The following is a 57671-nucleotide window of genomic DNA, read 5'->3' as shown; positions in this document are numbered from 1 at the left end:
GCGTGGGCGATTATTACGGCACATACGAAGCACAGGAATTCATCAGCCAGTTTGAAGACGAACTGGACATCCAAATCTTTAAATTTGAGCATTCATTCTACTGCAATGCCTGCGAAAACATGGCAACAGCCAAGACGTGCCCGCACACTGCAGAAAACCATGTCCATTTAAGCGGCACGAAAGTGCGTGAATTGCTTCGCAACGGAGAAAAGCCGCCAAAACAATTTTCCCGTCCGGAAGTAGCCGATGTGCTCATCAAAGGCTTGCGGGAGACCGTAGCAAGTAACTAAATCGAAGGATGGTTGCCCATGTCAGTCTCAATGGTTTTTGTGCTAATTGTCATCGTCGCTATGGTCAGTGCGTTGCTTTTTGAAATTGCCCGCCCGGATATGATTGTGTTTTCGGCATTGGTGGTTTTGCTGCTATCTGGAATTTTAACGACAGAAGAAGCGCTGCGCGGCTTTTCCAATCCGGGAATGCTGACCATCGCCTTATTGTTCATAGTAGTCGGCACCGTACAAAAGCATGGCCTGATCGACCAGATGATGATTGGCTGGCTGAACAAGGGCAAAAGCCTGAAGGGTTCGCTGTTTCGTATTTTTCTGCCGCTTCCGTTGATTTCAGCTTTTCTGAATAACACGCCGATTGTCGTGACATTGACGCCATTATTGAAGAAATGGTGTGAAGAACGGAACATTGCACCATCCAAAGTATTGATTCCTTTATCGTATGTAACAATTTTAGGCGGAACCATCACACTGATGGGGACTTCGACGAATCTAGTGGTCCATGGCATGCTGATCGATTACGGGCTTCCTGGATTTTCCTTATTCCAATTGGCGATTGTCGGTATTCCCATCACCATTGTCGGCTTGATTTATTTATTCACCATCGGCAACATGCTTTTGCCTGAGAACAAAGGGTTCAGCAAACAGGTGGCTGAAGATTCCCGGAAATACATCGCTGAAATGGTGGTGGAAGAAACGTTTCCACATGCCAATCAAACAGTGGAGGAAGCTAAATTACGTGATTTAAAAGGATTGTACTTGATAGAAATCATCCGGAATCAGACACGGATTTCATCGGTCAGCTCCAAAACGGTCATACAGTCTGGAGACCGCCTGATCTTTACGGGGCTTATTGCCACCATTGCGGATCTGCAAAAAAGAAAAGGGCTGACATTGAAGACAGGAACCGACCTGCAATTGGATGATTTGAAAAATGGCAATACGCAGCTGGCAGAAGCGGTGGTCTCCCATGAATCGTCGCTATTGTCGAAAACCATCAAGCAATCCCAGTTCCGCTCACGCTATGATGCAGGCGTTATGGCTGTCCACCGTAATAACGAACGCATCAAAAGCAAAGTCGGTGATATTATTCTGCGGCCGGGCGATACGCTGTTGTTGCTCGCCGGCAATGGGTTTGTGGAAAAATACCAGCAATCCAATGACTTTTATGTGGTGTCTTCTATGAAAACACCCAAAACGCTGCAGGAAAGCCGCTTGGTGGGCTGGTTTTCATTACTGGTGCTGCTGGGGGCAATCGCCTGTGTCATTGTCGGCTGGTTGAGCATGTTCAAAGCGATGGCGTTGGCGGTGCTGATTTTATTGGTGACCAAATCAGTGTCTATGGATGATGCGAAAAACGATGTGCAATTCAATGTGCTGCTGCTGATTGCCAGTGCATTCGGGGTTGGAGCGGCCATGACCAAAACCGGTCTGGCACAGTGGGTAGCCGATGGGCTATTGGCAGTTGGGCAGCCATTCGGCCTGCTGGCGATCTTGGTATTAATTTATCTGCTGACCAGCATCTTTACAGAACTGATCACCAATAGTGCGGCAGCTGTCCTGATGATTCCCATCGGCATTGAAATGGCCAGCAACTTGCAGCTTGATCCTATGGGCTTCGCAGTGATCATCACGATTGCCGCATCTGCAAGCTTTATTACACCGATCGGTTATCAGACCAACTTGATTGTCTATGGACCAGGCGGCTATAAATTCATGGATTATGTCAAAGTGGGAACGCCGCTCAGCATTCTGGTCATGTCGGTAACTATCGGAATCGTTTACTACTACTGGTTTTAGGAGGAGAAAAAATGACCAAATCAACGAATATCGTTTGGCATGAATCGAGTGTCACAAAAGAAGACAGACAGAAATTGAACAATCACAAAAGCGGGGTCTTGTGGTTTACCGGGTTATCGGGATCAGGGAAATCGACGGTGTCCGTGGCTTTAGAAAAAGAGATCCACGCGCTTGGAATCCGTACGTACTTGCTGGATGGAGATAATGTCCGCCATGGTTTGAATAAAAATTTGGGATTCAGCCCGGAAGACCGGACTGAAAACATTCGCCGGATCGGTGAAGTCGGAAAGCTGATGAGCGATGCAGGCGTATTGACTTTATCGGCATTCATTTCACCTTATCAGGAAGACCGCGACCAGGTGCGTGCCTTGCTTGAAGAAGATGAATTCATTGAAATATACGTCAAGTGCAACGTGGATACTTGCGAAATTCGCGATCCGAAAGGGCTTTATAAAAAAGCCAGAGCAGGTGAAATCAAAGGATTCACAGGCATCGATGCGCCATATGAAGAACCGGTGAATCCTGAAATCGTCATTGAAACCGACAAGCAGACTTTGGAAGAGTCGGTTCAGACAATTACAGATTACTTGAAGAAAGCAGGATATCTGGGCTGATGGCTGGTGACATCGATCCGGTCAAACTGCTGGAAATCAGCCTTGCAGCTAGTCAAGAGATCATAGCGGTTTATGGACAGAAATTGATCGTTAGAGCGAAGGCCGACGATTCACCGCTGACAATTGCCGATCAACGATCGCATCAGGCTATTGAAAAAGGACTGCAGATTGCATACCCAGACATACCGGTCCTGAGTGAAGAAGGCAGTGAAATTCCTTACGAAGAGCGGAAAAACTGGCAGCGGTTTTGGCTGGTGGATCCACTCGACGGCACGAAGGAATTCATCAAACGCAATGGCGAGTTTACCGTCAACATCGCTTTAATAGAAGGGAACTATCCGGTTCTGGGAGTGATTTATGTGCCGGCAACGGATGTTTTCTACTACGGCGAAGAAAACAAGGGGGCATTTAAACTGGAAGACGCTTCAGCTGGAAATTTTGAAAAAGCCGATGAACTGTTTAAAAAAAGCACTCTGTTAGCTGCTAAAAAAGCTATGGGTCACACTCGAATCGTAACGAGCCGATCCCATATGTCCGCTGAAACGCAGGAGTTTATCGATCGCATAAACGATGGCAGCCAACCGGTCAAACAGGTCTCGGCAGGCAGCTCGCTGAAATTTTGTCTGGTGGCAGAAGGCGGGGCGGATTATTACCCCCGCTTTGCGCCCACTATGGAATGGGATACGGCCGCCGGCCAGGCGATTGTTGAAGCGGCAGGCGGGATTGTGCAAAGCGCTAAAGACCAAACTCGCTTTTCCTACAATAAAGAAAGCTTAAAGAATGGCTGGTTTTTGGCTAGTGTGCAGGAAGTTTAAGGAGATTGAATCAAGAAATGAAAATTGTTAAGTAAAGGAATTAAATAAATGATATTTTCAGAGTTTTATTGACAGTTATCTTTTATTGCTATAGTATTTAGACAAATCATTAAAACCTAGTAATCTTATAAGGTATTTCTTATCATGAGAGGTGGAGGGACTGGCCCTTTGAAGCCTCGGCAACAAGTTCTGGTTTTTAACCAGATACACTGTGCCAATTCCAGCAGGTTCCATTGGGATCTGGAAGATAAGAAGACAGGCCCCGCAAACTGCGAATTGGTACCCTCTCTTCTTGTTCCATTGGAAGAGGGGGTTTTTATTTTACAGAGAATGGCGGAATATTCAAAACACAAACTATTTACTGGAAATGCTTAATTCACTTACTAAGAGTTTAAAGGAGGAAGTTAGGATGAGCCATGCTGTTTCGTACGAGCAATTTACTGGAGATCCATTTAAAGATTTGGCGCCGACCGATCTCTTGAAAGGGGCTGCTGAGATTCTGCAATGGGCCTATGATTCCTATGGAGAGAATATTGTCTATGCCTGCAGTTTCGGGGCAGAAGGCATGGTGCTGATCGATTTGATCTCCAAGGTGAAAAGCGATGCCGAAGTGGTGTTTCTCGATACCGACGTCCACTTCGACCAAACATATGAACTGATTGAACGCGTCAAAAAGCGTTACCCGAAATTGAATATCCGCATGAAAAAACCAGAATTGACGTTGGAGGAGCAAGCCAGCCAGTTCGGTGATGAATTATGGAACAGCCAGCCGGATAAATGCTGCGATATCCGCAAGGTCAAACCGCTGGAACAAACACTTTCCGGTGCACAGGCTTGGATTTCAGGCCTCAGAAGAGAACAGTCAGCCAGCCGCAGCAAGACGGATTTCATCAACAAAGACAACCGGTTCAAGTCGGTTAAAGTTTGTCCGCTGATCCATTGGACTTGGGACGATGTTTGGCAGTATATCCAATTGAATGGCCTTGAATATAATATTTTGCACGATGAAGGCTACCCGAGCATTGGCTGCAAACACTGTTCATTTGCAGTAACGACTGACGGAGACAGCCGTGACGGCAGATGGAAAGGTTTTGCGAAAACTGAATGTGGCCTGCATACATAATTAGGCCAGCAAAATGATGGAAATTAACGATCAGAAAATGGCGGAATTCTCGTTTCTCTGGTTAAAAAAAGGAGTCTAGGAAGCTTATGAAAAAAGTCTATTTAGTCGGTGCAGGTCCAGGCGACCTTGATTTGATTACAGTGAAAGGGTTGAAGGCCATCCAGAAGGCCGATGTCATCCTTTATGATCGCTTAATAAACCAGGAATTGCTGGACGAAGCGAAAGAACATGCCCAATTGATCTATTGCGGCAAAAGACCCGATAACCATTCATTGAAACAAGAAGAAATCAACGAGCTGCTTTGCCGGTTCGCGCTGCAAGGAAAGACTGTGACACGCCTGAAAGGCGGAGACCCTTTTGTTTTTGGAAGAGGCGGAGAAGAAGCGGAAGCACTGGTCGACCACAATATTCCGTTTGAGATTGTTCCGGGAATCACTGCAGGAATTGCAGCGCCAGCTTATGCCGGAATTCCGGTCACTCACCGGGATTACAGTTCATCCGTAGCCTTTATTTCTGGCGTCAGCAAAGTGGGCGTCGATCAGGATGAGTACTGGGAACATGTCGTCAAAAGCATGGATACGCTGTGCATCTACATGGGCGTCAGCAAGCTGCCTGAAATCTGTGGCCGCTTGATGCGCCACGGCCTGAAGCCGACGACACCGATCGCCTTGATTGAATGGGGAACAACGGAACGCCAGCGGACAGTCACGGGAACACTCGAAGACATTGTCCGAAACGCCAAGGATTTCGAGAATCCATCGATGATTGTGGTGGGAGAAGTGGTCCGATTGAGAGACAAATTGCAATGGTATGAGCAGCTGCAGAACGAACAGCAATTCCAGCTTGCCGCCCACGTGGGATAAGGAGATGGTGACATGCAGGCTGTACTTTACGTAAGCCACGGGAGCCGTGTGAAAGAAACGCGCCATGAAGCGATGGCATTTATGGAGCAGGTCCATCAAAAGGTTGATGTGGCTCTTCATGAAACCTGCTTTTTAGAACTGGCCAGTCCGGATATCGGGGAAGGAATCGACAGCCTTGTCGGACAAGGCGCAACAGACATTGCAATTGTGCCGGTCCTGTTGTTGAGCGCCGGACATTATTACGAAGACATTCCAGATGAAGTTAAAAAAACGGCCTTGCGTTACCCGGACATCCGCTTTACTTATGGAAAACCGCTTGGTGTCCAAGATCGGCTCGTTGAGATTTTAGCTGAGCGTTTACAGGAGACGGCTGTGGAACGATTGCCTGAAGCGAAGATTCTATTGGTCGGAAGAGGCGGGAAGAGCTCGGAAATCACCCGTTCGGTTGAAGAAATTGCTGTGAAACTGGCAGTGAAAGCAAATGTGCCGAAGGTGGAGGTCTGTTATTTGGCCGCAGCCGCCCCGTCATTTGATGAAGGATTGCAAGCTTCCATCAATTCCGGCAGCAAACAGATTTTCGTCGTTCCTTATTTATGGTTCACGGGACTTTTGGTGAAATCAATGCAGAAAAAAATCAACACTTTGTCTACAGACAGACAGCAAATCATTTTATGCGGGTATTTAGGTGATCATCCTTCAATGGTGGATGCCCTCGCCGAACGAGCACAGGAAGCGCTGCAAAATCAACAACAATTGACGTGGTGAACGACACAAGGAGAGATTGAACATGAATGGATTGGCCGGAAAAAAAATAGGCGTCGCCGCAGTCCGTGCTGCAAAAGAAATCAGCTTGCTGATTGAAAAACAGTCCGGTACACCTGTCATTCTCCCGATTCAGGGAAGACAGCGGCTGAACGAAGACATCAGCTCACAGAACATCACAGATTTTTTAGCCGAATCTTTCGACTGGGCAATCTTCACAACGGGCATTGGAGCAAGAACCTTAACCGATTCCGCAGAAAGCATCGGGCTTCAGTCGCGCTATATCGATAAGTTGAAAGAAACAAACCTGGCCGTTCGAGGCAGCAAAACAATGAAATGGATCAGAGAACATGGCTTAGAGCCGGTTCATGTTTCAGAAGACGGCACCATGAATAACCTGCTCGCGGCTTTAGCTGAAGAATACAAAGGCAAGAGTCCGCAGCGGATCTTTTTGCAGGCCTACGACCAGGACGACGATAAATTGAAAAGCATATTGGAGGAAAATGGCCACTCGGTCTACTTATCCCGCCCTTATTCCTATGAAAGACCGGATTCTTTAGTAGTGGACCAATTAAAACAATCGATCATCGAGCAATCCTTGGATGCCATCGTTTTCACCAGTAAAACACAGGTCAGGAATATCTTCGCTGAATCGAATCAAAGCCAAGGGCTGGTCAACGCTTTCAATGACCGGGTGCTGGCAGTGGCCGTCGGAAAAGTCACCGCCCAAGAGCTGGAAAACCATGGCATCAACCAAGTGCTGCAGCCCGAACACCAGAAGATGGGTGCGATGATTGTAGCAATCGATCATCATTACCGCCAGCAGCTTGTGTGACGGCAGATTAGAGGATGAAGATAGATAACATAGATTGATAATTATTTTGCTCCATATCTTAATTTAATAAACAGCAATTTATCTTATAGTTGTTTCTAACCCCACAACCCTTAGAAGAAAGAGCGAAGGGTGGCGACTCCTTGGGGATCAGCGAAGTGCCGAAATCCACTCGGGCAGCCGGCCCGAGTTAGTTCGGCGCAAGCCCGCCGGAAAGCGTCCACCCGGAGCGATTTCTTCAAATCAACGCTCCTTGTATGAATTAATTATAAAAAATAAACTAATTTCGAGGTGAAACAATTTGCAATTGCAGACAATGAACAGCCCATTCGATCAGGAACAGGTCGAACTTATCAATCGCTTATTGCCGATGCTGACCGACAATCAGAAAATTTGGCTGAACGGCTATTTGGCCGGCACACAATCAGCCGCCACAGTAGCGGTACAGGAACAACCCGGATTGGAATGGTATGCACAGCAAGGCGGTGCACCGGTTGCCACGCGTGAAATCACCATTCTGGTTGGCTCCCATACCGGCAACTGCCAATCGGTTGCCAAAGAGGTTTCGAAAAAGCTTCAGGATAAAGACTATCAAGTGAAACTGACGCCAATGGACGAGTTTAAACCGAAAGACTTGAAGAAAGTTGAAGATTTATTGGTTATCACCAGTACGCACGGGGATGGCCATCCGCCGGATAACGCCCTTGCTCTTTATGACTTCCTGCACAGCAAACGTGCTCCGAAGCTTGATGATGTCCGGTTCTCGGTGTTGTCATTGGGGGACAGCTCCTACGAATTCTTTTGCCAGACCGGGAAGGATTTCGATAAGCGTCTGGAGGAATTGGGTGCCAAACGCATTCATCCGCGTGTAGACGCCGATTTGGATTTTGAAGAACCGGCAGAGGAATGGTTCGACGGCGTCTTCAGCATCTTGAACAAAGACAAAGAAACAGATCGTCCTGGTCCGGGACCTGCTTCGGCTGCTCAAGAAATTCCAGCTGCCAGCAAGCCTGCCTATTCCCGCAGCAATCCGTTCAACGCGGAAGTTCTGGAAAATATCAATTTAAATGGGCGCGGGTCGAATAAAGAAACGCGCCATCTGGAACTCGATTTGGAAGGGTCTGGCCTGCAATACGAACCGGGAGACAGCTTGGGGATTGTTCCTGAAAACGAAGACAAGCTGGTTGATCAATTGATTGCGGCGGCAGGATGGAATCCAAATGATTCGGTATCGATCAACAAGCAAGGCGAGACGAGTTCCTTGCGCGACGCATTGATTACGACTTTTGAAATCACCAGCCTGTCGAAGCCGTTGCTTGAAAAAGCGGCTGCTTTTGCACAAGGCGATGCGCTGAACAATTTAGTGGAACCTGAAAACAAAGAACAGCTCCAGGCCTACATTTATGGAAGAGATCTGATCGATTTAACGGAAGATTTCGGCCCATGGCAAGTGCCTGCTGCTGAATTCATTAAAATCCTGCGCAAAATACCGGTTCGCCTGTATTCGATTGCCAGCAGTGCAAAAGCGAATCCGGATGAAGTTCATTTGACCGTAGGCGCATTGCGCTACGAAGCGAACGGACGGAAACGGACGGGCGTCTGCTCGACGCAATGTGCAGAACGTTCAGAAGCCGGCGCAACGCTCCCGGTGTTCATCCAAAGCAATAATAGTTTCCGTTTGCCTGAAAATCCGGAGACGCCGATCATCATGATCGGTGCTGGAACAGGCATCGCTCCTTACCGTGCTTTCATGGAAGAACGGGAAGAAACGGATGCACAAGGAGACGCATGGCTGTTCTTCGGTGAACAGCATTTCGTCACCGATTTCCTTTACCAGACTGAATGGCAAAGATGGTTGAAGGATGGCGTCCTGACGAAGATGGATGTCGCCTTCTCCCGGGATACGGCAGAAAAGATTTATGTTCAGCACCGTTTGATGGAAAAGAGCCAGGAAGTGTATCAATGGTTGGAAGCTGGCGCGAATGTCTATGTCTGCGGCGATGAAAAATACATGGCCAAAGATGTCCATGCTACATTAGCAGCTATTCTGGAGCAGGAAGGCACTATGAGTGCAGAGCAAGCGGAAGAGTACCTGACTTCCATGCGCAGCGACAAACGTTACTTGCGCGATGTTTATTAAGGGAATCTGCATCATGTGTGAGTCGATGATTTTTTATATTTTTAACTGCATGGCCATAGGAAGTAGAGCGGAAGGCGTCCGCCTGGAGCGACTTCTTCAACATTGAAAGGAGCTTATCATGAAAATTAAAGAATTGACTGACATAGAAGGCACTCCAAGTGAAATGGAGGTCATCAAAGACCGAACCAACTACTTGCGGGGCAATATTGAAGAAAGCTTTGCGGAGCGTTTGACGGCTTCGATTCCGGATGAAGACACCAAACTATTGAAATTCCACGGCAGCTATATGCAGGATGATCGGGATATCCGCAACGAACGTGCCCAGCAGAAACTTGAGCCTGCCTACCAATTCATGATCCGTGTCCGCTTGCCTGCAGGCGTTGCCACGCCGCATCAATGGCTGACGATGGACAACCTGGCAAACACACATGGCAATGGCACTTTAAAGCTGACGACACGCCAGACTTTCCAGATGCACGGCATTTTGAAATGGAATATGAAGAGCACCATCCAGGAAATGAACCATGCCCTGATGGATACGATTGCCGCTTGCGGGGACGTCAACCGGAACGTCATGTCGACATCCAATCCGTATCAGTCGGATGTTCACGGAGAAGTCTATGACATCTCCCGCGAATTAAGTGAACACTTGCTTCCGAAAACAAGAGCCTATCATGAAATTTGGCTGGATGAAGAAAAAGTCGTCGACAGCAACGAAGCAGAAGAAGTGGAGCCGATGTACGGGCGCTATTATTTGCCGCGGAAATTCAAAATCGGTTTTGCGATTCCTCCTGCCAATGATGTCGACATCTACTCCCAGGATCTTGGGTTTATTGCCATCCTGGAAGGCGGCAAGCTGCAAGGCTTCAACGTTACGGTGGGAGGCGGCATGGGCATGACGCATGGCGACGCGAATACGTATCCGCAATTGGCGCGCGTCATTGGATTCTGCCCGCCGGATAAAGTCAATGAAGTCGGCGAGAAAATCCTGACCATCCAGCGTGATTACGGAAACCGGACGGACCGGAAAAATGCCCGTTTCAAATACACTGTCGACAGACTGGGCCTTGATTGGATCAGAAATGAACTGAACACGCGCCTCGGCTGGGAGATTGAAGAAGAGCGACCTTTCCAGTTCGACCGCAACGGCGACCGTTATGGCTGGATTGAAAGCGACGGCAAATGGCATTTGACGCTATTCATCGAGAACGGCCGCGTCAAAGACTTTGATGGCTACCCATTGATGACGGGGCTCCGTGAAATTGCCCATGTCCACACAGGGGAATTCCGCTTGACCGCCAACCAGAACTTGATCATCAGCAATGTCACAGCGACAAACAAAGCGAAAATTGATGCTTTAGTAGAAAAATACGGACTGACTGACGGCAAAGAAAATTCAGCGCTGCGCCAGAATTCGATGGCGTGTGTGGCATTGCCGACTTGTGGTTTGGCAATGGCAGAAGCGGAACGGTATTTGCCGGTGCTGATCAGCAAAATCGAAGATACGCTGGACGAAGCAGGCCTGCGTGACGAAGAAATCATCATCCGCATGTCAGGCTGTCCGAATAGCTGTTCACGCCCTGCACTGGGGGAAATCGGCTTTATCGGCAAAGCGCCCGGAAAATACAATATGTATTTAGGTGCGGGCTTTGCAGGAGACCGGTTGAACAAAATGTACCGCGAGAACATTGGAGAAGAAGAGATTTTAGCAACGCTGAAACCGATCTTTTTCCAATTTGCAAAAGAACGCCAGGAAAATGAACATTTTGGCGATTTCGTGATCCGCGCCGGTTATGTGGCACCGGTCACGTCTGGTCTTAATTTCCATAGCTGAATCAACTAAAGTCCAATCAGTAGCCCGGGGGTGATTTCCGGGCTATTGTTGTCAGGAAAATCCATGGAAGAGGAGTGTTCACATTGAAATACAGTTACATATCCCATCTTTATTGCCCAAAATGCGAGGCCGTTTACGATACGAAGCAACAGCATCAATTATGCACATGCGGTTCGCCATTATTGGTGGATTACCATTGGGACGAACTGAAAGCGGATCTGAAACGCGATGAGGTAGAAAAAAGGCAGCCGACTTTATGGAGATACCATGAGATGTTGCCGGTGGAAGACGAAGCGAACGTGGTGTCGCAAGGCGAGGGCATGACGCCGCTGATAGCGATGCCAGCCCTTGGAAAAGACATGGATGTGGAAAATCTCTATATGAAAGACGAGGGATTGGTGCCGACAGGGACGTTTAAAGCAAGAGGCGCAGCTGTCGGCGTGTCCAAGGCGAAGGAAGTGGGCGTCAAGGAATTCGCAATGCCGACTAACGGCAATGCGGGGGCTGCGTGGGCCCTTTATGGCGCCAAAGCCGGTATCCAATCGACCATCGTCATGCCGCAGGACGCACCGAAAATCACGCGCAACGAAGTGGCCTTGTCCGGGGCGAATCTGTATTTAGTCAATGGACTGATCAGCGATGCCGGAAAAATCGTCGGACAAGCTGTAAAGGACTTTGGCCTGTACGATGTATCGACGCTAAAAGAGCCATACCGCATCGAAGGCAAGAAAACGATGGGTTTGGAAATTGCCGAACAGATGGGCTGGGAAATGCCGGACGTCATTCTCTACCCGACTGGCGGGGGAGTGGGCTTGATCGGCATCTATAAAGCCTTGAATGAACTGAAGAAACTGGGGTGGATCGAGGGCAATCTGCCGCGCTTGGTGGCTGTTCAGGCGACGGGTTGCGCGCCGATTGTCAAAGCCTGGGAAGAAGGAAAGCACGAGTCCGAATTCTGGGCAAATTCCAGCACACAGGCTTTTGGCATCAATGTGCCGAAAGCGCTGGGCGATTTCCTGGTGTTGGATGCCATCTACAAAACAAAGGGCTGCGCTATTGCCGTGGACGATCAGGAAATGCTTGCGGAACAAGGAAAAATTGCCCGTCTTGAAGGCTCCTTTATCTGTCCTGAAGGCGCGGCCGTTTTTGTGGCCATCCGTGAGTTGCGAAAACAAGACTGGATCAAAGAAGGCGAAACGGTTGTCGCTTTGAATACCGGAGCGGGCATTAAATACCCGGATACCGTGAATATCGATGTGCCAATTCTGGAAATCGGCGATTCGATCACTGTGAATTCCTGAAGCAGATAGGGAAATGCTGATACGTTAAAGGGGTGGGCGAATCATGAAAATTAAAGGGAATCTTCTGGCACAAATTCTAATCGCTTTTGCTGTGGCAGTCATTTTGGGCATTATTGTTGGTCCGGCAATTGACGTCATCGCGCCCTTGGGCGACTTGTTCTTAAGGCTGATCAAATTTATCATTGCACCTTTAATATTGGCGACGCTGGTCGTCGGAATCGCCAGCACAGGAGACCCTAAACAATTAGGGAGAATCGGCATAAAAACCATTTCGTATTATTTGGCGACAACCGGGATTGCCGTTGTCATTGGTTTGGGATTTGCTTATTTGATTTCTCCAGGAAAAGGGCTTGATCTCAGCATTCCGGAAACTACGGTGGAAGTAAATGAAACAGGCGGCGCCATCGCCACTTTGCTGAATATCATTCCGGAAAATCCGTTTGAAGCGCTTGCTTCGGGGAATATTCTGCAGATTATCTTTTTCGCTGTATTTATTGGATTGGCGATTACGTTAGTCGGAAAACCGGCTGCTCCTGTTTACCGCTTCTTTGAAGGATTTGCAGAGGTGATGTATAAAATAACGGGCATCATCATGCGATTCGCTCCAATTGGTGTTTTAGGGCTAGTGGCACCGGTTGTCGGCCAATACGGATTATCCGTCTTGCTGCCTTTGGCGAAATTGATTTTGGCGGTGGCCCTTGCCTGCTTATTCCATGCAGCTGTCGTCTATTCGCTGGCGGTCAAAACTTTAGGGAAGACCAGTCCATTGAAATTCTTTAAAGGAGTCGCTCCAGCTGCTGCCGTTGCGTTCAGTACATGCAGCAGCTCGGGGACCTTGCCTGTAACATTCAAGAACACCCAGGAAAACTTGGGGGTTTCCAGAAAAATAAGCAGTTTTGTGCTGCCTCTTGGCGCAACCCTGAATATGGACGGTGCAGCTATTTATCAAGGCATCGCAGTCGTCTTTATTGCCCAGGTTTCTGGAGTGGAGCTTTCACTGTCCCAATTGTTGATTGTGATTTTGACGACGATCTTGGCTTCCATCGGTGCAGCCGGAGTTCCGGGTGCAGGCCTGATTATGCTGGCAATGGTCGTAAGTGCAGCCGGTCTGCCGCTTGAAGGAATTGCTTTGGTTGCCGGAGTTGACCGAATCCTCGATATGTTCAGAACGTCTGTCAACGTGGTTGGCGACGCTTCAGCTGCGGTCGTGGTGGCCGCCACTGAAAACGAACTGTGGATCGATGAGCCGGCAGCAGACTTCATCTCTGATGAAATTCCAGCTGGTGAGCTCAGTGCTTGGAACTTCAAGTGATAGTGGAATAAAGAACTTAACAACAAGCTGAATTCTGAAACCCTTCATCAGTCCTTAAACCTGGTGAAGGGTTTTTAGTTGGGTGAAATCGTCATTCATGAAAGGGTGCTGTGGAGTTGTCGCCTATCTTATTTGCTTTTGCTGTTCTATGATAAGGAAAGAAGAAAGCCAGAGCGTTTTTTGGAAGGAAGATTGAAATGGCAGCAGGAAAATGGACGGCCTTATTTTGGATTGCCCTAGCAGAACTGTTTGCCTTGAGTTTATGGTTCAGTGCAAGTGTGACGGGACCGGAATTGAGGGAGCTTTGGAATCTCACTACATGGACGGAAGCCTGGTTGTCGGCCTCGGTTCCAGTTGGTTTTATCATCGGTACATTGCTCAGCGTCTGCTTCGGCATTTCAGATCGCTTTAATGCACGGAAAGTTTTTGCGTTTTCCGCAGTGGCGGGAGCGCTGATTAATGGCTTGCTGATGATTCCCGACAGTGCCCTTATCGGCATTACACTGCGGGTATTGACCGGCATGGCACTTGCCGGCGTTTATCCGACCGCAGTCAAAATGCTTTCACAATGGTTCCCATCAAAAAGAGGATTGGCACTTGGGATTTTGATTGCGGCATTGACTTTAGGTTCGTCTCTGCCTCATTTTATCAGTATCTTTTCTTCCACATTGGATTGGAAGTTAGTCATCGTCGTTAGCTCGCTGCTGGCCTTGGCTGCGGCGGCTATTATGAACTGGCTCGTACGAGATGCCCCAGATTCTTCGCAAGGAATGGTATTTTCGTTTAAATTGATTAAACGAGTGCTGCTCAATAAACCTGTCATGCTGGCGAACTACGGCTATTTTGGCCATATGTGGGAATTGTATGCAATGTGGACGTGGCTTCCTGTTTTTCTTGCCGCCAGCTTTGCCAGTGCCTCCTCTCACATCAATCCGGCGACCATTGCTTTTGCGTCTTTTTTATCGATTGGAGTTGCAGGAGCAGTTGGAAGTGTATTGGGTGGTTTAGTGGCAGACAAATTGGGGAGGTCGCGGCTGACCGTTCTTTCTCTCGGAGTCAGTGGTGCCTGTTCAGTTATCATCGGTTTCACGTTCGGACAGGCTTTATGGCTGACGTTGCTGGTCGCAGTGATTTGGGGGATGTCTGTGATTTCCGATTCTGCCCAATTTTCAGCAGCGGTAACGGAATTTGCAGATGCTCCGTATTTAGGGACAGCTCTGACATTCCAAATGTGCATCGGGTTTTTGATCACCATTTTCTCAATCAATTTAATTCCAATTGTGCAAAGCATTATCGGGTGGGAGTGGGTGTTTGCAGTATTGAGCATCGGTCCTGTATTGGGCTTGATTTCCATGACGAAATTCCGTATCTATGAAATAAAATCAGCTAAACAATAGTCTTTAGTACATAGACAAAAAGAACTATCGCTTTTGCGTGAAAATGATTATGATAGAGAGAAAAGAACGTAGATGGTTGCAAAGGGGATAGCAGGATGAATTGGTTGCCGAAGAGAAAAGATAAGGTAGCAGCTTTCTGGGAATGGTTTGAAGACAATAAAAAAGCCTATTTTGATTTGGACGATTCCGGTAGAGACAAGCTCTTTAACCAATTGGAAAAGAAGTTGCATAAAGTAAACCGGCATCTGGCTTTTGAACTCAGTGAAGGGCTGGTGGACGGAAAACGGGAATTCATCGTCAGCGCTGATGGCATGGTGGAAGCATTTGACGCTGTGATCAATCTGGTCGGCCAAGCCCCTGATTTGCCACTCTTTACGATCGTGGCGTTTCGTCAGCCGCAGGAAGAAGAGGTTTCCATCGAGTATGGGGAAATTGAACTGTCATGGGAAGACATTTTCTGCACCTTCGAAAAAGACAGCGATGAAGTCAACCTGATTTTGTACATCAAAGGGTTTACAGAAGACAATGAAGATGAATTCGTCTCGGCTTCATTTATTCTGCTGGATACGATCATCGGCGAATACAATGCCGGCATGCGCATCGGTGAAATCGAATTTACCAGTTACGAAGGGCAGCCGGACGTCCGGCCAGTGAAGGAACTGCAAAGCCTTTTTTAATGGAGAGCGAAACCGCACTGAATAACCCAAGCAAAAGGCCTGTCTGAAATCTTCAGACAGGCTTAGACTATAGACAAAGTCTTTCAAAAATGAATAGCGGTGCATACCCCAACCGGTCCGGCCACTTCGCGTTCCGTGGGCTCAGCTTCAGCCTCCTCGTCACTGCGTTCCTGCGGGGTCTTCAGCTTTCGCTGTCCCACAGGAGTCTCCGTGGCCAGCCCGATCGGGGGCGTGTAGCTTCAATCAAAGGAAATAGCCTGCTAGTCAGAATCCGGAAACCATCGTCATCGTCCCAATAAACTTAGTAACTCCTTCATACAAAAATCCGTAACGCAAGGCGGCGAAGGGCAAAGATATGCTCCTGCATCGCTTCGCTAGCTTCGTCGCAAGCTCGCAGGAAAGCGTCCACCTGGAGTGCAGGATCCAATAGAAAGACAACAAATTGCATATTCACCCTTTGAGCGACATAAATATTCTTTTGTCTACAAGCTGGGCCTGTCTGAAATCTTCAGACAGGCTTTTTACTTTTGAACTTATGAGGATTGTTCTTGCTTATTAAGGCGTTGACGGACAGATGAAAGGGCAGGAGTGATGGCTTTCTTTACAAGTGCTTTGGCTAAGCCGAATTCATAACTGATTTTCCAAAAATGGTTCAGGCTTGTATCAATCATTTGCTTGATCGAATAGCCTGTGCGGCAGTCTGTTGTCAATAGACCGAGAATGGCATATTGCGAATGATTTTCTCTAGCCATTTATACGCCTCCCTATATCAAGTTCATATAGATTTCTTTGCTGTAACATACTCTTTTTTTGATTTTTTGTATATATTTTAATAAGAAAATGCTTTATGCATTCATTAAACAGGTATAGCAAGTAAAAGGAGGGAGAGCGATGGAGAATAAAGAAAAAGCTGGAAAGAAAAAAGGTCGGGCAATTTCCAACAAACTGACAGCAGATATGATTAGCTCACTGCCAACCTGTATAAAAGGGTGGTTATCCGAAATTGGAGCTATTGGCCATGAACAAATCAATTTGGTGAGCCTTAAGCAATCGGGGGTAATGAAACTGAAACCGGAACAGAAGCGGTGGACCGTATCCGAAGCAGAACAAATCAGCCATACAGATCCACCCGCTTTCCGATGGATCGTGAAGTTGAAAATGGGAAAAGGATTGGTTGTGACAGGAAAAGACAGTTTTTTGGAAGGGAAGGCAGGCATGCATATCAAGCTCGCCGGCATTATTCCGATTTCCAAAACAGTTGATGATGAAAAGACCAATGAATCCGCACTCCAGCGTTACCTGATGGAGCTAGCCTGGTATCCTTCGGCTGTCCTCAGTCCCTTCATTTCCTGGGAGGAGGTGGACGCACACTCCGCAACAGCGACCATGAATTTTGAAGGCCTTAAAGGTTCTGTCACTTATTTTTTCAATGAACAAAACGAATTGCTGAAAGTGGAAGCCTGGCGCTACAAAGACAGTGGAGAAGACGCCCGTCCCCTGCTGTGCGTGGGCACTGTTAAAAAGCAGCGGAAAGTGGGGGGACTGACCGTTCCAGTGAAGATGGAAATCAGCTGGATGCTGGAAGAAGGGCCGTTCACTTGGTATCGATTTGATGTACATGACATACGATTCAATTCTATCAATGGACGATTTTCCTGAAGAAAAATTGAATTGCAGGACTGCAAAAAATCGGAATGCATTCGGAAATTTTTCTAAGTGCCTTTATAAAAATATAACGCCCTTTTCCTGGTCTAATTTCAACGGTTGGATGAAAGTATAAAATTGATTTATACACTAAACGTATACATTGTGAAAAAAATCACAGAAATTTCATTGTTTTTTGACAGATTGTCTTGACCTGCTCTTCAGATACAGGTACCATATTTAGAATACTTAAAACTGAATAGTGAATTCTTATCGAGAGAAGTTGAGGGACTGGCCCTATGAAGCTTCAGCAACCAGCCGAAAGGTCAGGTGCTAAATCCAGCAGGCAAGAAATTGTCTGGCAGATGAAAAGGAACGAGTTTGATATCGTAAAGCCTTCTTTTTCATGAAGGCTTTTTTTGTATATATGGGAGGTTGAGAAGAGTGGGTTTATTAGACGAATTAAAGACCAGGATTTTGACAGCGGATGGAGCCATGGGAACATTGCTGTATTCGTATGGCATCGAATATTGCAACGAGGAATTGAACCTGCAGCGCCCGGAAGTGATTGAGAAGATCCATCTGGATTACATCAAAGCCGGTGCGGACATCATCCAGACCAACACGTATGGAGCGAATGCGGCGAAGCTGGCACGCTACGGTTTGGAAGCGCAAGTCGCTGATATCAATAAAGCCGCTATCGACATCGCCAAACGCGCGGCAGCGCCAGGCGGCCAATTTGTTTTCGGGACCATCGGCGGAATCCGCGGAATCCGGAAAAGCGATGCCACCATGCAGGAAATCATTGCGATGGTCGATCAGCAGGCAAGCCATTTGCTGTCGGGAGATCCGGACGGTCTGTTGCTGGAAACCTACTACGATTTCGAAGAACTCGCGGAAACGGTCAAGCACCTGAAAGGGATGACCGACACGCCATTGATTGCGCAAGTATCTATGCATGATCCAGGCATTCTGCAAAATGGAATGTCGTTGAATGAAGCCCTGCATCAATTGGAAACGCTTGGCGCAGATATTGTCGGCGTCAACTGCCGCCTGGGACCTCACCATACCATCCAGGCTTTTGAAGAAGTCACCTTGCCTGAAAAAGCGTTTTTGTCAGCTTATCCGAATGCCAGCCTGCTGGATGTAGAAGATGGGCGGATCGTCTATGAATCGGAAGCGGATTATTTTGGACGCGCCGCTTTGTTGTTGAGAGAAGAAGGGGTCCGTTTAATTGGGGGCTGCTGCGGCACGACGCCAAAGCACATTGAAGCGGTGAAAAAGCACCTGAACCATTTGCCGCCGATTGTCCATAAAGAAGTCACGGAAAGAAAACCGATTGTCATCCGTGAAGCGGAAGCATTGGCAGTCAAACCGCTTCATGAAAAAGCCAAAACGGAACGGACCATCATTGTGGAACTGGACACACCGCGCCATTTGGATACCACTAAATTCCTGGAAGGCTCTGCCGCTTTGAACGAGGCCGGAGTGGATGCCGTAACCATGGCGGACAATTCTTTGGCATCGCCGCGCATCAGCAATATGGCGATGGGCTCCATCCTCAAACACAAGCAAGACATTCGGGCGCTTGCCCACATTACTTGCCGTGACCGCAACCTGATCGGTCTGCAATCGCATTTGATGGGGCTCGATGCGCTCGGAATCCATGATATACTCGCCGTAACAGGAGATCCGACCAAAGTCGGCGATTTCCCGGGAGCAACCAGCGTCTATGACGTCTCGAGCATGGAATTGATCCAATTGATCAAAAAGCTCAATGAAGGGATTTCATTTTCCGGCAAGCCTTTGCGGAAAAAAGCCAACTTTTCAGTCGCTGCGGCATTCAACCCGAATGTCCGTGTGCTGGACCGGGCCGTAGCGAGACTTGAGAAGAAAATCGAAAGCGGTGCGGATTATTTCATCTCGCAGCCGGTTTACACAAAAGAGAAAATCATCGAAATCCACGAAGCGACCAAACACCTGGAGACTCCGATTTTTATCGGAGTCATGCCGTTGACGAGCATCCGCAGTGCCGAATTCCTGCACAATGAAGTGCCGGGCATCAAGCTGTCGGAAGATGCGCTTGAACGCATGCGCGCTTGCGGTGAAGACAAAGACCGCGCAACAGCAGAAGGCATCCAGATTGCGAAAGAATTGATCGATACGGCGGCTGAACTGTTCCATGGCATCTACCTGATCACGCCGTTTGTCCGTTACGATATGACCGTGGAATTGATCCATTACATCAGACAACTAGATCAACAGAAAGAGAGCGATCCTATACATGTCCAAACATCTTATTGAACAACAACTCGAAAAAAGAATATTGATCATCGATGGAGCTATGGGAACCATGATCCAGAATGCGGATCTTTCTCCGGAGGATTTTGGCGGCGATGAATTTGACGGCTGCAACGAATATTTGAATATTATCCGTCCGGAGGTTATTGAAGAGATCCATGCGGCCTATCTGGAAGCGGGAGCTGATATTCTTTGCACCAATACATTCGGCGGAACGCCGATCGTGTTGGATGAGTATGGAATCGGCAATCAGGCAGCGGAAATCAACCGGCGTGGAGTGGAAATCGCCAAAAAGGCTGCTGCTGCTTTTTCAACGCCGGAATGGCCGCGTTTTGTGGCCGGCGCTATTGGACCGACGACGAAAACATTGTCGGTGACGGGCGGCGCGACATTCGATGAAATGCTGGAAAACTTTTATGTGCAAGCCAAGGCTTTGATTGAAGGCGGAGCGGATTTGATTTTGTTGGAGACAAGCCAGGACATGCTGAATGTCAAAGCGGCGACCATCGGCATCAAACAGGCGTTTGAAGAAACCGGAATCGAATTGCCGATTATGGTGTCAGGGACCATCGAACCGATGGGCACGACACTTGCCGGGCAAAGCATCGAAGCGTTCTACATCTCGATTGAACACGTCAAACCTTTGTCGGTCGGCTTGAACTGTGCAACAGGACCAGAATTCATGACGGACCACATCCGCTCGCTATCGGAGTTGTCGGATGGCTATGTCAGCTGTTACCCGAACGCCGGCCTGCCGGACGAAGATGGCCATTACCATGAAACGCCGGAATCACTGGCGAAAAAACTGCGCGGCTTTGCCGATAAAGGCTGGTTGAACGTCGTAGGCGGCTGTTGTGGAACTACGCCTGCACACATCAAAGCAGTCCGTGAAGCAATGGAAGGTCTGGCACCAAGAAAGCCGGACCCGGTTGACCACGGCCATGTGGTGTCTGGGATCGAACCGCTGCAATACGATGAAACCATGCGTCCGCTGTTTATCGGAGAACGCACAAATGTCATCGGTTCCCGCAAATTCAAGCGTTTGATCATCGATGGCCAGTTTGAAGAGGCTGCCGAAATCGCCCGTGCACAAGTCAAGAATGGTGCGCATGTCATTGACATCTGCCTGGCGAACCCGGACCGGGATGAAGTGGAAGACATGACGAACTTCATGAAAGAAGTTGTCAAGAAAGTCAAAGTGCCATTGGTGATTGATTCCACGGATGAAGAAGTCATTGAAGTGGCGCTGAAATATTCACAAGGCAAAGCAATCATCAACTCGATCAACCTGGAAGATGGGGAAGAGCGTTTTGACGCAGTGATGCCGCTGGTGAAAAAATATGGGGCAGCAGTTGTTGTCGGAACGATCGACGAGCCGGGAATGGCCGTTACACGTGAGCGCAAACTGGAAATTGCCGAACGGTCTTATGATCTGCTGGTCAATAAATGGGGTCTGGCACCGGAAGATATCATTTTCGATCCACTGGTCTTCCCGGTCGGTACAGGAGATCAGCAATACATCGGCTCTGCAGTAGAAACCATTGAAGGCATTCGCCTGATCAAGGAAAAAATGCCGCGAGCTTTGACCATTCTTGGCGTCAGCAACGTATCTTTCGGTTTGCCGCCGGTTGGCCGTGAAGTGCTGAATGCGGTTTATCTATACCACTGTACGCAGGCTGGATTGGATTACGCCATCGTCAATACAGAAAAACTGGAGCGTTATGCATCGATTCCGAAGCTGGAAATCGATATGGCCAATGAATTGCTGTTTACGACAACTGATGAAACTTTAGCTGAATTCACCGCTTTCTACCGCGATAAGAAAAAAGAAAAGACCGAAGACGATATCCCGAAAACGGTGCCTGACCGTTTGGCTTATTACATTATCGAAGGCACAAAAGAAGGGTTGATTCCAGACTTGGAAAAAGCTCTGGAGATGTACGATGAACCGCTGGATGTTATCAATGGACCTTTGATGAAAGGAATGGCTGAAGTTGGCCGGCTGTTCAATGACAATCAATTGATTGTCGCCGAAGTGCTGCAAAGTGCCGGCGTCATGAAAGCCGCGGTTTCATTCCTTGAACAGTTCATGGAGAAGAAAGAAGACGATTCCGGAAAAGGAAAAATCGTTCTGGCTACCGTAAAAGGCGATGTCCACGACATCGGTAAAAACCTGGTCGAAATCATTTTGAGCAATAATGGCTTTAAAGTAATCGATGTCGGCATTAAAGTGTCGCCGGCGACTTTGATTGAAGTGATCCGCAAAGAAAAGCCGGACATGATTGGCTTGTCTGGCTTGCTGGTCAAGTCTGCAAAACAGATGGTCATCACCGCCCAGGATTTCAAGGAAGCGGGCATCGATGTGCCGATTCTGGTAGGCGGCGCGGCTTTGTCGAGACGCTTTACGGAAACCAAGATTTCAGCGGAATACGATGGACCGGTCATCTATGCAAAAGACGCGATGCAGGGGCTGGATCTGGCCAACCGTCTCCAAAGTGGAGCCGGCAAACAGGAATTGCTGCTGGAATTGGATGCCCAACAGGAAAAGCGCCAAGCTTCTGAAGCAGCGCGCGCAGCCAAGCCGGCTGTTGCTGTTGCTGAAAAGCCGGTCAAGACGGTTCGTGAAGACGTACCGGTTTACGTACCGAATGATTTACGGCGCCATGTGCTGAAGGAATATTCAGTGGCGCACCTGTATCCTTACGTCAACATGCGCACCTTGATCGGCCATCATCTTGGGCTGAAAGGCTATAATGATAAAACCCTGGCAAATGGGGATCCGCGTGCGGTTCAGCTGCATGAACTGGCTACGAATTTCTTGGGCTCCGGCTTATTGAAGCCATCTGGACTTTATCAATTTTTCCCGGCTCAAAGTGACGGCGACGATGTCGTCATCTACGACCCGAAAGACGCCAAAACGGAAATCGAACGCTTTACGTTCCCGCGCCAATCGGCTCCGCCATTCCTATGCCTGGCCGATTATTTGAAATCGGTCGACAGCGGGGTAATGGATTATGTGGCCTTTATGCAAGTGACTGCAGGATTCGGTGTCCGTGACGAAGCAACACGTTTGAAAGAACAAGGCAAGTTCCTGGAAAGCCATGCACTTCAGGCAACTGCGCTGGAATTGGCAGAAGGCTTTGCCGAACGCATCCATCAGGAAATCCGCGACCAATGGGGCTTCCCCGACGCAACGGATTTCTCGATGCGCGAACGCTTTGCTGCGAAATACCAGGGGCAGCGCTTTTCTTTCGGCTACCCGGCTTGTCCGAACCTGGAAGACCAGGCAAAACTGTTCAACCTCATCAAACCCGAGGACATCGGCGTCCATCTGACAGAAGAATACATGATGGATCCCGAAGCTTCCGTATCGGCAATCGTTTTTGCCCATCCTGATGCAAGGTATTTTATTGTGGATCAATGAAGAAAAGCGGAAACGGCCGTGTAGCTCTGCCGGGCATAAGGCAGACCGGCAAAGTGGCGCTCTTTGCCACGGCGCTGGGTTGGCTTATGACCCAAAGAGCTGGGCGCTGTAGCTGGACAAGAAGAAAAGCGGAAGTAGCCGTGTAGCTGGACAATACGTAAACAAAATAATAAGCAGAAGCAGGAAATTAAATTTTCCTTGCTTCTGCTTTTAATTTTGTTTAAAAAAAGACACTCAGCTTGATGCTGAATGTCTTTTCGGGCAGATAGATCAATTAACTTTATCCAGCAAAAAGCCGTAGCCTTCTGCTTCCATTTCCGCTTCTGGGATAAACAGCAGGGCGGCGCTGTTCATGCAATAGCGAAGTCCACCTTTGTCTTTGGGTCCGTCATTGAAAACGTGCCCCAAGTGGCTGTCGCCGGCGCGGCTTCTGATTTCAGTCCGTTTCATGAACAGCATGCCGTCTTCATGCTCAGTGACGACAGCTGGATCAATGGGTTTGGTGAAACTCGGCCATCCGGTTGTGGAGTCGTATTTATCCGCAGAAGAGAACAAGGGCTCTCCGGTAGTGATGTCCACATAAATGCCCGGTTCGTAGAAACCATCGTATTCATTGGAGAAAGAAGGTTCAGTCGCGTCTTCCTGTGTCACTTCATATTGGATGTCCGTCAACTTCGCTTTCAATTCTTCGTCGCTTGGTTTCGGATAAAGCGCCGGATCGATCAATGACTGAGCGCCTCCTTCAATTTCCTGATCTTCCAACGTATCAAACTCAACGTGGCAATAGCCATCCGGATTTTTTTCAAGGTAATCCTGGTGGTATTCTTCTGCCAGGTAATAATGTTCAAGCGCTTCGACTTCAGTGACGATCGGATCGTCATAGCGTTCTTTCTCTGCAGCAACTGCTTTGTCGATGACAGCACGGTCGGCTTCACTTTCATAATAAATGCCGGTCCGGTATTGCTCACCACGGTCATTTCCTTGCTGGTTCAGAAGTGTCGGATCGATGATCATGAAATAATGGCCAAGCAACTTCTCCAAGTCCACACGTTCGGGATCGTATCGGACGTGGACTGTTTCGGCATGTCCGGTATTGTCATGGATCACTTCTTCATAGCTCGGATTTTCGGTGTTGCCGTTTGCATAACCCGAGGTGACGTCATAGACGCCGTAAACCCGTGCCATATAAGCCTCGACTCCCCAGAAGCAACCGCCGGCCAGCCAAATATCCTGCAGTTTGTCTGTGTCGAATTCAAGGTCTGTGTTTGGATTGTCTGGAAATTTGGATGTGCTTGTATCCGCCGATTGACCGGTGGCTGCACTGCCGGAATTGAAGGTTGAACACCCGGAAAGCACCAGCAGCAATAAAATCAAAAAGCCTAAAAATGAGATCTTTTTCATGAGGAAGCTCCTGCCTTTCATAATTGAGTAAGTTCACATGGATGGGTATGTTGATCGCAGGCAAGGGCAGCTTAAAAGTCATTGATGGAATGGAAATGGTGTAAACGTTTTCTTTGTTTTTCTATCTACAGTTTAATCGAATGCCTGAAAAAGAGGAACTGAAGCGGTTCGAAACAAGCGGCTATTTTATGAAGTATGTCACAAAATGGATTCACGTTCTATTGCAGGGCGTGATAGTGGAGAGGATTCGGAATGACATGCTAAGATTTAAGGACTTGCGAAGGGAGATAGACAGATGATTTCATTGAATATCCTCGATTATTCGCCGATTGACGAAGGCGGCACGGCAGCGGCTGCCCTGAAGCAGACAACGGAACTCGTTCAACTGGCCGAACGTCTCGGCTATAAGCGCTTTTGGGTGGCTGAACATCACCAGGTGGAGTCGGTTGCCGGCAGTACGCCTGAAATGCTGATGATGCATTTGGCGACGTCCACTGAGACCATCCGAATCGGTTCGGGAGGCGTTATGCTGCCGCATTACAGCGCTTATAAAGTTGCGGAGAATTTCCGGATGCTTGAAGCACTGCATCCGGGCCGCATCGATCTTGGCATCGGCCGCTCCCGCAGCTACCGGATTGTCAATGAAGCTTTAAATGAAAGCAAAACGAAACGGCTGCCTTATGATCAGCAATTGACGGATTTGCAGAAATACTTTAGTGATGACATTAACAGCGAGCACCGCTTTCGATCGTTGAAGGCCATGCCGATTGTGGAGACAGCGCCTGAATTGTGGCTGCTTGGAACCGGGCAGGGCAGCGCCCGTCTTGCTGCTGAACAAGGAATGGGCTATGCGTATGCCCATTTCGCTAAGCCATCGCAGCAAGGCGTGGAGGTAGTGGACACATACCGTGAAGAATTCCAGCCATCGCCCTTTCTTCAGGAACCGAGAGTAATCATCGCTGTTTTTGCAGTCGTTGCTGAAACGCTGGAAAAAGCCGAGGAGCTGGCGACGGCTTTTGATCTATGGCTGTTGTTTGTTGAATCCGATTCACCGCCTCCTTATTACCCGTCCGTTGAGACGGCGAAAAAGCGCGGCTTCAACGCCAGTGAACAGAAAAAAGTGGCACGCAACCGGCAGCGTATGCTGATCGGCACACCGGAACAAGTAAAAGCCCAGGTCGAATCCATTGCAGAACGCTATAAGACAGACGAAATCACCATCATTCCGAACATTTTCGGAGCGGATAACCGCATGGACACGCTGCATTTATTGGCAGGTGCATTTAATCTCAATGGAAAATGAAACCATTTCTGCTGCTTCTGCGTATACATTAAAAAGCAGAAGAGGCGGGGATGATGGATGGCAATCAAAACGAGAAGCAAGGAGAAAAAAGATCGCTGGTGGATTTTTGATGTAATAGACTTTTTCACTAGTATCTTGGATGTGATTTTCTTTCTTCCGCGTTCAGTTTTCCGGTTCCTCAAGGAATTATAAGGAAATCTGCTCGTTGGGGAGTGGAAAATAGTTGTCCTGGAAAATGTGTATCCGCATAAACAGAAAAACCGCGTCAGCGAGTGAGCTGACGCGGCTTTTTCGTGTTCGGAAAGTATTTATGTGAGTTTGGAAAGTATTTCATTCGAAATGGAAAGTATTTGCGCCGTTTTGGAAAGTATTTCACTCCATGCGGATAGTATCGCCAATTAAATGGAAAAAAACCGCCCGAAAAGGCGGCTTTCCACAGTTTTATAGCTTTGCAAAATCAGGGTCAGCGACTTTTACCAATTGCTTGCCGAGGTTGGTGCCTTTGAAGAGTCCAAAAAATGCTTCCGGTGTGTTTTCAAAGCCTTCGACAATCGTTTCGTCGTATTTCAATTTGCCTTCCTGCAGCCATTCGGCAAGTGCCGCGGCGCCTGTCGGCAACTCTTTCGCGTAATCGCCGAGCGTGAAGCCTTTCATCATGGAGCTGGTCTTGATGAATTTCCATTGCATACGCGGACCGACGTCTTCGCCTGGCGAGTTGTAAGACGAAATTGAACCGCATAGTGAAACGCGTGCATTTCTGTTCAGCTGATTGATGACCGCGTCAGATACGTCGCCGCCGACGTTATCGAAGTAAACATCGACGCCATCCGGAAGCGCGTTGATCAAGTCTTCTTCGAAGCTGTCTTTCTTGTAGTTGACGGCTGCGTCAAAGCCGAGCTCATTGACCAAGTAATCGACTTTGTCATCAGATCCCGCGATGCCTACTGCACGTGCGCCTTTGATTTTAGCGATTTGTCCGACAATCGAACCGACTGCACCGGCCGCGCCTGAAACGACAACCGTTTCGCCAGCCTGTGGTTTGCCGATGTCCAGCAAGCCGAAGTAAGCTGTAAGGCCGGTCAATCCAAGAACGCTGAGGCGTGCCGTAATCGGTGCTTGAGATGGATCGACTTTTTGCAATTTCTCTGGAGCTGCTACATTGTATTCAGCCCAGCTAAGGTTACTGTTGACGATGTCGCCTTTTTTAAATAAATCCGAATTGGACTCGACCACTTCGGCAAGAACGCCGCCGACCAATACTTTATTTAATTCGAATGGTGCGATATACGATTTTACGTCTCGCATCCGGCCGCGCATATAAGGGTCTACTGATAAGTAAAGTGTTTTCAAGAGGACTTCGTTTTCGCCCGGTGCCGGAACGTTTTTTTCGACAAATTTAAAATCATCGTTGGTCGGCATGCCTTCAGGGCGATTCACCAAATGAATTTCTTTATGAGTTTGTGCTGTCATGGAAAATTCCTCCTAATTTACGAATTCGTTGAAAAGCGTAACATTCGAACTGGGGCTGGTCAAAAATAATGTACCAGAAAAAGGGGGCGAGCGTGTATTCTTGATTCCTGAAAATCCGTATGCTATTTTGAAATACCGAAGCCTTTCGGAAGAGAACCTATATGCAGAAAAGAGGAAGTTTCATGAATCCACTATATACAGAATTATTTAAAGAAATTACATTGCCGAACGGCGTCGTCCTAAACGACCGCTTAGGTGTAGCACCGATGACGACGTATTCCGGAAATGAAGACGGCACCGTCTCGGATCAGGAACTAACCTATTACAACCGCCGCGCTGGACTTGGAAGCCTGTACATATCTGCGTGCATCGCCGTTTCAGAAAACGGCATCGCGTTCCCGAACCAGTTTATCGGTTTTGACGACAATGCGATTCCGCGTTTGACTCAAATGGCTAAAGAAATGAAATCAAAAGGCAGCAAAGCGATTCTGCAAATTCAGCATGGCGGACGACAAGGGCAGGCTGAGCTGATCAAGACGAATGAAACGGTTGCGCCAAGTTCAGTGCCGAATGCATCAGGCAAGCCGGCACCACGTGAATTGACAGAAGCGGAAATCGAAGCGATCATCGTTGATTTTGGTGAAACGACTAGAAGAGCGATTGAAGCGGGCTTTGACGGCGTAGAAATCCATGGTGCCAATACTTACTTGCTTCAGCAATTCATTTCTACGGCTACAAACCTGCGCCAGGATCAATGGGGAGGCAGTTTGGAAAACCGCATGAAGTTCCCGTTGGCTGTATTGAAAAAAGTCAAAGACATTGTCGCTGAATATGCAGATGAACAGTTTATCGTCGGTTACCGATTGTCTCCGGAAGAAAACAATGAAACGACAGTTGGCTATACTATAGAAGAAACAAAAATTTTGGTGGAAGAATTGATTCAAGGCGGCATCCATTATCTTCATGTATCGCTGATGGAATTCAAGAAAAAACCAAGAGGCGCTGAACAAGGCGACAGCATTGTCCGTATCCTCGCGAACCACATCAATGGCCGCATTGCTTTTGTCGCAGTCGGAAGTGTGAAAACACCTGAAGATGCATTGACGGCATTGGAAGAAGGGGCGGATATCGTCGTGATCGGCCGCCAAGCACTGATCGATCCGGAATGGACCGAGAAAGTGAAGCAAGGCAAAGAGCAGGAAATCCATCCGGTCATCACACAAAAAATGGTCGGCACTTTGGATATTCCACAAAATATGTGGCATCTCATCACATCGTACGGCATGGTCAAAGTAGCAGATAATTAATCAAAACGAAATCGAAAAAAGTGCAGCATCCAGATTTTTGGGATGCTGCACTTTTTTATTTTCAACCGGTATATACCGAATCGTAAGGATATCGGTAATGTTCATTGCGCGGTTTCATTAAGATAAAGAACAAAGTCAACGGCCCGACACGGCCGGTGAACATCACCAGGCTCAACAGGATTTCGCCAAGAGGACTTAAATCACCGGTAATGCCCATCGACAAGCCGACCGTTCCAAAAGCGGAAACCACTTCAAATGCCAAAGGCAGGAACGGAATTTTCTCCGTCACAGCCAATAAAAACAGGAAGAAGATTACCAGCAATACACTGATTGTGGTGATGGCGAGTGAACGCAATATCGCTTCCAGCCGGATGGATCTTCCAAAAATCTCAGGTTCGCGTTGTGAACGCAAAAACGCAACAGCTGCCAGGATGACAACGACAAATGTGGTCAACTTGATGCCGGAAGCCGTCGAAGCGCTGCCGCCGCCGATGAACATCAACAGCATGGTGAACAGCAGAGTTGGATCTTCAAAATTTCCGTAGTTCAGCGTATTGAATCCTGCAGTACGCGGAGTTACTGCACTGAAATAGGAAGCCCATAACTTATCCGGCAAGGACATATGCCCGAGAGTGCCCGGGTTGCCATATTCCAAAGCGAAAATGACGATCATGCCAATCGCATTTAAAATTAAAGTGCCGCTGACCATCAGTTTGGTATGCAATGCCCATTGGCGAACTGCTTTTTTTGATAGACATCGATGACAACGGTGAACCCGATGCCCCCTACGATAAATAACGCAGAGATTAATAGGTTCACAAGCGGATCTCCGGCAAAACTCATCAAGTTATCAGGAAACAAGGAGAACCCGGCGTTATTGAACGCGGAAATGACATGGAAGACACTGTAATGGAGTGCATCTTTAAAGCCGAATTCCGGTATCCAGTAGAGGGTCAGCAGTATGATGGCAACCGCTTCTACAGATAAAGCAAAAGTGAGAATCAGTTTAACAAGCTTGACGATGCCGCCAATAGTACTTTGCGACAGTGATTCCTGGACGTAAATCCGGTTTTGGAGCCCAATTTTCTTACGGAACAGAATGAGGATGGCAACCGCGAATGTCATCAATCCGATGCCTCCGCATTGAATCATCACAAGAAGGACCAGCTCCCCAAATCCTGTAAGTACCGTGCCTGGATCAAAGACGCTGAGTCCAGTCACTGTCGTGGCCGAAGTAGCAGTGAAAAAAGCATCGGTCCAGGAAATTGGCCGTGTAGTCGCGAACGGCATCTTCAACAAAATTGTACCTGCCAAGATCAACAACAAAAAGCTTCCGGAAATCACCACCGGGGGAGAAACGGCGATCCGCTTCTTTTTCCAGGAACGCATACGAGACCCTTCCTTCATCGAGAGAACTGAAATATGAGCCTACTCTATGCCTGTTTGAAGAAACTGTCAATGAAAATTATCCACTAATACAACCCTTTCTTTAAAGTTTTGAAAAGAGCATCCGTAGTTGCAGTCTTTTAGTAGTTAGTATAATCAGAAAAAAGTGAATACTTCCTATGAATCCATACAGAATATCGGTATAATTAAAAAAAACAAGGGGGTAGAGAGATGAAGAAAACGAAGGCAAGTGCATTTTCTTTAGTCATTGCCGGAAGCATGGTCTTGGCAGCTTGTGGAGAAGACAATACGACGACGAATCCGGAAGAAGGCGGTGGGGACACTGCTGGATTGGAAGCGAATATTGTCACCATTGCTACTGGTGGAGCATCCGGGCCCTATAACATCATTGGATCAACGCTGGCTGAAACCTACAGTTCACAGTACGGCGTCAACTCGAGAACCCAAACAACCGGGGCCTCTGTGGAGAACGTCAACTTGATCAAAGAAGACAAAATCGAAATGGCATTCACGATGAGTGACGTGGTCAGCCAAGCGGTGGAAGGAACTGAAGGCTTTACAGAGCCGACAGATAAAATCAGCCAAATCGCTGCTTTGTATCCTAACTATGTGCAAATCGTCACCACAGCGGATTCAGGTATTGAAACTTTCGAGGACCTGCGCGGCAAGCGAATTGCAGTGGGCGATCAGAACTCGGGAGTGGAAGTGAACGCGCGTACGCTGCTTGAAGGCTACGGCATCACCTACGATGACATTCAAGTGGATTATCTGGGGTATGCGGAAGCGGCTGACGGCTTGCGTGCCGGACAGATCGACGCGGCCTTCCTGACAAGCGGCCTGCCGAATGCATCACTGCTGGAGCTTTCTGAAACACTGGACATCCGCATGGTTTCCATCGCTCCTGAAGATGTAGAGCGGGTAGCGGAAGACCAGTCCTACTTTATTGCACTTGAGATTCCAGCAGATACTTACGGAAATGAAGAACCTGTTCCGACTGCAGCAATCATGAACGCATTGGTGGTCCACTCGGATATGAGCGAAGACGATGTCTACGAATTGACCAAAACCTTCTTCGAAAATCTGGACACGCTCGAGAATTCTCACCAGGCAGCCGCCGATATTACATTGGAAGCTGCACAGGAAGGCTTGGTGGCACCGTTGCATCCAGGGGCACAGCGTTACTACGATGAACAATAAAGTATTGGCGGGAGGAGCATGTGTGATTATGCTCCTTTTTTTCCTGTTGTGGCGGATCCCTGTCGTACAATTCAACTTTGGCGGGGAACGCTATTATTTGAAAGAAACGGATTTTACCTTGCAATGGATCCATTCAGTGGAAAAAGAACAGTGGCTGGAGTTTTATGAGCGGGACGGCGACAGCCTGTTGCTGGCAGAAACGAAGTTTAAAACTTACGGCGCAGGTGTCCCTTCAGATGGAAAAATCATCCCGTCAAAAGATGGCTATGTCCATATGGAAATCGGACGGCTCTTCAAAGAAATGAATTTGACGGTCTCACAAAATGCACAAACAACGATAAAAACCGCCAACAAGGAAATTCCATTATATGACTATACGGAAGATTACGAGATGGTGACGATCACGATTGAATTTATTGATCTGTGGGATTATATGAGGGGGAATAAACTATGACAAAAGACAACCGGGATTTGGATGTTGAAAGCGTTTCTGCCCATGAAGAAGACAAAACCCTCAGCCAGGAAGTGCTAGAGAAATACGATACAGATGCCAAAGTCCGCAAACTGAAAAATCGGAAGCTGGTTTTTCTGATAGCAGCGATCGCCATCGCTTATTCGATTTATCATCTCTATGTGACCTTCAATCCGATGCCTGCCCTTCAGGCGCGGTCGATCCACGTAGCTGTCGGGATGGGCTTGATTTTCCTTGTCTATCCAACTTTCAAAAAGCAGGATCGCACGAAAATCCCTTTCTATGACTGGATTTTATTTATCTTCAGTTTGGGGACCGCGGGTTATTTGATATACGAATACAACGATATCATGACCACGCGCGGAGGAATCCCGAATACGTTGGATATCATTTTTGCGGTTCTGACGGTTGTGCTGGTCCTTGAAGCAGCACGGCGCGTAACCGGCATCATCCTGCCGATTTTGGCGTTGGTGTTCCTGGCCTACCCATTCATCAGCCATTTCGTTTGGATGCCAAACATGCTGATGACGAGGCCATTCGACCTTGGCGATATTTTTGGGCAACTCTATTTGAAGACGGAAGGTCTTTATTCGACGGCCATTTCGGCTTCCCTGCAATTCATCTTCCTGTTCATCCTGTTTGGTGCGTTTCTCGCCAAATCGGGGATGGGCCAATTGTTCAATGACCTAGCTATGGCTTTAGCCGGCAGCAGGCAAGGCGGACCTGCCAAAGTCGCGGTTATTTCCAGTGGGTTCATGGGCAGCATCAACGGTTCGGCGATTGCCAACGTTGTGGGAACCGGTGCGTTCACCATCCCCTTGATGAAAAAAATCGGCTACAATAAAAACTTTGCCGGCGCCGTAGAAGCGAGTGCCTCTGTGGGCGGGCAAATTTTGCCGCCGATCATGGGGGCGAGTGCCTTTATCATGGCTGAAACCACGGGCATCTCCTACGGAACGATTGCGCTTGCAGCTTTACTGCCGGCAGTGCTGTACTTTCTGGGCGTCATCATGCAGGTGCATTTCCGTGCCGGCAAAGAAAACCTGAAAGGCATTCCGAAAGCGGATTTGCCAAGAACCAAAGAAGTGCTGAAAGAAAAAGGCCATTTGCTGTTGCCGATTGTGGGCTTGATCTTCATGCTTTATACGGGAATGCCGATTGCCTATGCGGCATTCTATACCATCGTGCTGACGGTCATCGTGGCTGCGTTCAGAAAATCGACGCGCATGGGCTTTAAGGATATACTCGAAGCGCTGGAAAATGGCGCACGGCAATCCTTGTCTGTCATGATCGCCTGTGCGGTCGTCGGCATCATCATCGGTGTCGTCAGCCTGACCAGTTTTGGTACGGTTATGACGTCAGCGATTACAAGCTTTGGCGCAGGGTCGTTGTTCTGGACCTTGTTCCTGACAATGCTTGCCTCTATTGTTTTGGGAATGGGCTTGCCGTCCATCCCGGCCTATATCATCACGGCTACCATGACAGCGCCGGCACTTGCTGAATTCGGCATTCCGGTACTGGTTGCGCATTTGTTCGTATTCTACTTCGGAATTTTTGCCAACATTACACCACCGGTCGCACTCGCCGCATTTGCCGGTGCGGGGATATCCGGAGGCGATCCGATGCGGACCGGTTTAAACGCGCTGCGTTTGTCGATTGCGGGATTCATTATCCCGTACCTGTTCGTCTATAACCCAGCCATGCTGATGATCGATACGACCGGCATTGCGGTCAACGCCACCGAGTTTGCCTTGCCGCCGATACTGGAAATCGTGATGATCACCATCACCGCTATAATCGGCATCATTGGTTTAAGTGCAGCTGCAGAAGGCTATTTCCAGACAAAGCTCAATGTGCTGTTCCGCATCGTTCTCGGGGCGGGAGCGTTGATGCTGATTGTCCCCGAAACCTTGACGGATATCATCGGCTTGGCTATTGTATTAGGGATTTTCGTCATCAATTTCCTGAAGAGCAAAAAAGAAAATACGGCAGCCGCTGCCTCGTAACTTTATATCCCAGCCGGACAACAGGACTTCTGTTGTCCGGTTTTTTCAAGATAAATGGAATAAAGCAGCAACTTACGCAGACATATACTTCATTGGGAGAAGTGACTCAACATCTGCAGGACTTTCATGTATGCTAGATAAGTTGAATGAAAAATCTTTACGCACTGCTTTGGGATTTGGATAGGCAATCAGTAAATCTCGAAAGCAGAATTACAGGAGGTTCAAAGATGACTTCTTTGATGCAGAAAATAAAAGAAGTACTGCCCCAGTTATCTGATGCAGAGGGACGGATCGGTGAGTATGTTCTTGAAAATCCAGAAGCTGTCCCACATATGACGATAAAAGAACTCTCTGAAAAATCAAGTGTCAGTGAAGCAACGATTATCCGCTTCTGTAAATCGATCGGCATTGGCAGCTTTAAATCCTTTAAGCTGGCGCTGATGAAAGACTTGACCTTGACGGATAGCAATCTCACGGATTTTTCGGCTTTGACTAAGAAAGACTCTCCTTACGATCTCTTCCATAAAATCATTCACGTCAATAAATCTGCGATTGAATCATGTGCAGACTCGATGGACCGAAAAGAATTGGCAAAAGCGGTTGAAGCGATTCAACATGCTGGGAAAATTGTCTTTTTCGGAGTTGGGGGTTCTTCGACTGCTGCAGTGGATGCCCAGTACAAATTCACCAAACTGGGCTATCATTCGATTACCTCACTTGATTTTCATTACATGCTGTCGGTCATTCCGCACTTAACGGAAAAAGACGTCTTTGTCGCCATCAGTACTTCTGGAAAAACGAAAGATGTACTGGAACTTACACGTTTTGCCCAGAAAAAAGGAGCAACGGCTATTGCCATCACCACGCTGAGCAAATCGCCATTGTACAAAGAAGCAGATATCCGGCTATGCACGCCGAATGTGGAACAGGATTTCCGCATTGGCAGCATTCCTTCCCGGATGACTCAATTGACGGTCATCGACACGCTGTACATGAGCATTTTCCAACAGATTGGAGAAAAGGTTTTGCAGCAATATTACGATGCGCGCAGTGAAATGGAAAATCTGCGAAGATGAAGAGCCGTTAATAAGGCTCTTTTTTTCATGAGAGTTATGAAATTAAAATTCATTATTTAATTAATTTATATTGACATTAAATTTCTTGAGGATAAAATGAAAACAAGAAATAAAAGTAAAAGAGGTGATCCGATGCTGGAGAATTTATCCACAGAGAAACGCAATACCAACACCATGAAGATGGATGAAATGTCAGTGCTGGAAATACTGAAGACAATGAACCAAGAGGATCGTCTCGTACCAAAAGCCATTGAAATGGAATTGGCAGCGATTGAAAAAGCTGTCCAAAAAGCAATCCGTTCTTTTAAAGCCGGTGGACGATTGATTTATATCGGCGCTGGAACGAGTGGCCGCTTAGGGATTTTGGATGCAGTCGAATGTGTCCCGACTTTCGGAGTTTCACCGGAGCAGGTTATTGGGATCATTGCCGGTGGCACAGAAGCGATCAAGACGGCAATTGAAGGTGTAGAAGACAATCCGGAACAGGGTATGGCAGATTTGAAAGCGGTTTCTTTGGCGGCTGAAGATACGGTGGTGGGAATTGCGGCTAGCGGACGGACACCTTATGTAATCGGAGCTCTTCAATATGCTAAGCAAGTCGGTGCAGAAACGGTTGCCATGTCGTGCAATAAAGGTGCCGAGATCAGTGACTATGCAGACACGGCAATCGAAATTGAAACAGGAGCCGAAGTATTGACGGGTTCAACCCGGTTGAAAGCCGGTACTGCCCAGAAGCTGGTTTTGAATATGGTTTCAACAGCTGCTATGATCGGCATCGGCAAAGTGTACGGCAATCTGATGGTGGATGTTCAGGCCACCAATGAAAAATTGATTGAGCGTTCGAAACGCATCATCATGGATGCTGCTCAAATCGATTACGATTCGGCTCAGCATTATTACGACAAAGCGGACGGGCAAGTAAAAACGGCGATCGTCATGAGTCTGCTGGATTGCACGAAAGAGCAGGCCATCGAAAAACTGGAAACGGCCGGTGGATTTATTCGAAAGACTTTATAACATTTGGGGGAGCGGAGGGGCAGTATGAAAAAAGAACAACAAATGGCACATGACATTCTTGCCAAAATCGGTGGAAAAGGGAATGTCAATCAAGTAGCACATTGTATGACACGCTTGCGTTTATCGATTAAAGATGACAGCCTCGTAAATCTAAATGAATTGAAACGTGTTGATGGCGTGATGGGCGTCATTGAAGACGATACACTTCAAATCGTTGTAGGGCCGGGAACAGTCAATAAAGTTGCTGCTGAAATGAGCAATGAAACTGGCTTGGCGATTGGCGAAATGGCTGATATCGATGAAAACGATATGGACTTTGAAGAAAAAGCCGCTTTGAAAAAAGCCAAGCTGAAAGAAAAGAACAAGACACCATTCAAGCTTTTCCTGCGTCGTGTCGGGAATATCTTTATCCCGCTGATTCCAGGCCTGGTGGCTTCAGGAATTATCAACGGAGCAGCCAACTTCGCTAAAAATGCTGGAGTGGATGCTACTGAAACCTGGATGCAGATTTTATTGCTGCTTGGAAGTACAGTATTCGCTTATTTGGCTATTTTGGTCGGCTGGAACACAGCCAAAGAATTTGGCGGAACGCCGGTGCTCGGAGCCATTGCAGGAGGAATCCTATTCAACCCAATGCTGGCCGACATCGTGATTTATGGAGAGCCGCTGGTCGTCGGAAGAGGCGGGTTGTTCGGCGTAATTTTTGCTGCCTGGTTGATGACATTTGTTGAGAAGAACGTCCGCAAAGTGATGCACAGCTCAGTCGATATCCTGTTTACGCCACTGATCACGCTATTGGTTGTCGGCTTCTTCTCGCTTTATGCTGTTGTGCCGGTCGCTGGTCTCCTGTCAGACGGCATCATGACTGTTTTGACGTCTGTACTTGATGTTGGTGGAGTATTGGCAGGAGGGATCCTGGCTGGATTCTTCCTTCCGCTTGTTATGCTCGGCCTGCACCATGGTTTGACGCCGATTCACCTGGAGTTGATGAACACGGTAGGGGCGACTGCTTTGTTGCCGATTCTGGCGATGGCTGGAGCCGGACAAGTTGGCGCTACGATTGCCGTATTTATGAAAACAAAAAATCAGCGCTTAAGAAACATCATTAAAGGAGCTTTGCCTGTTGGCTTCTTAGGCATCGGGGAACCGCTTCTTTACGGCGTGACCTTGCCGCTTGGGCGTCCATTTATCACGGCTTGTATGGGAGCAGCATTTGGTGGAGCTTTCCAGGCAGTGATGCATACAGCTGCGCTGGGAATAGGCGTATCAGGTATCTCGTTGATCCCGTTGATTGCCGAAAGCAAATATCTCTGGTATTTCGTTGGTTTGGTCGTTTCATATATTTTCGGCTTTATCTTCACTTATCTATTTGGATTTAAAGAAGAGATGGCAGAAGGGATTTAAAAGAAAGGGAGAGAAATCTCCCTTTTTTCTATTTAATAAAATGCATGAGTCTAGTGAAAAGGAGTTGGCAGTATGCGTGGAATTTCAGTTTATTTGGGGGACGAGTCGTTTCAGAAATTGGAAATTTATATTGAAAAGGTCAGCAAGCTCGGTTTTGCATCGATTTTCACTTCGCTGCATATTCCGGAGGACAATCCATTGCTTTACAAGGAACGGCTGCAGCAATTAGGGCGCTGGGCAAGACAGTTTGATATGGAACTGATGGCCGACATTGCACCGCAGTCATTGGCTCATCTCGGATTTGGCTGGGATAACGCAGAAGGGTTGCTGGAGTGGGGACTGACAGGGCTACGGATCGATTACGGAGTAGACAATGAAATAATCGCAGCACTTTCCCATCAGATGAAAATCGCATTGAATGCCAGCACCTTAACAAAGGAAGGGCTAGCTGAGTTGGAAGCTGCAGGTTTGAAGAAAAATGCTGTGGAAATGTGGCATAATTTCTATCCGCGACCGGAAACAGGTCTGGACCTTCTGGAATTTGTACATACCAATCGCTGGCTGAAAAGTGAAGGATTGACCGTGATGGCTTTTATTCCGGGAGATGGAATTCTTCGCGGACCTTTACATAAAAGACTGCCGACTCTGGAAGAACACCGGGACATGGCTCCTTTTCAAGCCTATTTGCATTTGAAGGAATACGGCGAAGTGGATAAAGTCCTGGTAGGCGACATTACACTCAGCGAAGATAGCTTAGAGCAATTCAGTTTGTTCAATCAAGGAGAAATCCGGCTGCGGGCACAAGCCCTCGTGGAGGTGGAACCGCTGGCTGTCCAAACCAATCGCTGGGACGCAGCGCGGGACTGCATCCGTTCCATGGAATCGCGCCAATACGGTTTGATCGGCACACATCTGCTCGAACCGAACAACACTCTTGCAAGAGAAAAAGGCAGCATTACGGTCGACAACGAGCGTTATGGCCGTTACCGGGGCGAGTTGCAAATTACGAAGCGAGACTTGCCTGCAGATGACAAGGTCAACGTCATCGGCAAAGTCATTGATGAAGATCTGGCGTTACTTTCCTATATAAAAGGCGGAATGAAGTTTCGGATAGAGTGGATTTGAATAATCGGGAAAAGAGCTGGAATCTTCTTGGGATTCCAGCTCTTTTTCTCCTAGTAGGCTTCAAAGAAACCGCTTACTTTATTTCCGAAATCATTAAAATTGGTATAGACAACTATACCGATAATGGATATAGTGAAAATTAAGAATACATAAAAGGGAGGAAATTCTATGTTCAGTTTTCTGCAGAAAATAGGGAAATCATTGATGTTCCCAATCGCTACACTGCCGGCGGCCGCTTTGCTGTTGCGTTTTGGGCAGGATGATATGCTCGGCATTCCGTTCATGTCGGCAGCCGGTGCAGGGATCATCGACAACCTGGCAATCATTTTTGCCATCGGGATTGCGATGGGCCTTGCCCATGATGGCAATGGTGGAGCGGCTTTGGCCGGTGCCATCGCTTACCTCGTTTTGACTTCGGCGATCGTGACAATTAACGAGTCGATCAATATGGGCGTTTTCGCCGGTATTTTGTCCGGTATTGTCGGAGGTCTTTTGTATAATAAATTCTATAATGTGAAGTTCCCGCAATGGCTTGCCTTCTTTGGCGGCAGGCGCTTTGTGCCGATCATCACTGCAGCAACCATGACGATTCTGGCTGGCGTGCTCGGTTATGCATGGCCACCGATCCAAGACGGCATCGACAGTGCAGGTGAGTGGATTTTAAATGCCGGCATGTTCGGTGTCGGGGCATACGGTTTCTTGAACCGCCTGTTGTTGCCGACTGGATTGCACCATGTCATCAACACCATTGTTTGGTTTGATTTCGGTACTTTTACGGATGCTTCTGGAGAAGTGGTCCGCGGGGAAATCAACCGTTTCTTGAAAGGGGATCCAACAGCAGGACCATTCCTGTCCGGTTTCTTCCCGATCATGATGTTCGGTTTGCCGGCTGCCTGTCTTGCGATGTATGCGGCAGCTAAAAAAGAGCGCAAAGCCATTGTTGGCGGAATGCTCTTCAGTATCGCCTTTACATCGTTTTTAACAGGAATCACAGAACCGATTGAGTTTTCGTTCATGTTCCTATCGCCTATTTTGTATGTAGTCCATGCTTTATTGACAGGCGTCTCGATGATGGTCGCCTATGCGTTGGATATCCACCACGGTTTCGGCTTTTCAGCTGGAGCGATTGACTATGTGCTGAATTATGGACTCGCGAAGAATCCGCTGCTCCTATTGGTAATGGGCTTGGTTGTCGGAGCCATTTATTTTGTCATCTTCTACTTCCTGATCGTTAAGCTGGACCTGAAAACACCCGGCCGTGAAGACGAAGATGAAGAAGGTGCAGAAAATGCAGGCACTGGCAATAAAGCCGTTGACGCCAGAGCTTACCACACAATTGAAGCGCTTGGCGGGACAGACAATATTGTCGCCGTTGATTATTGCACGACGCGCCTGCGCATGACTGTTAAAGATTCAGATCGTGTAAACGAAAAAGACCTTAAGCGCCACGGTGCAATGGGTGTCATGAAAGTCAATAAAACCAATGTCCAGGTTGTCATCGGCACAGCAGTTGAATTCCTGGCAGATGCCATGAAGCCGCGCCTCGCCAATGGCAACCCGGCTCCTGCAGCGGGATCAGAAGCGGAAGTGATTGAAGAAACAACCGCTGAAGAGCCGGCAATGAAAGCGATTGTCGCAGAAGATTTTGAAATGCCGATTACAGGCGAACTGATTCCGTTGTCACAAGTGCCGGATGAAGTGTTTGCAAAAGGCATGATGGGGCCAGGGCTTGCCATCCTGCCAACTGGAGATACGCTCTATTCACCGGTTGACGGACGTGTGGTCAGTGTTTTCCCGACCAAACACGCCATCGGCATTGAAACGGATACCGGCATTGAAATCCTGATCCATGTAGGACTGGATACGGTCAACTTGAAAGGCGAAGGCTTTGAGACTTTGGTGGAGCAAGGGCAGCTCGTGCAGCGCGGAGACGCGATGTTGAAGCTTGATCTGGAATTCCTGAAAGCCAATGCGCCTTCAATCGCAACACCGATTATTTTCACAAACTTAACTGAACAACAAGTCACTGTCATGAAAGAGGGCTTCCAGGAGCACGGAACAGCTTCCATCCTGAAAGTCGAATAATACTAGCAGAAAAACCAGGGACATCCACAGTGATTTTCCTGGTTTTTCGCAAGGAGTGGTTGAGATGAAGAAAAGCATATTGATTTCCGGCATCGCCATAGCGGATGCTGCAAAAGAAAGTTACGTGGGAGACATCCTGCTGGAAGGCGGAAAAATCAGCCGTGTCGCAGAAAAAATTGAAGCACAGGCAGATGTTCATATTGATGCAACCGGCAAAAACTGGACAGCGTTTCCCGGGTTTATTGACGTCCACATTCACGGTGCGGCAGGGCACGACGCCATGGATGCCACACCTGAAGCAGTAAAGGGATTGGCTGGCGTGTTGCCGAAAGAAGGCACGACGAGTTTTCTGGCGACAACAATGACCCAATCAGATGAAGCCATTTCAGCTGCATTGAAAAATATTCGGGATTTCCAGATGGAGGATGGCCAGGCTGAAATGCTGGGCGTCCACTTGGAAGGGCCGTTCATTTCCGATAAGCGGGCAGGGGCACAGCCGATTGAACACATTGTGGAACCTTCCTATCCGCTATTCCAAAAATGGCAGAAGCTCAGCGGGAACCAAATCCGGCTGGTGACGCTTGCTCCGGAAACAACAAACGGATTGGCATTCATCAAAAACCTGGCAGAGGACGGTGTGATTGCGTCGATCGGCCATTCGGATGGAACGCTTGAGGAAGTGCAGGCGGCTGTCCGTGCAGGCGCGAGCCATGTCACCCATCTCTATAACCAGATGAGCCCATTCCATCACCGCAATCCCGGTGTCGTAGGCGCTTCTTTGACAGAAAAAGGCCTGACGGTAGAAGTAATCGCTGATTTTATTCACAGCCATCCGACTTCTGTTGAACTGGCTTTCCGCCAAAAAGGGGCAGAACGGCTGATCCTCATCACCGATGCAATGCGTGCAAAGGGCTTAGCGCCAGGCGTTTACGATTTGGGTGGGCAGGACGTGCAAGTTACCCGGAAAGACGCGCGGCTTGCCGACGGCACATTGGCGGGCAGCATCCTGACAATGGATGCCGCCATCCGAAACGTCCAATCGATCACCGGCTGCAGTTTGAACGAACTGGTTTCAATGACTTCCGCCAATGCAGCAAAAGAACTCGGCCTTTCGAATAAAGGCAGCTTGCAAGAAGGGACAGACGCCGATGTGGCGATTCTTGACGACAGCTTCACTGTCCAATTGACCATTTGCCGAGGAACAATCGCTTATACGAAGGAGTGACTGTGATGAAACTGATACGAGTCGAAAACTACGAAGAGATGAGCAGCAAGGCGGCGCAATTGGTGGAACAACAGATCCGGGACAATCCCCGTTCTGTGCTGGGGCTTGCAACTGGGTCGACTCCGCTCGGCCTTTATGAAAAGCTGATTGAAGGCGTTCGGGAACGCGGCATTTCCTACCGGGATGTCCAAACGTTCAATTTAGATGAATACCGTGGCCTGTCTGGTGAACACCCAAACAGTTATCGCCATTTTATGAATGACAAATTGTTTCAATCCATCGATATTCAGCTGAAAAATACCTACGTTCCAAACGGCAAAGCGTTGCCGGTCGAAGAAGAATGCCGCCGTTACGAAGCATTGATTGATGAACTCGGTCCGCCTCATCTGCAGATTCTTGGCATGGGGACAAACGGCCATATTGGTTTTAATGAGCCAGGCACGCCGGAAACGAGCCGGACTCATTGCGTCAAGCTTGAAAAGTCGACGCGCAACAGCAATGCGCGATTTTTCAGCGACCGCGATGAAGTGCCGACGCACGCCATTACAATGGGCATCGAGTCAATCTTAAAAAGTGAAAAAGTTCTCCTGTTGGCTTCGGGCAAAAAGAAAGCACAGGCAGTCAAACGTTTTCTCGAAGGGCGCGTCAGCAAAGATTTTCCGGCTTCATTTTTATGGAAGCACAGTGATGTTACACTGATTGTAGACCGGGAGGCATACGGGCTCGTGAAGGCTGAAGAGGAGTGATCGCTGTGCTGGACAAACAATCGCCGATTCCCATTTACATTCAAATAGAAGAACAGTTGAAACAGCAGATCCAGCAAGGGGATTTCCCGATTGGCACCACGATTCCTTCTGAACGTGAACTGACTGAACGTTTTGACGTCAGCCGCATGACGGTGCGCCAGGCCATCACCAATCTCGTCAATGACGGCTTATTGTACCGTGAAAAAGGGCGTGGCACATTTGTGGCATCACCGAAAGTCGAGCAGCCGCTGAATGGTTTGACGAGCTTCACGGAGGATATGATGGCGCGCGGCATGGTCCCGAGCAGCAAGATGATTAACTTTGAAATTCTGGAGCCGGAATCCGACATTTCGGCCGCTCTGCAATTGGCACAAGGGGATGAGGTCTATTTCGTCGAACGCATTCGCTTTGCCGACGACAAGCCAATGGCTATCGAACGCACCTATTTGCCGGTCAAACAGTTTCCGGACCTGCACCAGGATTCGTTCAAAGGTTCGCTGTATGCTATGATCGAGAAAGACCAGCAACTGACCATCAGCCGCGCCACTCAACGGATGGAAGCGGGCTTGGTGAAAAAAGAAGATGCTGATCTGCTGCAAATCAAACCGCCGGCAGCCATCCTGATGATTGAACGCATCAGCTATCTCGCGGGTGAAATGCCATTCGAAGTGGTCCGCAGCACCTATCGTGCCGACCGCTACAAATTTACGACCGACATACAAAGATAACAAAAGAGGAGAAATGGACATGATTGAAAAAAGCTATACCATCACAAGCGACGAAGGTCTTCATGCACGCCCGGCATCAAAATTGGTAGGAGCGGTATCCCCGTTTTCTTCAGACGTCAAAATGGTTTATAAGGAAAGAGAAGTAAACCTGAAATCCATCATGGGCGTCATGTCACTTGGCGTTTCCAAAGGCAACAGCATCACTATCACAGCTGACGGCAGCGACGAAGAATCGTTGATGGCCAAAGTCGACGAATTGATCGTGGCTGAAGGACTTGGACAAGCGTAAGCAGCTAGACTGGAGCTGATCGGATGTTAAGCAGTTATTTCAAACAAGTACAGGAACGTCTGGAGCTTGTCGAGAAAAATGAAGCAAAGGCGATGCTTGAAGCAGCCGGGAAAGTGGCATCTGCCATTCAGTCCGGCGGCATCATCCAATTGTTCGGCTGCGGGCATTCGCATATTCTGGCGGAGGAAGTGTTTTACCGCGCCGGTGGTTTGGTGCCGATCAAGCCGATTTTTGTGGAACCGTTGATGCTGCACGAAGGCGCGGTCCAATCGTCGCAACTTGAGCGGCAAAGCGAGTATGCGGCAGGATTCCTGAAAGAACAGGACTTCCGCGCAGGCGATATAGTCTTTATCATCTCGACTTCCGGCCGCAACCCCGTGCCGGTGGATGTTGCATTGGCGGCGCGGGAAAAAGGGGCATTCGTCATCTGCCTGACGTCACTGGAGTATTCCGGTAACCAGCCCTCGCGCCACATAACAGGCCAACACCTGTTTAATGCAGTAGACCTGGTCATCGACAATCATTCCGTGGCAGGGGATGCGATCCTGTCATACGAAGGTGTCGACGTTCCATTCGGTCCGACTTCCACTGTCGTCGGAGCGGCCATACTGAACGGCATTTTCGCGGAAGCCATTAAGAAAATGGCTGATGCGGGCTTTGAACCGCCCATTTTCCGGAGCGGCAATATCGACGGAGCGGACGAACATAACACGCAAATGATCAAGAAATACCACGAACGGATTCCATTGCTTTCCTGATCGTTTTTAGTGCACGGCAGAGATTTTCTGCCGTGCTTTTTTTTGTGCGATTAGGGCTGAACGTGCGTATATGCCCATATTCCGCAAACAACCAAAGAAATCCACATCAAAAAGCCAGCCACAGGTCCACTGTGGCTGGCTCTTAAACTATTTCCTTACACAACGCCAATCAAAATCGAAATTCCAAGCAAGACGATACTGAATCCCCACATGATTGGAAGCGAATAACGGATATGGCGCCCCATTTCGAGTCCGGCCAATCCAAGAGCCAGCCAAAGAGCTGGAGAAAACGGGCTGACGAATGTGCCGATGATATTGCCGATGATCATGGCATAGGCAGCCGACAACGATGATACGCCGAATTCAGTAACCACTTGTTCCACAATCGGGAATAAAGCGAAGTAATAAGCATCAGTACTAAGCAATAAATCAAAAGGTACACCCAAAAATCCGATGATGATGTGAAGATACGGAATGACGAAGGCGGGCAGGATTTTCACCAGATCATTGGCGATTGAATCCAGCATCAAGGTGCCGTTCAAAATACCAAGGAACGAACCGGCTGCCAAAATGATGGCGGCCATCAACAATGCGTTTGGTGCATGGTCTTTGATTCGGTCCATCTGGTCTTTCATATTCGGGTAGTTCAATGGCAAAGCCAAGCTGACACCAATCATAAAGGCAAAGCCGGCAGGGATGATGCCCCAAACCAAAATGCCGATGACGGCAATGGCCAAAAGGGTATTGACCCAAAGCAATTTCGGACGGCGAAGAGATGCGGCTTTCAATGAAGCTTCATCTTGCGCACCTTTAACAAGGGGCTGTGCTTCTTCATAAAGTTCTTCGTTAAAATCTCCGCGTTTGGCAATCAAGCGCTTTTCACGGATGGCCAATAAAACAGCCAATCCAATCAACAACACCAACCCAATCACCTGGACTTTGATCAACGGGCGCCATAATTCGGTAACATCAACGCCCAGCACAGCTGCCGTACGGCCAAGTGGGCCGCCCCAAGGCAGCATGTTCATGATACTGGCGGAAGTACCGACCAATAGCAGCAACAAATAAGGATTCATTTTCAAGCGTTTATACAAAGGCAATAAAGCAGGGATGGTGATCAGGAATGTCGAAGCGCCTGATCCATCAAGTTGTGCGACTGCTGCAATCAGCACAGTTCCGACTGCCACTGCAATGACATTTCCACGTGATACCGCAATCATTTTATTGATCAGCGGGTCGAACAAGCCGACATCCTGCATGATGCCGAAAAACAGAATCGCGAAGATGAACATGATGACAACGCTCATCACTGATTCAATGCCGCTGTTGAAGAAATCGCCGATTTCAGCAAAGCTGAAGCCCGCTACAAAAGCAGCAACAATCGGCACAAGAACAAGCGCGACGATCGGTGTGATTTTATTGCTGATCAACAATCCGACAATGACAACGATGGTCAATAATCCAATAAGACTTAACATAAGAATTCCTCCCTGTAGATAAAAGACTAAAATGAAGGAGGAATTGTAAACGCATACAAAATCGCATTTTGTGTAAAATCCCTCTGCTTCTAAGTTATTGTTCTTAACTTAGCACAGAGGGATTTGAAAAATAAGATTATTCAATTAAGCAAACTAAAGAGCATTAAGGTGGTTTTGATCATTTTGTCCACGGAATATAACGTCTTTCGGGCCTGCCGATTTCTCCGTAATTCAATTGTGCTTTTGCTTCGCCGATGGAAACGAGATGTTCCAAGTAACGCCGGGCAGTGGAACGGCTGACGCCCACCGCTTTTCCAGTCTCCATGGCGTTGAGGCCTTCCGGGGCGGAGGATTGCAGAATTTCGATGACGCCGACCAAGGTCAGCTGGTCAATGCCTTTAGGCAAATGCCCATCAGCCGTCTCGGAAAGAACGGCAATAGGTTCGATGCCAATCAGCCTGTCGATGTCCGTCTGTTCCAGTTCTTGCCGGGAAGCAAGCAATGCTTTTTGTTCGCCGAAGCGCAATAGTGCTTGTTCAAAACGGGAAAAATCCACCGGCTTGACGAGGTAATCGAAAATGCCGCAGCGCAGCGCTTCTTCAATTGTGGCCGTATCCTTGGCAGCCGACAGCATCATCACGTCAACAGCGTGGAAACTGTGCCGGATTTCCTGAAGCAGTTCCAGCCCCTTGCGGTCAGGAATAAAAACGTCCAGTAAAATCAAATCCGGCAGCTGTCCGCAACTTTGCAGGAACGCCATCGCTTCATCGCCTGTTTTGGCGACGCCATCGACTTGGTAGCCAGCGACCTGCTCCACAAGCTGGCGATTGATTTCGGCAACGCGGAAATCGTCTTCAATAATCAGTACATGAAGCATCTGTCTCATAACGCATTCTCCTTTTTCGGTAATGAAACGACAAAGCAGGCTCCGCCGAGTTCACTTTCCTCTGCATGCAATTCACCGCCGGCACCGGCAATAAGCTGTCTCGTGGTATTTAGCCCATAACCGCGGTCTGGGCCGCTTTTCGATGAAAAGCCCTTGTCGAATAATTGTTGCTCTTGCCCATCCGGAATTCCCGGTCCCGAATCATCGATTTCCAGTAAGATATCATCTCCGACGTCCGTGAAATAGAGGCTGATTTGCTTTCTGTCCGGCGAACATTCCTTCACTGCGTCAAGTGCATTGTCGATCAGATTGCCGATGGCGGTCAGCAATGCACGGCTTTGCTGTTCCGACAAAGGTGTCTGCAGCCGGCTATCCGGGTCAATCGTGAGTTGGACCTGCTGTTCGCTTGCTTGATTGAGCTTGCCGATCAGAATGCCACTGATCAATGGATCGTTAACTTTGTCGATGACTTGCTGGATCCATTCCTGCTGAATGTCATTTTCCATCCGAATAAAATCAAGGACTTCCTCCTTTTTATTCAAATGGACCAGCCCTGAAATGGTGTAGAGCTTATTGGAAAATTCATGGGTCTGTGCGCGCAGCGCGTTGGCGTATTGCTTGATATGTGACAGCTCTTTTGTCAGCCGGTCGATTTCGGTTTTATTGCGGAAAGTGGAAACGGCGCCGACCAGCGTATCTTCATAATAAATCGGACCTGAGTTGACGTAGACCGCATAGCTGCCATAGACCTCTTCCTGATCAAAATGGCTCGTCCGGGTTTTCAGGATATCCGGCAAATCGGAAGTAGGGAGGACTTGCCGAATGGGCTGGCCAATGAGTTTGTCCCCATCCCGTTCGTTGCCGAACAACAATTGCTGGGCCATCTGATTGAGCAAGGTAATCCTTCCGGTATCGTCCACGGCGATGATGCCTTCGTGTGTCGACTGCAGGATGGTCTCTTTCTGAAACAGCAGGCGCGAGATTTCCTCAGGTTCCAGGCCATGCAGTTTCCGTTTAATATAGGTGGCGATGGCAACCGCAACAATAATGCCAACCAGCCCAATGATCAACAGCATCAGCCATAACTCATGGTTGTAGTCGCCGATCAGCGTCTGGATGTCTTTAGCGAGAAACCCAACGGACACGACACCGATAATGTCATCTCCTGAGTAAATCGGCACTTTCGCGCGCAGTGAATTGCCAAGCGTTCCAGTAGCCTCAGAAACATAGGATTCACCGTTGTTCAGTGCTCGTTCATTGTCTTCGCCGACCATCTTTTTGCCGATCTGTTCAGGATTGGGGTGCGAGTAGCGGATTTCGTCCCTGTTTCCGACCACGATAAATTCAGCCGCGGTTGACTGCTGAACCGGGGAAACGAGCGGCTGAATAATCGCCGCGGGATCTTGCGTTTTAAAAGCCTCCGCAATATCGGGATTGAGCGCCACGCTTTCGGCTACGCTCAGGGCCTGTTCGCCCATCTGAGCTTCCAGCGTATCGGTGATGAAGTGGTTGAGGAAAATGCCAATGACCAAAACGATCGACAAAATCAGCAGAGCGATCAATCCGATCATCTTCATTTTTAAATTTATGGTGTCTTTCGGCTGAAAAGGCCGCTTTTGGATATCAGCTTTGTGGAATCGGATCATGGTGAAAAGCTCCTTCATACAGATGTGCTTTTTGTAATAATACCATATGTGGAAAGCGGGGGATCCATGCTTCTTCCAGGCGGAAATCTGGTTCAGTGGAATAAATGCTCGTTCATCAATGAAAAAAGCATCCTCCGCGAAAAATGCAGAGGATGCTGGCTTTATTCAGCGGATAATTCGCTTTCAGTGACCCATTTATGGTTCGTGACGTCTTCATCGGTGTCAGTTGTTTTAAAGTCGACCATGTAGACGGTGGTTGTTTCTGCCGAATCGATCGTGGCCGTGGCGCCGTCCATGCCTTCCATATGATCGGCGGCAATCACCGCTTCATCACCTGGAGAAAGGGGGGCGTCTCCGGGATTCTTCAGTTCTTCATGAATCACCCATTTATGGTTTTCGACCGGTTCGCCGCCTGAGGTCGGTGTGAAACTCAACGCGTAGACGGTCGTGTCGTATGCACCGGAGATGGTCGCTTGAGCGCCGTCCATTCCAGGCATGTGATCCGCACTTATGATAGCTTGGCTGCCAACAGGAAATGTCGGATTCTCAGCTTCGGCCAGTCCTTCCGGCACTTCGCCGGAACTGGAATGATCCATTCCGCCGTGCCCCATCTCTTCGTCCATTTCTTCATTCAACTCGATTTGGTTGTCGGGATCTGCCGGGTTCACTGCGTTTTCCGCCGGTTCGTTGCAGGCCGCCAATGTGACAGCTGTCAAAGTGGCCATCGTCATCAGGAGAAAGTTGTTTTTCTTCATGTGAATCCCTCTTTCATGTGTTTGGTCTTTACACTGTACCCAAAAAATATGCAAATGCTGTGCAGAATCTGCACAAAAAATCAAAACTTTTCTTGTACAATGAATCCAGATGGAAAGACGAAAGGAATGAGCGGAATGAACAGAAAATGGATTGCAGCTCCTTTGCTGGCAGGCCTGTTGCTTGCAGGATGTGGAGAAGCCGAAGAACCGGAAGAGTCAAACCCGGAGACGACAACCACCGGCGAGACGGAGACGAATGAAACAGCCGAAACCACGGAGGATTTTGAAGTAGCTTTTGATGGACGCATGGATCATGTCCACGGTATGGGTTATATTGAAAATGAAGAGGGCCTTTATTTTGCCTCGCATCACGGGTTGAAGATTTACCGGGACGGAAAATGGCTGGAAACCAGTGACCATCTCCATGATTACATGGGCTTTAATGCAGTGGATGACGGCTTTTATACATCAGGCCACCCGGGTCCCGGATCGATGATGCAAAATCCGATCGGCATCCAGCGCAGCAAGGACGGCGGCCGGTCGCTCAATCACATGGGCTTTGAAGGAGAAACGGATTTTCATGGCATGGCGGCCGGCTACCGCAGCCACCACTTGTTTGTTATGAATCCGCAGGAAAATTCACAGATGGGACCAGGGTATTTCCGCAGTGAAGACGAAGGAGAGAACTGGCAACAGGTAAGCGGAACAGGGCTTGAAGGCGAGGTTTCTTCTTTTGCGATGCATCCGAGCGATTCGCAATTGATTGCCGCTGCGACCACTGAAGGGATCTTCCTGTCGAAAGACGGTGGGGAAAGCTTCACCCGGCTGACGGAAGATGGAATCTACGGAACCGCGGTTTTCTTCAATGAGGAAGCGTTGTATTACGCAACATATGGCACACAAGCGGAGCTCATCCAGTATACTTGGGAAAAGGATGAAGAACAGGCGTTTGAACTGCCGGATATGCCGGAAGATGGCATCCTCTATATTGCTCAAAACCCGTTGGATACTGATGAAATAGCCTTTTACACAGCTGCGGGGCATGCTTTTATTTCTGAAGATGGCGGAGGTGCCTGGAAGCAGATCCTGAATGCTGGACAAGTTGAAGAATAACAGAAATTTCCTTGATTGGCGGAGGTCCACATGTTCAATAAATTATCCTTGAAAATCGGCTTGTTGTTTTTTGTTTTTATTTTAATCATCGAAGCGCTTTTATTTTCAACGCTTTATTTCACATTGGTCAATGAACGCGTTGACGAAGTGATGGAGAATTTATTGGCGCGCGGTGAGACACACAGCGATGTGCTGGAGGATAGTTTTGAAGAGATGACGTTAACCCATGTCGGCATTATGGAATCGGCCTCTGATTTTATTGTCGTCATTACCGATGCTTCGGGTGAAATTCTAGTCAATTCCGATGCGTTGGAACCTGAAATGGTGGAAGTGCTCGAGCATACCGATTTCGAAGAGGTGCCTGTCGACGGAGCCATCATCGAGGAAGACTGGCAGGACAAGCGCTATATCGCGACGGACAGTCCCATTACGATAGACGGCCGCCATGAAGGGCATGTCTTTATGTTTGCGCCAACCACCAACATCGAGCGCATCATTGGCCATCTGAAAAACCAATTTCTGTGGATTGGCATGATTACAGTGGTCTTGACCATCATCACCATCCTGCTGCTGTCGCGGTTCATCACGCTGCCGCTGATCCGTATGAAGGAAGCGACGGAGCAATTGAGCCAGGGCAACAACCGGGTGGATCTGACAAATGAACGAAATGATGAGCTCGGGGAATTGGCGAACGCCATCACCAAATTGTCGACGGACCTCGATCACCTGAAAAATGCCCGCAATGAATTCCTGTCGAGCATTTCACATGAATTGCGGACACCACTGACTTATATCAAGGGCTATGCAGATATTCTGGACCGTCCGGACACGACAGAGCGGGAACGCGAAGAATACATGGGCATCATCCGTGAAGAAGCCGCTCATTTAACGGTGCTGGTCGGAAATCTATTCGACTTGGCAAAGCTGGACCGCAATCAATTCGCCATTGAGCAGAACGACGTTTCGATTGCAGCATTGTTGAAGTCGGTGGCGCTGTTGGTTAAACCAGCTTTTGACGAACAGCAAATTTCATTGTCCGTCAATTGCGGGGAAGATATCCAGGCCTTTATTGATTCTGAACGCATTCAACAGGTGTTGTTGAACATACTCGACAACGCCCGCAAACATTCAAGTGCGGGTGGCCATGTAGATGTGGAATGCTGTGAAGAAGGGGATGGCATCGCCATTCGAGTCAGTGACCAAGGCCAGGGAATTCCCCAGGAAGAGCTGCCCTTTGTCTTTGACCGGTTGTACCGCGTAGAAAAATCACGGTCACGTGAACGTGGAGGATCGGGGCTGGGTTTGGCAATCGCCAAAGAAATCGTCGAGTCGCATGGCGGCAGAATCCGCATTGATAGCCAATTGAACAAAGGGACCGCTGTTACGATCCGGCTGAAAAGGGGTGGAAATCATTCATAAAGTATTATTGGTCGATGACGAAAAACGGATGCTCGATCTGGTGGCGCTGTATTTGCGGCCATATGATTACCGTTGCGTCAAAGCAGACAGCGGCATACAGGCACTCGAGCTGTTGAATAAAGAAGCCTTCGATTTGGTGCTGCTGGATATCATGATGCCGGATATGGACGGCTGGGAAGTGTGCCGCGAAATCCGCAAATTCTCCAATGTGCCGATCATCATGCTGACTGCCCGTGAGCAGCAAGAAGACATCGTTAAAGGGCTTCGGCTTGGAGCGGACGATTACATGACGAAGCCTTTTGGAGAAGAGGAATTGCTGGCGCGGATGGAAGCTCTGCTGCGCCGCAGCGCCCCGCCAAAGCGCATTGAATTGGACGGCTTGGTCTGGGAAGAAGAGGGTTTCGAGTTGAGCTTTAACCACCAGCCGATCCGCCTGACACCTAAAGAGTTTTCCATGCTCGGCCTGTTGATGAAAAACCCGAATAAAGTATTCGAGCGGGACCGCTTGCTCGAATTGGTGTGGGGCTTCGACTCGGAAACGGAAGGCCGCACAGTGGATTCACATGTCCGCAACGTTCGAGAGAAAATTCGTCAGGCCGGCTTTCCAATCGACGACCATTTCCAGACAGTATGGGGCATCGGTTATAAATGGATCAATTAGAAAACCGCTGTTGAGAAACTCTCGACAGCGGTTTTCATTGTGCCTTTGGGCTGGTTCGTGCTTCAACTGCCTTACACCAATCGTTCACCCGATACCGACCGTGCTGCATGAATCCCGCTGGCGGCCGCGCCTATGGTTCCGCCGCCAGGGAAAATATGATCGCCGCAGACATACAGGTTGGGCAAACCGGAATGATGCGAAATGGAATTGAACAATGCCGCATCCAAAGTTTGCGGGAAGCCCCCGACGAAGCCATTCGGACGTCCTGCAAAACGTTCCCACGCTTTAGGCGCGCCGCTTTCCATATGGACGATGGCTTCCCGGAATTCAGGGATGGCATCTTGGATGGCCTGGAGCATGCGCTCTGTTAAAACCGCACGCGTCTCTTCGTATTTTTCTTTGCCAATCCACTCGTCTGTCCGCGAATGCGTAGAAATCGTCACGGTCTGAAAACCTTCAGGCGCACGCAATTCGTCGCCGGGAACAGAAGAGGACATGAAAAAATGGCCGCCTTCTGCCAGCCCTTCACCTGTTGAAATCTGGCGGAAAGCGGGCAGCGGTTCTTTCAGCTTGGCCGAATCGACCGCCAGATACAGCGTCAGGGTCGCCCACGTCTCGCCGGCAATGCCGTCGCGCAACGAAACTTTCAGTTTAGAAACCAGCTCTGGCGCCAAAATCTTCGGCAATTGCTGGATCGGCACATTCAAGATGACATCCGTTGCTTCATAGACATTGCCGCGATGATCGGTTGCCATCCACAAGTTGCCTTTCCGTTCCAACTTCTCCAGCGTCCGCCGCTTTTTCAGGACACCGCCATTGTCTTTCAGGCTGTCGCCCATCAATTCGGAAAAACGGTATAAGCCGCCGGGCACATAATAGGCCCCTTCATGGTAAATATCAAGCGCCACTGCCGCCAATAAATACGCCACATCTTCGCTGCCGGTCTGCATGCTGTCGATCAGCAGGCCGTCGAGCATATGGCGAAACTCCTGCAAGTCACCAAGTCCATGCTTTTTCAGCCGCTGGCCTAGAGTTTGATTAAAGAAAGGCAAAAGCTTGACATGTTTTGGACGTATGGATTTTGCCAGAAATGCCCATTCGGCCGCCGTTGAAGGAGGCAGGGCAGGGAGCGGGTCCATCAAGGTGCGGACAATGGCCGCAGTCTGGTAGATTTCCTTGTAGAACGCACGAATCTGCTCGCTGCTTTGAGGAAAGTGTGCCACGACGCCTTCCACATGGTGCGTGCGGTCTTTTTGGAACATAAACGTTGCTTCTGGATGGATCATCTCCATGACTTGCTCAAGCGGTTCGATGGCCATCGGTTTGCCGAGAAACCGGAAGACCCGCTCGTGGATGCCTCCCGGTTCAAGGCCCATGCCAAGCGTGGCACCGGCAGGAAATAAATACTTATGGCGCTTGAATTTCCCTGCACAGCCGCCGAGTTCCGAAGAAGCTTCGAGCAGCGTCACCGGCCATCCCGCTTTTGCGAGCAACGAACCCGCTGTTAATCCACCGATGCCGGCGCCTATCACCAATACTGTTCGAGCCATCCGAATCCACTCCTTTGGTTCCATTATGTCGAAAAACCCCTATTCCTGCCATCATAAAAGCCCGGCTGCCGGGAATCTCCCAGCAACCGGGCTTTCAGTAAAAGATTAAGCTACGCTGCGGCAAGCTTCTGCACATTTCTTGCAGGCCTCCGCACATTTTTGGCAGTGGTCATGATCGTGTTTCGCACATTCATCGCCGCATGCTTCACAAATGGCTGCGCAAGCTTGTGCCAACTCAGCAACGAATGGAGAGTTGCGGGTAATGGCGTGTTCCAGATACGCACAAATATCTGCACATTCCCGGTCCAAGCGAATGCATTGCGCCATCATCTTCACATCGTCTTCCTGTAAGCACGCGTCAAAACAGTGGTTGCACGCTGCTGCGCAATCGTGCAAGGTTTTAATCAGTTCTGCATGTTGTTCATGTGCCATCAATAAAACCTCCAGTTTCAGATTTTGTTGCTTCTCTTTTTGATTTCCCTTTCACTTGCTAATTAAACGGAAATCGAGAAACTCCACAAAAACTGCACAATCAGTTTTTTGGCGGCCCTTTTAAATCACGCAGTTGTTCATTGTATTCTTCCTTGGTGATTTCGCCGTTGATATAGCTCTGATGCAGCGCATCAACCGCTCGGTTCGGTCCGCTTGGCTCTGTACTTGCTGATTTTTTGCGTGCTTTAAGCAACGTCAGCCAAAGCAATGTTCCGATTCCGGCTAACAGAACGATAAATCCAACAGCGATGGTTACGCCAAGTGCCGGGTTGCCCGGCGTGAAAAACTCTCCCATGGTCTCCAACTTCCTTTCTGTAACAGACGTTATGGTTTGGTGGATTGTTTCTCCAACTCTTTCATGCGTTTCCGATATTCTTCTTCGCTGATTTCGCCATTGGCATACTGTTCCGCCAGCAGCTTGGATTGCTTATTCTGTGGCGGCAGAATGTCGCGTGGCATGCTTTTGCGGCTCGTGTAGATGACCAAGCCGATAAACGCCATCACCAGAAACATCAGGAACAGCAACATCCACAAGTATAACGGAATTCCGGGGGCGACAGTTTCCATACTCTTCACGCTCCTCCCTGAAATAAAATCACGCTTTGCTCTCTATTCATTTTACACGTTTCACCATGTGAATAAGAGCACAAATCTACAATTTAGGTTTTTCCTGCGCAAAAAATTACGGATGGAAAATTCTGATAGGTATGCTACGATGGTCTACATATAAAAAGGAGGAACCGCCATGTTCATACATAAAATTGACGAAGACCTGTCCCTCAAACTTCAGGAAATGCGGGATGCCGAACGGATTTTCGAACTAACTGATGCCTCGCGGGACTATTTGAAAGAGTGGCTGCCATGGCTAGATTTCACCACTAAATTGCAGGATACCCAAGACTTCATCAAGTCCGGCAGCAGCAACTTTGTTGAAGGAAAAAGCCTGGGCGCAGTGATTCTCTATCAAGGGGAAATCGTCGGAATCGCAGGTTTCAACAACATCAACCATGCCAGCAAGACAGCCTACATCGGTTACTGGCTGGGCCACGAATACCAAGGAAATGGCATCATGACCCGCGTCGCCAAAGCCTTGACCGATTATGCGCTGAAAGATCTCCAGTTGAATAAAGTCGAGATCCGTGCAGCAGTCGGCAACCACAAAAGCCGCAGCATTCCTGAACGCCTAGGCTATACCGAAGAAGGCACCATCCGCCAAGCCGAATGGCTGTACGACCACTATGTTGACCATGTGGTGTATGGGATGTTGGCCTCTGAATGGGAATAGGAAAAGCGAGGGCGGCCGTTTAGCTCTGCCGAGTGGACGATCTGGCGAAGCGGCTCGAGGAGCTGGCTGCGGAGTCTGGACAAGGAAAAGCGTAAGCGCCCGTTCTGTGCTGATGATTCTTATACACTTCCATTACCCTATTACCCAAAAGCAAAGCAGCAAACCCGCTGCTTTGCTTTTTTAAAAATGAGCGTAGAATACAAAGTATCAACAGGTTTTTATTCTGACTGGAGGGAATGCGTATGGACACCAGCATCTCCATCAATAAACTCAGCAAAACCTATGGGAAAACGGCAGTGCTCAAAGAAGTCGACCTGCAAGTTGCAGGCGGCGAGATTTTCGGATTGATCGGTCCATCGGGTTCGGGGAAAACCACTTTGGTGAAGATGATTGTCGGCATCGATTCACCGAGCGGCGGTATGGTAGAGGTGCTCGGCAAACAGGTGCCCAATTTGTCGTTGCTCCAAGACATCGGCTACATGGCGCAATCCGACGCTTTGTATCCGGAACTGACGGGCAGGGAAAACCTGCGCTTTTTCGCTTCACTTTACAAAATGAATCAGGCAGTGCTGAAAGAACGCCTCGCCTATGCAGCGGATTTGGTCCAGTTGACTGATGAACTTGGCAAGAAAGTAGCTGCTTATTCGGGAGGCATGAAGCGCCGATTGTCGCTGGCTATCGCTTTGGTCCACGATCCGCAAATTTTGATTCTGGACGAGCCGACTGTCGGCATCGATCCGGAACTTCGATTGTCGATTTGGAACGAATTGATGCTTTTGAAACGCCAGCAGGGAAAAACCATCATTGTAACAACGCATGTTATGGATGAAGCGGAAAAATGCGATCGCATCGCCATGGTTCGTGAAGGCGGAATCCTGGCAACTGGCACGCCGGACGAATTAAAGGCTGCATATGGAGCAGTTGATTTGGAAGGCGTCTTTCTGCAGGCAGGAAGGGGTGCGCAATGAGAATTTTGGCATTGATTAAACGGATCATGCTGCAGCTGCTGCGCGACAAGCGGACAATGGCACTACTGTTTTTTGCGCCGCTCATCGTCCTGACCCTGATGTATTTCTTTTTCAACGGCGATAATGAAAACCCGCGGCTTGGCGTTGTCGGCGGCACTGAGCTGCTCACCGTTGCTTTGGAAAATGCGTCGATCGATGTGGTTCCCTATAGTGAAGCCGATAGTCAAACCGTCGTCGAAGATGGATTGGACGGCTTGCTGGAAGTAAACGATGGCGGTTTTCAGGTGACATTGGAAAACAATGACCCAGGCACATCACGGGCTTTATTGATGCAGGTGACACAAGCTGCCGCTATGCAAGGGGGAGCGGGAGTCTCTGCAAGCATTGAAGCGGAATACATTTATGGAGATGCGGAGACGGAATTCTTTGATGTTCTCGGACCGATACTTGTGGGCTTTTTCGTTTTCTTTTTCGTCTTCTTGATTTCGGGAATCGGTTTGTTGAAAGAACGGGTGTCCGGAACCTTGGAGCGATTGCTGGCGACGCCAATCCGGCGCTGGGAAATCGTTTTCGCCTATTTGATCGGTTTCGGGATTTTCGCCATCATCCAAACCATCATTGTGGTGTTTTATTCCATTCGGGTTTTGGAGATGGTCATGGTCGGCCAAGTGTGGCACGTCATCGTGATAAATCTTATGCTGGCGTTGGTGGCCTTGTCGCTCGGCATTTTGCTGTCGACTTTTGCATCCTCCGAATTCCAAATGGTCCAGTTCATCCCGATTGTCGTCGTTCCACAAATCTTCTTCGCCGGCATCATCCCGCTCGAAGGCATGGCAGATTGGCTGCAGAACATCAGCCGCATCATGCCGCTGTACTATGCGGCCGATGCCTTGAAAGCCATCATGTACAGAGGGGAAGGGTTGGCGGATGTTTCCAGCAATTTGCTGGCACTCGCTACTTTTGCGGCGGTTTTCATCTTCCTGAACATCATCGCTTTAAAGCGGTACCGCAAATTATGAAATCAAAGAAAGCTGTTCGCTGCGGCGGGCGGCTTTTGCGATTCTTTAGGTTAAAGCAGTCGGATTCATGAGATCGGCAATTCTTGGTAATGAAACGCAGTTCGCGCAGGCGGACTGCATCATTTTTCGGGCTTGAACGGGGTTGGAATTCTTGGGGCTTGTAGGGAGCTGGATAGTTGAGGTAGCAGGGGCGGATAGTGAGGTAGAAACGTGGAGTGTTCATGTAGAGGTGTGGAATTCATGTAGAGAGTGAAATA

General features: G+C 48.6%; 50 protein-coding genes, 1 pseudogene and 2 riboswitches (1 of these 53 running past the window's edge). Of the genes and pseudogenes, 39 read left to right on the top strand and 12 right to left on the bottom strand.

Going from position 1 to position 57671, the window contains the following annotated elements; all coding sequences use genetic code 11:
- The 14 genes from sat to H9630_RS15540 form a co-directional block, all read left to right on the top strand.
- Window positions 1–290, top strand: the 3' portion of a protein-coding gene (gene sat / locus H9630_RS15605) for a sulfate adenylyltransferase (RefSeq protein WP_191716419.1). It extends 874 nt beyond the left edge of the window; 290 of the gene's 1164 nt are visible here — the last part of the coding sequence; its start codon lies off the left edge, out of view; the stop codon is at window positions 288–290.
- A gap of 18 nt (window positions 291–308) precedes the next feature.
- A complete protein-coding gene (locus H9630_RS15600) occupies window positions 309–2087 on the top strand; it encodes an SLC13 family permease (protein ID WP_191716418.1) in 1779 nt (592 codons plus the stop codon).
- An 11-nt stretch (window positions 2088–2098) separates the two neighbouring features.
- Entirely contained in the window at window positions 2099–2701 is a 603-nt protein-coding gene (cysC, locus tag H9630_RS15595) for an adenylyl-sulfate kinase (RefSeq protein ID WP_191716417.1), read from the top strand.
- Window positions 2701–3516, top strand: coding sequence for a 3'(2'),5'-bisphosphate nucleotidase CysQ (gene cysQ, locus H9630_RS15590; RefSeq protein ID WP_191716416.1), 816 nt, complete (start codon window positions 2701–2703; stop codon window positions 3514–3516). Before cysC ends, cysQ begins: the two co-directional genes overlap by 1 nt.
- A 136-nt stretch (window positions 3517–3652) precedes the next feature.
- Window positions 3653–3770, top strand: a riboswitch (SAM riboswitch).
- A gap of 155 nt (window positions 3771–3925) precedes the next feature.
- A complete protein-coding gene (locus H9630_RS15585; RefSeq protein ID WP_225218585.1) occupies window positions 3926–4639 on the top strand; it encodes a phosphoadenylyl-sulfate reductase in 714 nt (237 codons plus the stop codon).
- A gap of 86 nt (window positions 4640–4725) precedes the next feature.
- Entirely contained in the window at window positions 4726–5502 is a 777-nt protein-coding gene (gene cobA, locus H9630_RS15580; RefSeq protein WP_191716415.1) for a uroporphyrinogen-III C-methyltransferase, read from the top strand.
- Between the two features lie 12 nt (window positions 5503–5514).
- Window positions 5515–6267, top strand: coding sequence for a sirohydrochlorin chelatase (locus H9630_RS15575; RefSeq protein ID WP_191716414.1), 753 nt, complete (start codon window positions 5515–5517; stop codon window positions 6265–6267).
- Window positions 6268–6289: 22 nt separating this feature from the next.
- A complete protein-coding gene (locus H9630_RS15570) occupies window positions 6290–7099 on the top strand; it encodes a uroporphyrinogen-III synthase (protein WP_191716413.1) in 810 nt (269 codons plus the stop codon).
- 298 nt (window positions 7100–7397) lie between these two features.
- Entirely contained in the window at window positions 7398–9236 is a 1839-nt protein-coding gene (locus H9630_RS15565) for an assimilatory sulfite reductase (NADPH) flavoprotein subunit (protein ID WP_191716412.1), read from the top strand.
- Between the two features lie 118 nt (window positions 9237–9354).
- Window positions 9355–11070 (top strand): assimilatory sulfite reductase (NADPH) hemoprotein subunit, encoded by a 1716-nt coding sequence (gene cysI / locus H9630_RS15560; RefSeq protein WP_191716411.1) that lies wholly within the window; start codon window positions 9355–9357, stop codon window positions 11068–11070.
- A gap of 83 nt (window positions 11071–11153) precedes the next feature.
- The gene (locus H9630_RS15555; RefSeq protein WP_191716410.1) at window positions 11154–12371 is read left to right on the top strand and encodes a threonine synthase; all 1218 of its coding nucleotides are present in this window, start codon (window positions 11154–11156) and stop codon (window positions 12369–12371) included.
- Between the two features lie 49 nt (window positions 12372–12420).
- Entirely contained in the window at window positions 12421–13683 is a 1263-nt protein-coding gene (locus H9630_RS15550) for a dicarboxylate/amino acid:cation symporter (protein WP_404825540.1), read from the top strand.
- Window positions 13684–13880: 197 nt separating this feature from the next.
- A complete protein-coding gene (locus H9630_RS15545; protein ID WP_191716408.1) occupies window positions 13881–15080 on the top strand; it encodes an MFS transporter in 1200 nt (399 codons plus the stop codon).
- Between the two features lie 95 nt (window positions 15081–15175).
- Window positions 15176–15757: a hypothetical protein gene (locus H9630_RS15540; protein ID WP_191716407.1), complete on the top strand. Its 582-nt coding sequence runs from the start codon at window positions 15176–15178 to the stop codon at window positions 15755–15757.
- Window positions 15758–16290: 533 nt separating this feature from the next.
- Here the strand turns inward: H9630_RS15540 and H9630_RS18960 are convergent.
- A complete protein-coding gene (locus H9630_RS18960) occupies window positions 16291–16509 on the bottom strand; it encodes a hypothetical protein (RefSeq protein ID WP_404825535.1) in 219 nt (72 codons plus the stop codon).
- Between the two features lie 139 nt (window positions 16510–16648).
- Here H9630_RS18960 and H9630_RS15530 point away from each other — a divergent pair, with 139 nt between their 5' ends.
- The 3 genes from H9630_RS15530 to metH all read left to right on the top strand — a co-directional run bounded on the left by H9630_RS15530 (window position 16649) and on the right by metH (window position 23126).
- Window positions 16649–17416 carry a DUF6920 family protein gene (locus H9630_RS15530; protein WP_191716406.1) on the top strand — a complete coding sequence of 256 codons (768 nt, stop codon included), beginning with the start codon at window positions 16649–16651 and terminating at the stop codon, window positions 17414–17416.
- Between the two features lie 252 nt (window positions 17417–17668).
- Window positions 17669–17773, top strand: a riboswitch (SAM riboswitch).
- A 72-nt stretch (window positions 17774–17845) separates the two neighbouring features.
- Window positions 17846–19705: a bifunctional homocysteine S-methyltransferase/methylenetetrahydrofolate reductase gene (locus tag H9630_RS15525; RefSeq protein ID WP_191716405.1), complete on the top strand. Its 1860-nt coding sequence runs from the start codon at window positions 17846–17848 to the stop codon at window positions 19703–19705.
- Window positions 19686–23126 carry a methionine synthase gene (gene metH / locus H9630_RS15520; protein ID WP_191716404.1) on the top strand — a complete coding sequence of 1147 codons (3441 nt, stop codon included), beginning with the start codon at window positions 19686–19688 and terminating at the stop codon, window positions 23124–23126. The genes H9630_RS15525 and metH overlap by 20 nt, the downstream gene beginning before the upstream one ends.
- Window positions 23127–23396: 270 nt before the next feature.
- On the opposite strand, the gene msrB is transcribed toward metH, so the two are convergent.
- Window positions 23397–24527, bottom strand: coding sequence for a peptide-methionine (R)-S-oxide reductase MsrB (gene msrB / locus H9630_RS15515; RefSeq protein WP_191716403.1), 1131 nt, complete (start codon window positions 24525–24527; stop codon window positions 23397–23399).
- A 295-nt stretch (window positions 24528–24822) separates the two neighbouring features.
- Between msrB and H9630_RS15510 the strand changes: the two genes are divergently transcribed.
- Window positions 24823–25830 carry an LLM class flavin-dependent oxidoreductase gene (locus H9630_RS15510; RefSeq protein ID WP_191716402.1) on the top strand — a complete coding sequence of 336 codons (1008 nt, stop codon included), beginning with the start codon at window positions 24823–24825 and terminating at the stop codon, window positions 25828–25830.
- On the top strand, window positions 25820–25945 hold the full coding sequence (locus tag H9630_RS18890; protein WP_263615975.1) for a hypothetical protein: 126 nt from the start codon (window positions 25820–25822) through the stop codon (window positions 25943–25945). Before H9630_RS15510 ends, H9630_RS18890 begins: the two co-directional genes overlap by 11 nt.
- Window positions 25946–26271: 326 nt before the next feature.
- Here H9630_RS18890 and H9630_RS15505 read toward each other — a convergent pair whose 3' ends face one another.
- Window positions 26272–27300: an NADP-dependent oxidoreductase gene (locus tag H9630_RS15505; RefSeq protein WP_191716401.1), complete on the bottom strand. Its 1029-nt coding sequence runs from the start codon at window positions 27298–27300 to the stop codon at window positions 26272–26274.
- Between the two features lie 182 nt (window positions 27301–27482).
- Between H9630_RS15505 and H9630_RS15500 the strand changes: the two genes are divergently transcribed.
- Window positions 27483–28607 carry an NADH-dependent flavin oxidoreductase gene (locus tag H9630_RS15500; protein WP_191716400.1) on the top strand — a complete coding sequence of 375 codons (1125 nt, stop codon included), beginning with the start codon at window positions 27483–27485 and terminating at the stop codon, window positions 28605–28607.
- Window positions 28608–28668: 61 nt separating this feature from the next.
- Here H9630_RS15500 and H9630_RS15495 read toward each other — a convergent pair.
- A pseudogene (locus tag H9630_RS15495) lies at window positions 28669–29996 on the bottom strand (TrkH family potassium uptake protein).
- Between the two features lie 228 nt (window positions 29997–30224).
- Here H9630_RS15495 and H9630_RS15490 point away from each other — a divergent pair.
- The 13 genes from H9630_RS15490 (at window position 30225) to H9630_RS15430 (ending at window position 44142) form a co-directional block, all read left to right on the top strand.
- Window positions 30225–31211 carry a TAXI family TRAP transporter solute-binding subunit gene (locus tag H9630_RS15490; protein ID WP_191716399.1) on the top strand — a complete coding sequence of 329 codons (987 nt, stop codon included), beginning with the start codon at window positions 30225–30227 and terminating at the stop codon, window positions 31209–31211.
- A gap of 28 nt (window positions 31212–31239) precedes the next feature.
- Window positions 31240–31665 carry a DUF1850 domain-containing protein gene (locus H9630_RS15485; protein ID WP_225218612.1) on the top strand — a complete coding sequence of 142 codons (426 nt, stop codon included), beginning with the start codon at window positions 31240–31242 and terminating at the stop codon, window positions 31663–31665.
- Window positions 31662–33689 carry a TRAP transporter permease gene (locus H9630_RS15480; protein WP_191716397.1) on the top strand — a complete coding sequence of 676 codons (2028 nt, stop codon included), beginning with the start codon at window positions 31662–31664 and terminating at the stop codon, window positions 33687–33689. Before H9630_RS15485 ends, H9630_RS15480 begins: the two co-directional genes overlap by 4 nt.
- A 227-nt stretch (window positions 33690–33916) precedes the next feature.
- The gene (locus tag H9630_RS15475; RefSeq protein WP_191716396.1) at window positions 33917–34765 is read left to right on the top strand and encodes a MurR/RpiR family transcriptional regulator; all 849 of its coding nucleotides are present in this window, start codon (window positions 33917–33919) and stop codon (window positions 34763–34765) included.
- A gap of 132 nt (window positions 34766–34897) precedes the next feature.
- Entirely contained in the window at window positions 34898–35782 is an 885-nt protein-coding gene (gene murQ / locus H9630_RS15470; RefSeq protein WP_191716395.1) for an N-acetylmuramic acid 6-phosphate etherase, read from the top strand.
- Between the two features lie 24 nt (window positions 35783–35806).
- Window positions 35807–37186, top strand: coding sequence for a PTS transporter subunit EIIC (locus H9630_RS15465; RefSeq protein WP_191716394.1), 1380 nt, complete (start codon window positions 35807–35809; stop codon window positions 37184–37186).
- A 72-nt stretch (window positions 37187–37258) separates the two neighbouring features.
- A complete protein-coding gene (locus tag H9630_RS15460) occupies window positions 37259–38311 on the top strand; it encodes a DUF871 domain-containing protein (RefSeq protein WP_191716393.1) in 1053 nt (350 codons plus the stop codon).
- Between the two features lie 168 nt (window positions 38312–38479).
- Window positions 38480–40396, top strand: coding sequence for an N-acetylglucosamine-specific PTS transporter subunit IIBC (gene nagE / locus H9630_RS15455; RefSeq protein ID WP_191716392.1), 1917 nt, complete (start codon window positions 38480–38482; stop codon window positions 40394–40396).
- A gap of 64 nt (window positions 40397–40460) precedes the next feature.
- Window positions 40461–41621 carry an N-acetylglucosamine-6-phosphate deacetylase gene (gene nagA, locus H9630_RS15450; RefSeq protein ID WP_191716391.1) on the top strand — a complete coding sequence of 387 codons (1161 nt, stop codon included), beginning with the start codon at window positions 40461–40463 and terminating at the stop codon, window positions 41619–41621.
- A 5-nt stretch (window positions 41622–41626) separates the two neighbouring features.
- On the top strand, window positions 41627–42367 hold the full coding sequence (gene nagB, locus H9630_RS15445) for a glucosamine-6-phosphate deaminase (protein WP_191716390.1): 741 nt from the start codon (window positions 41627–41629) through the stop codon (window positions 42365–42367).
- A 5-nt stretch (window positions 42368–42372) separates the two neighbouring features.
- On the top strand, window positions 42373–43095 hold the full coding sequence (locus H9630_RS15440; RefSeq protein WP_191716389.1) for a GntR family transcriptional regulator: 723 nt from the start codon (window positions 42373–42375) through the stop codon (window positions 43093–43095).
- 19 nt (window positions 43096–43114) lie between these two features.
- Window positions 43115–43384 (top strand): phosphocarrier protein HPr, encoded by a 270-nt coding sequence (locus tag H9630_RS15435; protein WP_191716388.1) that lies wholly within the window; start codon window positions 43115–43117, stop codon window positions 43382–43384.
- 23 nt (window positions 43385–43407) lie between these two features.
- Window positions 43408–44142, top strand: coding sequence for an SIS domain-containing protein (locus H9630_RS15430; RefSeq protein ID WP_191716387.1), 735 nt, complete (start codon window positions 43408–43410; stop codon window positions 44140–44142).
- A 155-nt stretch (window positions 44143–44297) separates the two neighbouring features.
- Here H9630_RS15430 and H9630_RS15425 read toward each other — a convergent pair whose 3' ends face one another.
- The 4 genes from H9630_RS15425 to H9630_RS15410 form a co-directional block, all read right to left on the bottom strand.
- On the bottom strand, window positions 44298–45620 hold the full coding sequence (locus tag H9630_RS15425) for a CitMHS family transporter (protein WP_191716386.1): 1323 nt from the start codon (window positions 45618–45620) through the stop codon (window positions 44298–44300).
- A 178-nt stretch (window positions 45621–45798) separates the two neighbouring features.
- Window positions 45799–46506, bottom strand: coding sequence for a response regulator (locus H9630_RS15420; protein WP_191716385.1), 708 nt, complete (start codon window positions 46504–46506; stop codon window positions 45799–45801).
- Complete coding sequence (locus tag H9630_RS15415) at window positions 46503–48152, bottom strand: ATP-binding protein (RefSeq protein WP_225218584.1); 1650 nt, start codon at window positions 48150–48152, stop codon at window positions 46503–46505. Before H9630_RS15415 ends, H9630_RS15420 begins: the two co-directional genes overlap by 4 nt.
- Window positions 48153–48313: 161 nt before the next feature.
- The gene (locus H9630_RS15410) at window positions 48314–48907 is read right to left on the bottom strand and encodes a YdhK family protein (protein ID WP_191716383.1); all 594 of its coding nucleotides are present in this window, start codon (window positions 48905–48907) and stop codon (window positions 48314–48316) included.
- A gap of 135 nt (window positions 48908–49042) precedes the next feature.
- Here H9630_RS15410 and H9630_RS15405 point away from each other — a divergent pair, with 135 nt between their 5' ends.
- From H9630_RS15405 to H9630_RS15395, 3 genes are read left to right on the top strand one after another with little or no spacing between them, the layout of a single operon-like run.
- The gene (locus H9630_RS15405; protein ID WP_191716382.1) at window positions 49043–50020 is read left to right on the top strand and encodes a F510_1955 family glycosylhydrolase; all 978 of its coding nucleotides are present in this window, start codon (window positions 49043–49045) and stop codon (window positions 50018–50020) included.
- Between the two features lie 30 nt (window positions 50021–50050).
- Window positions 50051–51439: a sensor histidine kinase gene (locus H9630_RS15400; protein ID WP_191716381.1), complete on the top strand. Its 1389-nt coding sequence runs from the start codon at window positions 50051–50053 to the stop codon at window positions 51437–51439.
- On the top strand, window positions 51432–52100 hold the full coding sequence (locus tag H9630_RS15395) for a response regulator transcription factor (protein ID WP_191716471.1): 669 nt from the start codon (window positions 51432–51434) through the stop codon (window positions 52098–52100). Before H9630_RS15400 ends, H9630_RS15395 begins: the two co-directional genes overlap by 8 nt.
- Window positions 52101–52171: 71 nt before the next feature.
- Here the strand turns inward: H9630_RS15395 and H9630_RS15390 are convergent, their stop codons facing one another.
- From H9630_RS15390 to H9630_RS15375, 4 genes are all read right to left on the bottom strand, one after another.
- Window positions 52172–53650, bottom strand: coding sequence for a phytoene desaturase family protein (locus H9630_RS15390; protein ID WP_191716380.1), 1479 nt, complete (start codon window positions 53648–53650; stop codon window positions 52172–52174).
- A 105-nt stretch (window positions 53651–53755) separates the two neighbouring features.
- A complete protein-coding gene (locus H9630_RS15385; protein WP_191716379.1) occupies window positions 53756–54082 on the bottom strand; it encodes a four-helix bundle copper-binding protein in 327 nt (108 codons plus the stop codon).
- Between the two features lie 100 nt (window positions 54083–54182).
- Window positions 54183–54437 (bottom strand): SHOCT domain-containing protein, encoded by a 255-nt coding sequence (locus H9630_RS15380; RefSeq protein ID WP_191716378.1) that lies wholly within the window; start codon window positions 54435–54437, stop codon window positions 54183–54185.
- Between the two features lie 29 nt (window positions 54438–54466).
- The gene (locus H9630_RS15375; protein ID WP_191716377.1) at window positions 54467–54709 is read right to left on the bottom strand and encodes an SHOCT domain-containing protein; all 243 of its coding nucleotides are present in this window, start codon (window positions 54707–54709) and stop codon (window positions 54467–54469) included.
- A gap of 178 nt (window positions 54710–54887) precedes the next feature.
- Here H9630_RS15375 and H9630_RS15370 point away from each other — a divergent pair, with 178 nt between their 5' ends.
- From H9630_RS15370 to H9630_RS15360, 3 genes are all read left to right on the top strand, one after another.
- On the top strand, window positions 54888–55427 hold the full coding sequence (locus H9630_RS15370; RefSeq protein ID WP_191716376.1) for a GNAT family N-acetyltransferase: 540 nt from the start codon (window positions 54888–54890) through the stop codon (window positions 55425–55427).
- Between the two features lie 242 nt (window positions 55428–55669).
- On the top strand, window positions 55670–56395 hold the full coding sequence (locus H9630_RS15365; protein WP_191716375.1) for an ABC transporter ATP-binding protein: 726 nt from the start codon (window positions 55670–55672) through the stop codon (window positions 56393–56395).
- The gene (locus H9630_RS15360) at window positions 56392–57414 is read left to right on the top strand and encodes an ABC transporter permease (protein WP_191716374.1); all 1023 of its coding nucleotides are present in this window, start codon (window positions 56392–56394) and stop codon (window positions 57412–57414) included. The genes H9630_RS15365 and H9630_RS15360 overlap by 4 nt, the downstream gene beginning before the upstream one ends.
- The last annotated feature ends 257 nt before the right edge of the window (window positions 57415–57671 follow it).

Source organism: Planococcus wigleyi (genome assembly GCF_014836985.1).
GTDB lineage: Bacteria > Bacillota > Bacilli > Bacillales_A > Planococcaceae > Planococcus > Planococcus notacanthi.
The sequence above is the reverse complement of the archived record's forward strand: the minus strand, read 5'-3'. Positions and strand labels throughout refer to the sequence as shown.

What these genes read in the sequence shown, in the direction of transcription:
- H9630_RS15600 (WP_191716418.1), top strand. Translation starts at nt 309, where the DNA reads ATGTCAGTCTCAATGGTTTTTGTGCTAATTGTCATCGTCGCTATGGTC.
- cysC (WP_191716417.1), top strand. Translation starts at nt 2,099, where the DNA reads ATGACCAAATCAACGAATATCGTTTGGCATGAATCGAGTGTCACAAAA.
- cysQ (WP_191716416.1), top strand. Translation starts at nt 2,701, where the DNA reads ATGGCTGGTGACATCGATCCGGTCAAACTGCTGGAAATCAGCCTTGCA.
- H9630_RS15585 (WP_225218585.1), top strand. Translation starts at nt 3,926, where the DNA reads ATGAGCCATGCTGTTTCGTACGAGCAATTTACTGGAGATCCATTTAAA.
- cobA (WP_191716415.1), top strand. Translation starts at nt 4,726, where the DNA reads ATGAAAAAAGTCTATTTAGTCGGTGCAGGTCCAGGCGACCTTGATTTG.
- H9630_RS15575 (WP_191716414.1), top strand. Translation starts at nt 5,515, where the DNA reads ATGCAGGCTGTACTTTACGTAAGCCACGGGAGCCGTGTGAAAGAAACG.
- H9630_RS15570 (WP_191716413.1), top strand. Translation starts at nt 6,290, where the DNA reads ATGAATGGATTGGCCGGAAAAAAAATAGGCGTCGCCGCAGTCCGTGCT.
- cysI (WP_191716411.1), top strand. Translation starts at nt 9,355, where the DNA reads ATGAAAATTAAAGAATTGACTGACATAGAAGGCACTCCAAGTGAAATG.
- H9630_RS15545 (WP_191716408.1), top strand. Translation starts at nt 13,881, where the DNA reads ATGGCAGCAGGAAAATGGACGGCCTTATTTTGGATTGCCCTAGCAGAA.
- H9630_RS15540 (WP_191716407.1), top strand. Translation starts at nt 15,176, where the DNA reads ATGAATTGGTTGCCGAAGAGAAAAGATAAGGTAGCAGCTTTCTGGGAA.
- H9630_RS18960 (WP_404825535.1), bottom strand. Translation starts at nt 16,509, where the DNA reads ATGGCTAGAGAAAATCATTCGCAATATGCCATTCTCGGTCTATTGACA.
- H9630_RS15530 (WP_191716406.1), top strand. Translation starts at nt 16,649, where the DNA reads ATGGAGAATAAAGAAAAAGCTGGAAAGAAAAAAGGTCGGGCAATTTCC.
- metH (WP_191716404.1), top strand. Translation starts at nt 19,686, where the DNA reads ATGTCCAAACATCTTATTGAACAACAACTCGAAAAAAGAATATTGATC.
- msrB (WP_191716403.1), bottom strand. Translation starts at nt 24,527, where the DNA reads ATGAAAAAGATCTCATTTTTAGGCTTTTTGATTTTATTGCTGCTGGTG.
- H9630_RS15510 (WP_191716402.1), top strand. Translation starts at nt 24,823, where the DNA reads ATGATTTCATTGAATATCCTCGATTATTCGCCGATTGACGAAGGCGGC.
- H9630_RS18890 (WP_263615975.1), top strand. Translation starts at nt 25,820, where the DNA reads ATGGAAAATGAAACCATTTCTGCTGCTTCTGCGTATACATTAAAAAGC.
- H9630_RS15505 (WP_191716401.1), bottom strand. Translation starts at nt 27,300, where the DNA reads ATGACAGCACAAACTCATAAAGAAATTCATTTGGTGAATCGCCCTGAA.
- H9630_RS15500 (WP_191716400.1), top strand. Translation starts at nt 27,483, where the DNA reads ATGAATCCACTATATACAGAATTATTTAAAGAAATTACATTGCCGAAC.
- H9630_RS15490 (WP_191716399.1), top strand. Translation starts at nt 30,225, where the DNA reads ATGAAGAAAACGAAGGCAAGTGCATTTTCTTTAGTCATTGCCGGAAGC.
- H9630_RS15485 (WP_225218612.1), top strand. Translation starts at nt 31,240, where the DNA reads ATGCTCCTTTTTTTCCTGTTGTGGCGGATCCCTGTCGTACAATTCAAC.
- H9630_RS15480 (WP_191716397.1), top strand. Translation starts at nt 31,662, where the DNA reads ATGACAAAAGACAACCGGGATTTGGATGTTGAAAGCGTTTCTGCCCAT.
- H9630_RS15475 (WP_191716396.1), top strand. Translation starts at nt 33,917, where the DNA reads ATGACTTCTTTGATGCAGAAAATAAAAGAAGTACTGCCCCAGTTATCT.
- murQ (WP_191716395.1), top strand. Translation starts at nt 34,898, where the DNA reads ATGCTGGAGAATTTATCCACAGAGAAACGCAATACCAACACCATGAAG.
- H9630_RS15465 (WP_191716394.1), top strand. Translation starts at nt 35,807, where the DNA reads ATGAAAAAAGAACAACAAATGGCACATGACATTCTTGCCAAAATCGGT.
- H9630_RS15460 (WP_191716393.1), top strand. Translation starts at nt 37,259, where the DNA reads ATGCGTGGAATTTCAGTTTATTTGGGGGACGAGTCGTTTCAGAAATTG.
- nagE (WP_191716392.1), top strand. Translation starts at nt 38,480, where the DNA reads ATGTTCAGTTTTCTGCAGAAAATAGGGAAATCATTGATGTTCCCAATC.
- nagA (WP_191716391.1), top strand. Translation starts at nt 40,461, where the DNA reads ATGAAGAAAAGCATATTGATTTCCGGCATCGCCATAGCGGATGCTGCA.
- nagB (WP_191716390.1), top strand. Translation starts at nt 41,627, where the DNA reads ATGAAACTGATACGAGTCGAAAACTACGAAGAGATGAGCAGCAAGGCG.
- H9630_RS15435 (WP_191716388.1), top strand. Translation starts at nt 43,115, where the DNA reads ATGATTGAAAAAAGCTATACCATCACAAGCGACGAAGGTCTTCATGCA.
- H9630_RS15430 (WP_191716387.1), top strand. Translation starts at nt 43,408, where the DNA reads ATGTTAAGCAGTTATTTCAAACAAGTACAGGAACGTCTGGAGCTTGTC.
- H9630_RS15425 (WP_191716386.1), bottom strand. Translation starts at nt 45,620, where the DNA reads ATGTTAAGTCTTATTGGATTATTGACCATCGTTGTCATTGTCGGATTG.
- H9630_RS15420 (WP_191716385.1), bottom strand. Translation starts at nt 46,506, where the DNA reads ATGAGACAGATGCTTCATGTACTGATTATTGAAGACGATTTCCGCGTT.
- H9630_RS15415 (WP_225218584.1), bottom strand. Translation starts at nt 48,152, where the DNA reads ATGATCCGATTCCACAAAGCTGATATCCAAAAGCGGCCTTTTCAGCCG.
- H9630_RS15410 (WP_191716383.1), bottom strand. Translation starts at nt 48,907, where the DNA reads ATGAAGAAAAACAACTTTCTCCTGATGACGATGGCCACTTTGACAGCT.
- H9630_RS15405 (WP_191716382.1), top strand. Translation starts at nt 49,043, where the DNA reads ATGAACAGAAAATGGATTGCAGCTCCTTTGCTGGCAGGCCTGTTGCTT.
- H9630_RS15400 (WP_191716381.1), top strand. Translation starts at nt 50,051, where the DNA reads ATGTTCAATAAATTATCCTTGAAAATCGGCTTGTTGTTTTTTGTTTTT.
- H9630_RS15390 (WP_191716380.1), bottom strand. Translation starts at nt 53,650, where the DNA reads ATGGCTCGAACAGTATTGGTGATAGGCGCCGGCATCGGTGGATTAACA.
- H9630_RS15385 (WP_191716379.1), bottom strand. Translation starts at nt 54,082, where the DNA reads ATGGCACATGAACAACATGCAGAACTGATTAAAACCTTGCACGATTGC.
- H9630_RS15380 (WP_191716378.1), bottom strand. Translation starts at nt 54,437, where the DNA reads ATGGGAGAGTTTTTCACGCCGGGCAACCCGGCACTTGGCGTAACCATC.
- H9630_RS15375 (WP_191716377.1), bottom strand. Translation starts at nt 54,709, where the DNA reads ATGGAAACTGTCGCCCCCGGAATTCCGTTATACTTGTGGATGTTGCTG.
- H9630_RS15370 (WP_191716376.1), top strand. Translation starts at nt 54,888, where the DNA reads ATGTTCATACATAAAATTGACGAAGACCTGTCCCTCAAACTTCAGGAA.
- H9630_RS15365 (WP_191716375.1), top strand. Translation starts at nt 55,670, where the DNA reads ATGGACACCAGCATCTCCATCAATAAACTCAGCAAAACCTATGGGAAA.
- H9630_RS15360 (WP_191716374.1), top strand. Translation starts at nt 56,392, where the DNA reads ATGAGAATTTTGGCATTGATTAAACGGATCATGCTGCAGCTGCTGCGC.